Source organism: Massilia yuzhufengensis (assembly GCF_900112225.1).
In the GTDB taxonomy this organism is placed as follows: domain Bacteria; phylum Pseudomonadota; class Gammaproteobacteria; order Burkholderiales; family Burkholderiaceae_D; genus Telluria; species Telluria yuzhufengensis.
The window spans coordinates 114492-171079 of record NZ_FOLD01000008.1 but is presented as its reverse complement, the minus strand read 5'-3'; the positions used below and the strand labels follow the sequence as shown (position 1 = coordinate 171079).

Below are 56588 nucleotides of genomic sequence, written 5' to 3'. Positions count from 1 at the left end.
CGGCTTGAACAGCGCGCTGCGCGGCAGGAATTCCTTCAGGGTGGTGCGCTTGATGCGGTCCGCCAATGGGCGCGGCACGCGCTCGTCCACCACGCGGCGGCCGATGTCCACCAGCCGGCCATACTTGACGCCCGACGGACAGGTGGATTCGCAGTTGCGACAGGTAAGGCAGCGGTCCAGGTGCAGCTGGGTCTTGCGGGTGGGTTCGGCCCCTTCAAGCACCTGCTTGATCAGGTAGATGCGCCCGCGCGGGCCATCGAGTTCGTCGCCCAGCAGCTGGTAGGTCGGGCAGGTGGCGGTGCAGAAGCCGCAGTGCACGCAGGCGCGCAGGATCGCTTCGGCCTCATTGCCGTCCGCGGTGCCCTTGATGAAATCGGCGAGATTGGTTTGCATGCTTAATACATTCGTCCCGGGTTATAGATGTGCGCCGGATCGAAGGAGTCCTTCAGGCGTTCGTGGATGCGCGCCATCGCGGGCTGGAGCGGCTGGAACACGCCCGCGGATTTATCGCCGCCGCGGAACAGCGTCGCGTGACCGCCGCTGGCCGCCACCGTGCGGCGGATGCTGGCGGCATCGAGGTCGGTGCGCAGCCAGCGCTGGGCGCCGCCCCACTCGATCAGCTGGGCGCCGCCAAGGACGATGGCGCCGGTGGTGGACGGCACCGACAGGCGCCACAAGGCGCCCTCGCCCGCAAAGAACGGATGCTGCTGCTCGCGTACGCTGGCCCAGAAACGGTCGCAATCGTCTACCGTCTCGCCGCCGAACATGCGCACGGCAGCATCGACCGCGGCCTGGGCGCCGGACAGGCGCAGCGAGAGCACACCGTCATGCCAGCAGCTGGCCGATATCGGCAGCGGCTGGCCGCCCCATTCGTTGAGCTTGCGGATGGCCTCGATCTCGGCGATGGCGAAGCGCAGCGTGGTTTCGGCGAAGGGCTTGGGCAGCACCTTGACCGACACTTCCAGCAGCAGGCCGAGGGTGCCGAGCGAGCCGGCCAGCATGCGCGAGACGTCGTAGCCGGCCACGTTCTTCATCACCTGGCCACCAAAGGACAGCACGTCGCCCTTCCCGTCCAGCAGCTTCGCGCCCAGCACGAAGTCGCGCACGCCGCCGCTGCTGGCGCGGCGCGGGCCAGCCAGGCCGGCGGCGATCGCGCCGCCAAGGGTTGCCCCATCGCCGAAGTGCGGCGGCTCGAAAGCCAGCATCTGGTTACGTTCGGCCAGCGCGGCCTCGATCTCGGAGAGCAGCGTGCCGCAGCGCGCCGTGATCACCAGTTCGGTCGGCTCGTAGTCGACGATGCCGGCGTAGCCGCGCGTGTCGAGGACTTCGCCCTCGAGGCGCTGGCCATACCAGTCCTTGGTGCCGCCACCGCGGATGCGTAGCGGCTGCTTGTGGGCGGCGGCCGCGCGCACCCGCTCTTGGAATTGTTCGATGGTGTGCATGTTCTACAGGCGCTCGAGGTCGGGGAAAGGCAGCGCGCCGCCATGCACGTGCATCTTGCCGAATTCGGCGCAGCGGTGCGGGGTCGGGATCGCCTTGTCCGGGTTGAGCAGCATCGGCGCGTCGAACGCGCGCTTTACCGCGAAGAAGGCGTCGAGCTCCTTGCGGCCGAACTGCACGCACATCGAGTTGATCTTCTCCATGCCCACGCCATGCTCGCCGGTGATGGTGCCGCCCACTTCGACGCACAGCGCCAGGATGGCCGCGCCAAAGGCTTCGGCGCGGTCGAATTCGCCCGGCTGGTTGGCGTCGAACAGGATCAGGGGGTGCATATTGCCGTCGCCCGCGTGGAACACGTTGGCGCAGCGCAGGCCGAAGGTAATTTCCATGCCCTCGATTGCCGTCAGCACCCGCGCCAGCTGCTTGCGCGGGATGGTGCCGTCCATGCAGTAGTAGTCGGGAGAGATGCGGCCCGCCGCCGGGAAGGCGTTCTTGCGGCCGGACCAGAAGCGCATGCGCTCCGCCTCGGTCTGCGACACCGCAATCGCCGTGGCGCCGGCGCCTTCGAACACGGCCTTCATGCGTTCGATTTCTTCCGCCACTTCCAGCGCGGTGCCGTCGGCTTCGCACAGCAGGATGGCGGCGGCATCCAGGTCGTAGCCGGCGTGGACAAAGGGCTCGACCATGCGCACCGAAGTGCGGTCCATCATTTCCAGGCCGGCCGGGATGATGCCGGCGGCGATGATGCTGGCCACCGCGTTACCGGCCGTGATGACGTCGCCGAAGGAAGCCATGACCACCTGCGCCACGGCCGGCTTGGGTACCAGCTTCACGGTGACTTCGGTGACGATGCCGAGCATGCCTTCCGAGCCGATGAACACGGCCAGCAGGTCCAGGCCGGGCGCATCGAGCGCTTCGCTGCCCAGCTCGATGATGTCGCCGTCGATGGTGGCCACGCGCACCCGCAGCACGTTGTGGACCGTCAGGCCGTATTTGAGGCAGTGCACGCCGCCGGAATTCTCGGCCACGTTGCCGCCGATGGTGCAGGCGATCTGGGATGAAGGATCGGGCGCGTAGTAGAGGCCATGCCCTGCTGCGGCTTCGGAAATCGCCAGGTTGCGCACGCCCGGCTGGACCACGGCGGTGCGCGCATAGGCGTCGACTTTCACGACGCGGTTCATGCGCGCGGTGGAGACGACCACGCCGTCGGCGATGGGCAGCGCGCCGCCCGACAGGCCGGTGCCGGCGCCGCGCGGCACGATCGGCACCTGCAGTTCGCGGCACACGTTAAGGATCGCCAGCACCTGGTCTTCGCTGTCGGGCAGGGTCACGATCATGGGCAGCTGGCGGTAGGCCGCCAGGCCGTCGCATTCGTAGGGGCGGGTGTCTTCGGGGTCGGACAGGACGCAGCGCTCGGGCAGGCGCGCGCGCAGTGCGGCGACGACTTGCGCGCGCCGTTCGGCGAGCCCGGGAATGGTAGCGGATGTGGTCGCGGTCATTCTTGAATTGTAGGCACAATCGGGCTGTTTTGTCGTATGCTCGCCCTATCGTTTTTATCATAGTTTGCATAAGGTTACATCATGGGCAATCGACTCTCGAAGATCTCCACGCGCACCGGCGACGACGGTACCACCGGCCTGGGCGACGGCAGCCGCACCGTCAAGGACAGCCCGCGCATCCATTCGCTGGGCGAGGTCGACGAACTGAACTCCTTCGTCGGCCTGCTGCTGTGCGAAGACATGCCGGACGCGCTGCGCGAGGAACTGGTCTCGATCCAGCACGACCTGTTCGACCTGGGCGGCGAGCTGTGCATCCCGGGCTACGAAATGATCAAGGACGAACACGTGGCGCGCCTGGACGGCCTGGTGGAAAAGTACAACGCCGAGCTGCCGATGCTGAAGGAATTCATCCTGCCGGCCGGCTCGCGCGCCGCCTCGCTGGCCCACGTGTGCCGCACCGTGTGCCGGCGCGCCGAACGCGCCATCGTGGCCTTGTCGCATGCGGAAGACATCCGCCCGCATCCGCGCAAATATGTGAATCGCCTGTCGGACCTGATGTTCGTGCTGGCGCGCGTGCTGAACCGCTTCGCGGGCGGCAGCGACGTGCTGTGGCAGCATGAGCGCAAGCGGGGGTAAGCGGATGGAGGATTTCATCGGGATCTACGACGACGCCCTCACTGCCCAGCAGTGCGACGCCATCCGCGCCCGTTTCGACGCCAGCAAGCAGGTCGCGCGCGGCCGCACCGGCAATGGCGTCGACGTCAGCAAGAAGGACAGCTACGACCTGACCATCAACGGCCTGGCGGAGTGGGATGACGTCGGCGCCGTACTCACCCAGGCGATGGCGCAGCACCTGGCGCAGTACATGGCGAAATACCGCATGCTGCTGATCGGCGCGCTGTCGCCGCAGGTGGCGCACCCGGAGACGGGCGAGGCAGTGACCCTGTCGCTGGCGAACTTCGAGGAATTCGGCACGCCGAACGTGGTGGAGCTGATGCAGTCGATTTATAGGGTGGGGAATGTCAACCTGCAGAAGTATTTGCAGGGGACGGGCGGGTATCACCACTGGCATTCGGAGATTTATCCGCAGAACGAGAGCTGCGAGACCTTGCACCGGGTGCTGCTGTGGCAGTTCTACCTGAACGATGTGGAGGATGGCGGGGAGACGGAGTTTTTGTACCAGGGGCGCAAGGTGGAGGCGCGCAAGGGGCGTCTCATTATTGCGCCGGCGGGGTTTACGCATACGCACAAGGGGCATGTGGCGCGTAGTGCGGACAAGTATATTGCGACCTCGTGGATTTTGTTTCAGAGGGCGGAGGTGTTGTTTGGGGCGCCTCGGTAACGCGTCTTGAGCGGACTTCGGTGGGGAAATTGGGTCCCGGCCTGCGCCGGGACGACGTTGTTTGAGTTTAGCGTTAGCTCAAAAACCGTCGTCCCGGCGCAGGCCGGGACCCAAGTTAGCGTGCTTACCAATTACGTATTATTGACCACCAACCTCGGCTCACCCCCAGCAAACCTCGCACGAATCGACGCCGCAATCCCCTTGGCATCCAGCCCCACAGACGCAAGCAGCGCCCCCGGATCCCCCTGGTCAATGAACTTGTCCGGCAGCCCCAGCATCAACACCGGCTTCACGATCCCTTCCGCCGCCAGCGCCTCGGCCACGGCCGAACCCGCGCCGCCCATCACGCAGCCCTCTTCCACCGTCACGAAGCAGTCATGCTCCTGCGCCAGGCGCTTGAGCAGCTCCACGTCGAGCGGCTTCACGAAGCGCATGTTGGCCACCGTGGCGTTCAGCTCTTCGCCCGCCTTGATACTCGGCGCCACCATCGAACCAAAGGCCAGGATCGCGATCGCCTTGCCTTCGCGCGCGACGACGCCCTTGCCGATCTCGATCGCGCTCAGTTCCTGCGAGATCGCCGCGCCGATGCCGGCGCCGCGCGGATAGCGCACGGCAGCCGGGCCGGGGTAGTGATAGGCGGTCGTCAGCATCTGGCGGCATTCGTTTTCGTCGGACGCGGCCATCACGACCATGTTCGGGATGCAGCGCAAATAGGCCAGGTCGTAGTTGCCGGCGTGGGTGGCGCCGTCGGCGCCCACCAGGCCTGCGCGATCCAGCGCAAACGTGACGTCCAGGTTCTGCAGCGCCACGTCGTGGATCAGCTGGTCGTAGCCGCGCTGCAGGAAAGTGGAGTAGATCGCCAGCACCGGCTTCATGCCTTCGGTGGCGATACCGGCGGCGAAGGTCACCGAGTGCTGCTCGGCGATGCCGACGTCGAAGTAGCGTTCCGGGTACTGCTGGTGGAAGGCCACCATGCCGGAACCTTCGCGCATCGCCGGCGTGATGCCGACCAGGCGCTTGTCCGACGCCGCCATGTCGCACAGCCAGTTGCCGAATACTTCGGTATAGGTGATCTTGCTCGGCGCGCCGGCCGGCTTGATGCCTTCGAGCGGGTTGAACTTGCCGGTGCCGTGGTACAGGATCGGCTCGGCCTCGGCCAGCTTGTAGCCCTGGCCCTTCTTGGTCACCACGTGCAGGAACTGCGGGCCCTTGAGCTTCTTGATGTTTTCCAGCGTCGGGATGAGCGAATCGAGGTCGTGGCCGTCGATCGGGCCGATGTAGTTGAAGCCGAATTCCTCGAACATGGTGGCCGGGACCACCATGCCCTTGGCGTGTTCTTCGAGTTTACGCGCCAGGTCGAGCATCGGGCCGGGCAGCACGCTGCGGCCGACGTTCTTGGCGGCGGCGTAGAACTGGCCGCTCATCAAACGCGCCAGGTAGCGGTTCAGCGCGCCGACCGGCGGCGAGATCGACATGTCGTTGTCGTTCAGGACCACCAGGAGGTTGACGTCGTCCTCGACGCCGCCATTGTTCAGGGCCTCGAAGGCCATGCCGGCGGTCATGGAGCCGTCGCCGATCACGGCGATGGCGTGGCGGTCCTCGCCCTTGATCTTGGCGGCCGTGGCCATGCCTAACGCAGCCGAGATCGAGGTCGACGAGTGGGCGGTGCCGAAGGTGTCGTAGGTGCTTTCGTCGCGCTTCGGGAAGCCCGACAGGCCGTTCAGCTGGCGCAAGGTGGGCATGCGCTCGCGCCGGCCGGTAAGGATCTTGTGCGAATAGGTCTGGTGTCCCACGTCCCACACGATGCGGTCGTGCGGGGTGTTGAAGACGTAGTGCAGCGCGATGGTCAGTTCCACCGTGCCGAGGTTCGACGACAGGTGGCCGCCGGTTTTCGACACCGAGTCGAGCAGGAACTGGCGCAGCTCGGTTGCGAGCGGCGTCAGCTGCGTGCGCGGCAGCAGGCGCAGGTCGGCGGGATCGTTGATGGTCTCTAGCAGTTTCATTTAGGCCTTCCGCTGCACGATGAGGTCGGCGAGTTCGCGCAGCCGCAGTGCTTGTTCTCCAAATGGCGCCAGCGCTTCGTGCGCTTCACGCCGCAATTGCTCGGCCAGTTCCTTCGAGGGTTCCAGCCCAAGGATCGACACATAGGTCGGTTTGTTGTCGGCCGCGTCCTTGCCCGCGGTCTTGCCCAGCGTGGCCGAATCGGCGGTGGCGTCGAGCACGTCGTCCACCACCTGGAAGGCCAGGCCGATCGCCGCCGAATAGGCTTTCAATGCTTCCAGTTCGACCGGCGACAAATCCTTGCCACACAGGGCGCCCAGGATCACCGACACGCGCAGCATGGCGCCGGTTTTCAGCTGGTGCATGCGTTCGAGTTCGTCGCGCTGCAGCGCCAGGCCGACGCTGTCGAGGTCGATCGCCTGGCCGCCGCACATGCCGCTCGACCCGGCCGCTTCGGCCAGCAGGCGCAGCATGGTCACCTGGCGCGCGGGCGGCAGGGTGTCGATGTCGGCCAGCGCCTGGAAGGCCTGGGCCTGCAGCGCGTCGCCCACCAGCAGCGCGGTCGCTTCGTCATAGGCCACGTGCACGGTCGGTTTGCCGCGGCGCAGGTCGTCGTCGTCCATGCAGGGCATGTCGTCGTGCACCAGCGAATACACGTGGATCATCTCGACGGCCGCCGCCACGCGCCCCAAGGCCTGCGCGTCGCCGCCGAACAGCGCGCCACTGGCATAGGCCAGCAGCGGGCGGATGCGCTTGCCGCCGCCCAGTGCGGTGTAGCGCATCGCCTCGTGCAGCTTGTGCGGCAGCGTGGTCGCCGCCGGCAGGCAGGCCTCGAGCGCGCGCTCGACGTCCAGCTGCACGTCCTGCATCCAGAGCGCGAATGCCTGCTGCGTCATTGGCCACCCTCGTCGACGCCGTCGGCCGAGAAGGGCTTGAGCATGTCGCCTTCAAGGACCTTGACCTGGGACTCGACCTTTTCCAGCTGGGCCGCGCAGTATTTCACCAGTTCGGAGCCGCGCGCATAAGCGGCCACCGAGGCTTCCAGCGGCAGCTGGCCCGATTCCATCTGCGACACGAGCTGGGCCAGCTCGGCCATCGCGCCTTCGAAGGACTCGGGGGGCGTTACAGCGGCGTTAGTATTATTTGGCATGGCAATTCAGCGTGAAGAAGGCGCAAGGGTGCGCCCAAGGTCAATCCAATCGCGTATTTTAGATCAATCCTTCCCCGCGAGGGGCGCACATTGCATCGCATACAACTTGCCTGCCTGATAAAACCTTGATTTTTCCACAATTTATTGGGGCAGTTTCCCCACAGATAGCTACCGGGCGGAGACTGTAGAGCTTGTTCCACGGTATAATCGCCGGTTCTGTCCCAAATAACCGTATTCCTCTTTTCTCGATACTGGTCTTTGGATTCTTTCTCTTCTTTGGCTACAAGCTAATTTAAAGGGGGGTGGGGATGTCCGATCTGGCTACCCAGGCCAAGCTGGCAGCTTCGTGCGCTCAGCTTCCGGTAAATGTCTACTTTGACGCCGCGCTGATGCAGCGCGAGCTGCAACAACTGTTTCACGCCGGCCCGCGCTATGTCGGGCACGAATTGATGGTCCCGGAGCTGGGCGATTTCGCCACGCTCCCATCCGAAAACGAAGGCCGCATGCTGGTCCGCAATGCGGCCGGCATCGAGGTGCTGTCCAACGTCTGCCGTCACCGCCAGGCGCTGATGTTCAATGGGCGCGGCAATGCGAACACCATCGTGTGCCCGCTGCACCGCTGGACCTATGACCTGAAGGGCCAGCTGATCGGCGCTCCGCACTTCCCGGAGACGCCGTGCCTGAATTTGTCCAAGACCAGGCTGCAGAACTGGAACGGCCTGCTGTTCGAGCAGAACGGCTACGACGTCATGGACAAGCTCAAGAACATGGAAGCGACCAAGGACCTCGACTTCACGGGCTATATGTTCGACCACGTCGAGATCCACGAGTGCGACTACAACTGGAAGACCTTCATCGAGGTCTACCTGGAGGATTACCACGTCGAGCCCTTCCATCCGGGCCTGGGCAATTTCGTTTCGTGCGAAGACCTGAAATGGGAATTCGGCCGCGACTACAGCGTCCAGACCGTGGGCGTGCACCGCGCGCTGCAGCAGGCCGGTACGCCTGCCTATAAGAAGTGGCAGGAGCAGGTCCTGAAGTTCAACAACGGCCAGCCGCCGAAGTTCGGTGCGATCTGGCTGACGCTGTACCCGAACATCATGGTCGAGTGGTACCCGAACGTGCTGGTGGTGTCGACCCTGTGGCCGATCGGCCCGCAAAAGACGCGCAACGTGGTCGAGTTCTACTACCCGGAAGAGATCAAGCTGTTCGAGCGCGGTTTCGTGGACGCCGAGCGCGCCGCCTACATGGAAACTGCGGTCGAAGACGACGAGATCGCGCTGCGCATGGACGCCGGCCGCAAGATTTTGCTCGACCGCGGCGTCAACGAAGTCGGTCCCTACCAGTCGCCGATGGAAGACGGGATGCAGCATTTCCACGAGTGGTACCGCAGCAAGCTCGAGTTGTAATTCTCTAGGAATGTAATGCCTTCACTCTGGATGCTGTTTGCCAGCTTCGCGTTTGCCGCCATGGGCGCGGGCGTGAAGCTGGCGTCCGAGTTCTACTCGACGTCCGAACTCCTGATGTACCGCGGCCTCGTTGGCACCATCGTGCTGGCGATGATCGTGCGCCACCGCGGTGGCACGTTCAAGACCCCCTTCCCCCGTGCCCACATCTGGCGCAGCGTCGTTGGCGTGACCTCGCTGTGGCTGTGGTTCTTCGCCATCACGCGCCTGCCGCTGGCCACCGCCGTCACGCTGAACTACATGGCGCCGATCTGGATCGCGGCCTGGATGTTCGCCCACGGCTGGTGGAGCGGCACCAAGATGCCGGAGTGGCCGCTGGTGCTGGCCATCGGCATGAGCTTCATCGGCGTGACCCTGGTGCTGCAGCCGGCGGTCGAAAGCAACCAGTGGCTGGGCGGCCTGGCCGGCATCTGCTCGTCGGTGATCTCGGCCATGGCCTATATGCAGGTGCGCAAGCTGGGCCAGATGGGCGAGCCCGAATACCGCGTGGTGTTCTACTTCTCGCTCACCACCACCGTGGCCGGCTTCACTGGCACCCTGCTGGGCGACGGCCCGCAGGACGCCGTGTTCCAGAGCCATACGCTCTACAGCGGCGCCCTGCTGCTGGGGATCGGCATCACCGCCCTGATGGCGCAGATCGCCATGACCCGCGCATACCGCGTCGGCAAGGTGCTGGTGGTGGCCAACCTGCAGTACACCGGCATCGTGTTTTCCAGCCTGTGGGGCCTGGCGCTGTGGGGCGACGCCTTCAACTGGCATGTGTGGCTGGGCATCGGCGTGATCCTGGCGTCCGGCATCGCCGCGACGTTCTACAATACGCGCAGCACGGCCAAGGGCGCCGTGGTCAAGGACACCGATCCGATCGCCAGCGAAACCTGAGGAGCACCATGTACACCACTTTGATCAGCGCCGCCGACCTGGCCGCACACATCGACGACCCGCACTGGGTCGTGGTCGACTGCCGCCATGACCTGATGAACCTGGCCGCCGGCCGCGACGGCTACGCCATCGGCCACCTGCCGGGCGCCGTCTTCGGCGACATCGAGACCGCGCTGTCGGGCCCCAAGCACGGGCCGGACGGCGTATTCCGCGGCCGCCACCCGCTGCCCGAGAAAGATGCGCTGGTCGAGACCCTGCGCGGCTGGGGCGTGAACGACGATTCGCAAGTGGTGGCCTACGACGCCCACGGCGGCATGTTCGCGGCGCGCCTGTGGTGGCTGCTGCGCTGGCTCGGCCACGAAGGCGTGGCGGTGCTCGATGGCGGCATGGCCGCCTGGCAGGCGCAGGGCCAGCCCTTGAGCACGGCGGCAGCAGCCAGGCCGCACGGCGCCATCACGGTGCGCGCACCGTTCGTGCCCACCGTGACGGTGCGCGACGTGATGGACAACCTGGAACAGGGCGAGCGCACCGTGATCGACGCGCGCGCGGCCGACCGCTTCCGCGGCGAGAACGAAACCATCGACCCGGTGGGCGGCCATATCCCGGGCGCGAAGAACCGCTTCTTCAAGGACAACCTGCAGGCTGACGGCCGCTTCAAGGATGCCGCTGCGCTGCGCAGTGAATTCGCGCCTTTGATCGATGATCCGAAGGCGGCGATCATGCAGTGCGGCTCGGGCGTCACCGCCTGCCACAACCTGCTGGCGCTGGAAGTGGCCGGCCTGCCCGGTGCGGCCCTGTACCCGGGATCGTGGAGCGAATGGGTGGCCGACGGCAGCCGTCCGGTCGCCACCGGTCCGGCCTGACCCGAAAGAGGCATCCCATGAAAAAAACAGCAGCGAGAGAAAAGCTATCCATGTCGGACCAAGAAACATCGAACGCAGCCCCAGCCGCCCTGGACATCCCCGAAGCGGTTGCCGCCGCCCTCACCGGCTGGGTCCAGCAGGTGGCCGAACAGACGGCAGCGCCGGTGCGCGAGGCGCTGGCCCAGCTGGAGACCGATGCGGCGGAACTGCGCGAAACCGGCGCCCAGCTGGAAGCGGCGCGCGACCAGGCGCTGGCTGCCTCCAGCGAGCACGAAGCGGAGATCGAACGCCTGACGGTCGAACTGCGCGACGCGCGCAAGCTGGCCACCGAGGCGCTGGTGAGCAAGGCCAAGGACCAGCTGGCGATCGACGGCAAGGATCGCCAACTGGCCGACCTGCGCTCGCAACTGGAACGCAACGTCACTGCCCAGGCCACCGAATCCGACGCCCGCCTGGCCGCCGAGATGGAACTGATCGGCGCCACCACCGCGCGCGACAATTTCGAAGCCGAAGTCAAAACCCTGCGCGCGCAGCTCGACAAGTCGTATGCCGAGCGCAGCGCGCTGCGCGGCGAGCTTGAAGCCCTGCGCACCAGGAAGTAAGCCCCGCCATGGAACGCAACACGCGCCAGCGCAAGGCCATCCACCAGTGCATCCAGGACGCCGGGCGCCCGCTGTCGCCGCAGGAAATCCTGGAAAGCGCGCAAGGAGCCGTCCCGGGCATCGGCCTGGCCACGGTGTACCGCACCATCAAGTCGATGCTGGAGGCGGGCGAGATCACGACCGTCTCGCTGCCGGGAGGTGGCGACCGCTATGAAATCTCGGGCCACGGGCACCACCACCATTTCCATTGCCGCTCGTGCGACAAGGTGTTCGAGGTGCACGCCTGCCCTGGCGACATGCAGAAGCTCACGCCCGAGGGCTTCGTGCTGGAGTCGCACGAGCTCACGCTATACGGCCTGTGCAATCAATGCCGTGACGTCGGCGGAAAACCCGCCGTCAGCTAGCGCAGTCCTTGCAGTAGCGGTGGTTACGCAGGTGCGCGCCGATCAGCAAGACACTGCTCACCACCGCCACCACCGTCTCCGCCACCTCCCCCCAGCGCGGTCCGACCACGAACACCGCCACCAGGAACGCCCCCAGCCCCGCCCCTCCCAGCAGCACTGCCGCCGGATCGCGGTGCTTCAGGTAGCCCGGCACCAGCGCCAGCAGCACCGGCGCCGTCACCGCGAGCAGCAGCATGTCGTGCAGCGCATGATGCGAGCCGCCCAGGCCCAGCAGCGGAAACGCGGCCAGCACCAGCGGCATCGCCAGGCAGTGCACCAGGCACAGGGTCGATGCCGCCATGCCGGCATAGTCGGCGAACCGGATCAGCGACTTCATCAGAAAATCAGGCGCAGGCCCGCCGTCAGGTTGCGCCCCGGGAGCGGCGCGGCCGCCTTGATGAAGGAGGTGTGGCTGAAGGCCAGCTCATTGGTCAGGTTGTTCACCCGCGCGTAGAGCTGGGCCGGCACGCCGCCGATGCGGGTGGTGTAGTGGGTGCCGAGGTTGAGCATGTTGTACCCGCTGGTCTGGCCTTCGAACTGCGCCACCTTGTCCTGGGTGCCGACGCGCACCAGCTCCACCATGCCGTGCCAGGCCTGCCAGTGCGCGTTCAGGCGCGCGCCGATGCGCTGCGACGGAATGCGCGGCAGGTTGCAGCTGCCCTCTCCTTCATCGAAGCGTGCGCGCACGTAGTCGCCGAACAGGGTGCCTTCCAGCGCCGGGGAAAACTTGTGGCGCAGCTCCCCTTCCAGGCCGGTGAAGATCGCGTCGCGCTGGGCGTATTCGACCAGCTGGAAGCCTTCGTGATTATCCAGCGTGCGGGCGTAGATGTAGTTGTCGACGCGGTTGTGGAAGGCGCTGAGCGAGTACGTCGTGTCGCCTTCGAACTTGCGCAGGGTGAGGTCGAGGTTGTTCGAGGTTTCCTTGCCCAGGTTCGCGTTGCCGACCTCGTAGGTGCTGGTGGCCAGGTGCACGCCGTCGGCGTACAGTTCTTCCGCGGTGGGCAGGCGGCGGCTGCGCGCGACCGAGGCGCGCAGCGAGTACTGCGGCTGGAACTTCCACACGGCGCCCACGGCGACCGAGGTGCCGCGCGCGTCGGTATCGCGCTGGGTGGCGCTGTCCACCGCGATGTCCTGCCACTCGTGGCGGGCGCCAGCCTCGAAACGCCAGTCGGCCAGCTTGTATTCTTCGGTGACGAAGAGCGCATGCTTTTTCGTGACGGTCGGCGGCACGTAGGCTTTCTCGCCATCGGTACTGAAGTCGCGCCGGGTGGTCTGCGCACCCACGACACCGCGCCAGCCGCCAAGGGGTACATGTTCCAGCTCGACGCGCGCATCGTGCGCCTTGTTGTTGAAGCTGGTGGCGACGACGCCCTCTTCCAGTTCGTCGTGGCGGTAATCGCTGAACGACGCGCGCAGGCGCGCCCTGGTGATGCCGGCCACCGGGTTGCTATATTCGCCGCGCACGTCCCAGCGGTCGCTGTCCAGCTTCACCATCGGGACTTCTTCGGCGCCGTGTTCGTGCGCATGGTCGTGTTCTTCGCCCTCTTCCTCGTGGCCGTGGCCACCGCAGTGCAGGTGGTCGCCATGCGGGTGGCAGCTGCCGAATTCGTGGCTGTGGCCGGGAATGCCGTATTCGGTACGCTCCTTGGTAAATGCCGCACCCAGGTAGCCGCGCTCGCCCACCCACGACAGGCCCACGCTGCCGGTTTCGCTGTCCTTGAAGCTGCCGGCCACGCGGCCGCCATCGGCCCAGCCCTTGCCGACCCGGTATTCGCCCGCGTCGCGCTTGACGCCTTCCGCGTGGACGGCCACATTGCCGGCCCCGCCGGTGAGTTCGAACGCGCCGGTCTTCTCGCGCGCCACCGAATTGGCGCGCATTTCCATGCTGCCCTCCACCGCCTTGCTCGGCACCTGAGTCGGGATCTTGCGATCCAGGATATTCACCACGCCGCCCACCGCGCCGCCGCCATAGGCCAGCGCCGACGGGCCGCGCAGCACTTCGATGCGCTCGGCCAGCACCGGTTCGAACGCCACGGCGTGGTCCGGGCTGATGGTGGAAGCATCCTGGATTTCCGAGCCATCCGACAGGATCTTCACGCGCGGGCCGTCCATGCCGCGGATGACCGGGCGGCTGGCGCCGGCGCCGAAGTGGCTCGAGGTGATGCCGGGCTGGTTGTTCAGGGTTTCGCCCAGGGTCGATTCGCGCGCCCGCACCAGCTCACCGCCGGAAAGCGAGGTCACCGGCGTGATCATGTCGTCGCCCAGCAGGCCCAGCGCGCTGGCCGAGATCACCACCGTCGGCACGCTGTCCGGGTCGGCGTGCACGCGCCTGGCGTCGGCCTGCGCCTGGGCGGCCGGGGCGAAGGCAAACAGGATCGCCAGCGCGAGCGGCGTGCGTTGGAGGATTGATGCGGGCATGGGGCGTCCTTTCCGGTGAGTGGATGCGCAGCGATTGCCGCTGCTTTTGGTAATGATAAGCCATTATCATTAAACACTCAACAGGCAAGCGCGTGCATCGCCACCATTCCGGAATGGCCGCCCGGGAAAATCAGGAAGTGTCAGTAGGCGTGGTTCAGCGCCAGCACGATGCCCACGCCCAGCAGGATCAGGAATACCTGCGGCACCGATTCCTTGACGGTGGCGCGGCGCTGCATCTGCGGCATCAGGTCGCTCACCGCGATGTAGATGAAGCCCGACGAGGCGAACACCAGCACGTAGGGAATCAGGCCGCTGGCTTTATCGAGCGTGAAGTAGCCGAGCAGGCCGCCCGCGACCGCCATCAGGCTGCACAGCAGGTTGAACACATAGGCGCGCAGGCGCGAGAAGCCGGCATTGAGCAGCACGATGAAGTCGCCGATCTCCTGCGGGATTTCATGCGCGACGATGGCCAGCGCGGTGACGATGCCCAGCTCCGGGTTGGCCAGGAAGGCCGCGGCGATCAGGATGCCGTCGGTGAAGTTGTGCATGGCGTCGCCGAGCAGGATCATCCAGCCCGACTTGCCCGCCTGGTGGGCGTCGTGCCCGTGCGCGTGGTGGTGGCCGTCGCCTTCGTGGTGGTGCGAGTGGCGCAGGATCGCCAGTTTTTCGAGCACGAAGAAGGCCAGCAGGCCGCCCAGCAAGGTGGCGAACAGGCTGCGCGTGTCGGCGCCCGACTCGAAGGCCTCGGGCAGCGCATGCAGCAGCGAGGTGGCCAGCATGATGCCGACCGACAGGCTGACCATCCGCTCGACCACTTTCGACAGCAGCGTGAACGAAAACACGGCAGCGCCGGTGATGCTGGCGACGCCGGCGATCACGGTCGCCAGCAGGATGGAGGAGAGAATGGGGTCGATTTGAAAATCTCTTGTTCTGGTCTTGCGAGTGCCGCAAACCGGGCATTGTAACCTGCCCGGCCCTGCGGCCGTGCGAGATCAGGCCACGCCGTGCTTGCCGAACCAGGCCAGCGCCTTGCTCCAGCCGTCCTTCGCATCGTCGGCGTTGAAGCTCGGACGGTAGTCCGCGTGGAAGGCGTGCCCCGAGTTCGGGTACACATGGATCGTCGAGCGGCTGTTGCCGGCGTCGAGCGCCTTGCGCATGCGCTCGACCGATTCCAGCGGAATACCGCCGTCCTTGGCGCCGTACAGGCCCAGTACCGGGACCTTCAGGTTCTGGGCCACGTCGATCGGGTGCTTCGGCTGCAGCGGGTTGGACTCCCCCACCAGGCGGCCGTACCAGGCCACGCCGGCTTTCACGTCCGGGTTGTGCGCCGCGTACAGCCAGGTGATGCGCCCGCCCCAGCAGAAACCGGTGATCCCCAGCTTGTCGGTGTTGCCGCCGCGCTGCTTGGTCCATTTCACGATGGTGTCGAGGTCGAGCATGACCTGGGCGTCCGGCACCTTGGAGATGATGTTCTTCATCAGGTCCGGCATCGGTGTCTTGGTCGCGTCGCCCTGGCGCACGAACAGGTCCGGCGCCACGGCCAGGTAGCCGGCCTTGGCGAAGCGGCGCACCACGTCCTTGATATGTTCATGGACGCCGAAGATCTCGGAGATCACCAGCACCACCGGCAGGTTGGTGCGGTCCTTGGGCTGGGCGCGGTAGACCGGGACATCCTGGCCGTTGACCAGGACGATGTGGTCGCCCGCGTCGAGGCCTTCGGTACTGGTCTGGATTTGCGTCTGCGCCACCACCGGCAGTGCGGCGACGGCAAAGCCGCTGCCGGCGGCCGCCTTCAGGAACACGCGGCGATTGACGCCGTCTTCGAACGCGCTGGCGGACAACAGGCTTTCTGCATCGCTGATGAGATCTTTCATGTGCTCCCCTGGGACAGTGTTGGACAGGCTTGCAATAGTAGCAAAGTCCGAAGGGGCGCGCGCTTGCTGTTCGGTGCTGGGCGGGCCAATGCGGAATCGGTCTTACACCGAGGGCGGCTCCGGCGCCAGGAACCGGGTCGACGGCCGGCCATCGGCGTTGTGCTGCACGATGCGCAGCGGCCGCCCTTCCCCATCGAGCCACACCTGGCCGATGCCGGCGCCGTTCCAGACACGCTCGCCATGCTGGCGGGCGTCGGGCAGGTAGGGCGTGAGGGCGAGGTCGCGGCGCTGGGTGAACCAGTTCAGCGGCGAGCGCGGGGAGTACAGCCAGCGATTGCCGCGATCGAGCCAGTCGAGCAGGCGGCGCGGGAATTCGTTCTTGATGCCGCTGCTGGTGATCTGCCAGATATGCGGCGCGCGCTCCGAGTCGCGCACCTCGGCATCGTAGGCGAACGAGTAGTGCACGTCGCCCGACAGGACCACGTAGTTGCCCGGGGTGCGGGTATGGCGGAAGATATTGAGCATGCTGCTGGCGGCGCCGCGATGCGCCATCCAGTTCTCGGCGTCGACGGTCAGGGCCAGTCCGGCGAAGGTGGCGACGCTTTGCACCACCTCGATCAGCTTGACCCCGAACATGGGCGTCGGCGAGACGATCACGGCGGCCGTTTCGTCGAGCAGCTCGTGCTGCAGCTCGGTCAGCGATTCCCAATCCATCAGGCCCGACGGATGGCCGGGCCGGCGCCGGTTGCGCCAGCGCCGGGTGCGGGTATCGAGGACGATGACCGTGGGCTTGGTGCGTACGACGAAGTCCCACCGGTGGAAGGCCAGCAGGCGCGTGACCAGCGCGTCCTGCAGCGCTGCGTCGAGCCGGTCGTCATGCGCGGCGGTGTCCGCCAGCGCCGACAGGTCGTCCAGCGCCGCTCCGAACACATCGGGGCGGTTGCCCCAGCCCTGGCACAGCATGTAGGCGATCAGCGCATTGCCCACGATGCGGCGCGAAAACGGGTGCCCGTAGGCGGTGGCTTCCCACTTGGCCGACAGGTTCCAGTCGTCGGTGATGTCGTGGTCGTCGAAGATCATCAGGGTCTGCACGTGCGCCAGCAGCCGCGCAACCTGCGGCAGGTCGCGGCGAAAGCCCGCCAGCGCCTGCGACTCGCGGCGCCAGCGTTCCCGGTGCCTGGGCTCCAGCGCGGGCGGCGGCGCATCCGCGACCAGTTGCCATGGAACGGGCGACCAGGCCAGCAGGTACATGGCCATCACCTCGGCCAGGGTAACCAGGTGGTTGTGCGCATTGGCGGTCGTGAAGATCGGCTTTTCGCTGCCGCCGAAAAAGCGGTCGCGCAGCGCATCATTGGACTTCACCGCCGGCAGCAGCTCGACGCGCCGGTAGTAGCTGGCCTGGTGGCGGTACAGCGCCTCGCTGTCGGCCACCACCGCGCCGTCCAGGCGTTCGCCATACAGGCCCAGGCGCCGGATAAGCGCGTGGATCGCCGCCAGCATCGGTCCCGCCACGTCGTCGGCATAGACCTGGTCGCCGCACAGCATGAGGAAGGCCGGCCGCTCGGCGGCCTGCCTGGCGTGGTCGGCCACCAGGGCGTCGGCACGCGCCAGGCCGTCAGGCGCGGGGTGGTGCGGCTTGCGGCAGGAGCCGAACAGGATATTGTCGCTGCGGCTGCGCAGCACCAGGTTGGGGCGCGCCGCGCCGGCATGCAGCAGGTGCGGCGCCCATTGCGCGATACCGGCCTGGGCGCCATCGTCCTGCGTCACCAGCAAGTCGTATTCGATGATCGTGTCTTGCGGCAGCGGCTCGTCCAGCACCACGTCGATCAGGTGCACGCAGGCGTGGCGGCCGAAGCGCAGCACGCGGCAGTTGCGCGCGTCCAGCTGCAGGCGCAGCGGCGCACCGGCTTCGGGCGCCAGCACCAGCGTCAGCGCAAGCGGCGCGCTGCCGACCAGCCACAGTACCAGGCGGCCCGGTTCCAGGCGGCGCAGGAGTGGACCGGCAAGGACGGGTGGCAGGCGCTCGGGAACTGGAGTCTGGGTCAATCGGTGCACGACACTGGTTTGATGAACAAACCAGTGTAGCAGACAGGCCGGAGGCTTCGAGCACGCCTAACGAACATCCGGCCGACCCGGTCACGGCTGAGGATTCCACCCCGCCCCGTTGCCATACCCCGCAAACACCTTCTCGCGCGTGGCAAACCGGTTCGTCACGTCGGTATCGCTCAGGATGAACCCTCCCACCCGCGCCGCCAGGTTCAGCGGATTGCCGGCCATGTCGGTCGTCCCGTACTCGCGCCAGCCCGCGTCGGCACGCGCCACGACAGGATTCGGCGCCGGCTGCGAGTTCACGCCCTGCCCTGCCCAGCCGGCTGGCGCCACATGGGTATCCATCTTGCAGTTGATGAAGGCGATGTTGTCCCAGCTGCTGGTACCACCGGGGCTGCGCGCCAGGTAGGTGGCCCCGTTGGGAACATCGCCACGCAGCGGCCCAGGACCGCGCCCATGGGTCAACGCACTATTCAGGAACACGTAGCCGATGTCGCTGCTGGAGCCCACCCTCGCCTGCAGCACATAGCCGCCACTGCTCGCGTTGGCGCTGTCGCCCACAGAACGGATCTCACTCTCTTCGAACAGGGCCGCGCGGCTGCTGCCCCAGATGAAGTCGACGTTCCCTTCCACCAGCGTGCGGTAGAACCAGGACCAGCCCTTCAGGTTGAGCGTGTCCTGCTCGCTGTAGAAGCTGGCGTCCTTCGCCACCAGCCGGCCATCGTTGCTGTTGAAGTAGATGGTTTCGGCCTGGGCCGAGATACTCGGCGAGCGGATGGTGGTGTTCTTCAGGCTCAGGGTCTCGAGGCTGAGCATGTCCGAGGCCTCCACCAGCATCACCGCGCGCCCGCCCGACGTGCCCGCCGACGAGCCGGCCTGGCTGCCGCCGGTACCCGGGTTCAAGGTGTCGTGGTTGGTGTACGAGATCATCACCCCGTCGCGGCTTTCGCCCTTGATGGTGACCTTGTCCTTGCCGTTCAGGTAGAGCAGTTCCTCGTAGCTGCCGTTACGCACGTTGATGGTCACCGGGTCCGCTTTCGCGAAGCGCTGCATCGCGTGATTGAGCGCGCCCTGCACGGTGCGGAAGTCGGCCTCGCCGTCGTCGTCCACCGTCACGCTGCTCGCCGCCGCCGGCGCGGCCCGGGTGGTAAAGGTCCACCCCGCCGCCTTGCCCAGGCCGACGAAGGGCGTGCCGCCCAGGCTGGTGTTGGTGAACACGCCATCGGCGATCGCCACGTAGTACTCGGTGCCGGGAGCCAGCCGGTTACTGTGCGGCTTGATGGTGACGGTGTTGCCGACGATGCGGATCGGCGTGGTGTTCACCTTTCTCACCAGCGCCTGGCCTTCGTAGCCCAGCGCGTCCGTCTCGCCGCCCAGGCGGATGACGTCGACCAGCGCATCGTCGAGCTTGCGGAAGATGCGGATGCTGCCGCTGGTACCCAGGGTCGGCGGCCGGTCGAATACCAGCTTGAACGAAGTATCGGCGTGTACCGCCGCATCCAGCGGCGCCGGCTGGCTGGCGCCCTGCAGCGTGTACAACTGGCTCGGCTGCATGAACTGCGGCGCGATGGTCGCGGCGATCGTGCGCGTGATCGACGGCTCCGAACCGCTGCGGATCACGACGTTGGCCTTGCCCGCGCCCACCGCGGTGAGGGTAACGTTGTTGCCGCTGGTCGCCACCGCCACCACGGCCGGGTTGCTGGACTCCACGCTGAAGCTGTCCGGCTGGTTGTCGCTGGCCACCGCCGTCACCTTTACCTGGTAGGGCGCGTCGCCGACTTCGGCCGACCAGGCCAGGCCGGCCGGATCGACATTGAGCTGCACCGGTTTCAGGCGCGGGTCGCCCACGCGCACGTCGTCGATCATGAAGGTCTTGTTGGCGGTGTACAGGCCAATCAGGCCGCGCGCCGCGAACGAGTTGTCCGTGACCGAACCCATGGCCCGGCCGTCGAGGTAGACAGTGAGCGTACTGCCGATCATCTCGAAGCGCACCGTGTAGAACTGGGCATCCATCTCGATCGGCGCGCGCGCCTGGCGCGGCCGGGTCAGCACATTACCCAGCATCCTGGCGATTTCCACCTGGGTGCTGGCGGTGCTGGCCTGCACATTCAGGCCGGCGCCGTACCAGTTGGCCGCATCGACGTAACGCGTGACGAGATACAGCAGCTTGTTGCCGGTGGTGCCGTTGGTCATGGGGCGGATGCGCGCCTCGACGTAGTAGTCGCCCGAGGGTACGCCACCGAAGGCGCCCGGCTTGACCAGCGCCAGCACGCCGCCGGTACTCGCGGCCGTGTACTGCAGCACCTTGTTGTCGCCGCCAACCACTTCCTGCTTGACGCTGAAGGCGCCGTTCGGGCCCGTTACCGGCAGCAGGTTCCACTTGGCGCTGGTGCCGTCCTGGAAGTCGTCGCAGAAGTACAGGCCGGTAGCCGGGCAGGCCAGGGTCGGGCCCTGGTCCAGCGTGACCTTGCCGGTACCGGTGATGGCGGTGCTGATCTTGCCGACGCCGGCTTGCGCCAGCGCGTTGGCCTTCACCAGCGCCACGGGCCGCGCCGTGAACGCATAGGGCGGGGTCCAGGTGACGGCGTTCGAGACCGAGCAGGCGTTCAGCAGAGCGCCATTGAGCAGCGATCCCGAGTCCTTGAAGAAGCCGGGGTTGGCGCTGCTCATGTTGGTCACCACCTGGTCGCAGCGCTGCGCGCCGGCGATCTCGAACACGTTGTTGTTCGACAGGATCTTGGCGGCCTTGCCGGCGGCGACGCTGACGCTGTGCGCATACGGCGACGCGGTCTTGCTGCCGACGAAGTAGTTGTTGAAGACGTGGACCTGGCCGAAGCGCACGCGCGGAGCGCGCTGGACGATGTCGCGGTAGACGTTGTTGCTGAAGCTGACGCGCAGCTTGCCTTCGTCGGCGGTGGCCGAATCGCTGCCGCCCACCAGCGAGTTCTTGTCGTGCTGGCCGAAGACGTTGTATGACACCGTCACGTAGTCCGACGCGTTGGTGATGTCGAGGGCGCCGTCGTGGCACTGCTTCTTCTTGCCGTTCTCGATGGGCAGGAAGTTGTCGGTCAGCGGCACATCGGTGAAGGTGACGTGGTCGACCCACACATGGTGCGAGCCGGCGACGCCAATCGCGTCGTATGCGGAATTCCAGTTGCCGGTGGCCCCGTCCGTTGGGTCCCACACCGGCTCGACGTCGCAGGGCGCGACGATCTTGAGGTTGCGGATGATGACTTGCGCGACGTTCGACAGCAGCACGGTGCCGTTGACGATGCCCGCATTGGCGTCGGCCCCGATCAGGGTGGTATTGCTGCGCAGGCGAATCGCGCCGCGCGCGGCCTGGTCCGCGGTCGAGGTGTAGGGCTTGCCCTCGCTCATGTCGACCGTGCCGACCAGCTTGATGATCTTCGGGTTGTCGCCGCCGTTGGCCAAGGCCGCCAGCAGTTCGGCGCGCTTGGTCACGGTATAGATATTGTCGGTGCTGGCGGCCGAGCCGCCGACGGTGCCGCCGGCCTGGCTGGCCCAGCCGTCGGCGGGCGCCGCCTGGCGTGCCGGGTCGGTTGCCGCGAGTGCGGGCAGGCCCAACATGCCGACCAGCACGAGGGCGGCGCGTGCGGATGCCTTGAAACCTGGATGTTTCATGTGAGTCTCCTGGAACAGGATGAAAGGGGCTTAGCGTTGTGCCGCGCGGTTGCGGCGCCGTGCGAGGGCGAAACCGGTCAGGCCGGCGAGCGCCAGGCCGATGCTGCCCGGCTCCGGCACGGCAGCAGCAGCGTCGATCTGCGCCGAAAACACGCCGATCTCGCTGTTCCAGGACACCGGGGACAGGTCGATCGCGAAGCTGTGCCCGTTCAGCACGGTCAAGGCAGGCAGGCCGGTGACGCCGCTGGTATCGAGCCAGCTAAAGCCACCAATCCGCTGGGCGAAGTCGGCGCCGAAATCGAAGGCCAGGCGGTAGTTGCCTGGGTCCGGCAAGGTCGCGTTGAGCATGACGGTCAGGATACCGTCGGTGGAAAAGTCGATCCCGAACAGGAAGTCGCTGGTCAGGAACTCGACGCCGCCCGTGCCAAAGGGATCAATCGCGGTCGTGTTGCTGCCGGGTTCGGCGGCGAAACCGTAGTCCAGTCCGAACACGCCTTCGGGCGCGCCGTTATAGGTGCCGGTAATGGTGCTGCCTTGCAGGGAAATCGGTGCGGCGCCAGCCTGGGTTGCCGTGAGCGCCGCCGCCAATACCAGTGTCTCCAATATGATTTTTGTTTTCATTTCTTGGTCCTGTTTGGTCGATGGAAACCAACTGCCGAACGTGGCAGTGGCACGGACAGGTTAGCATAAATGAATCAAATTTGGTCGGACCATTTCTTGTTTTGGTTGGGCCGAAATGCCGAAAGAAACGCTCACCAAGACACAAATTACGCATGGGAAATTAAATTCCTGTCGGAATACTTTACAGCTGACAAGCCGCGTAACCTGCAGGCCACCGGGATTCCGGGCCACCTGGACAGCGACCTACCAGGGCAGCTTCGACGCCTCCGCATTGCTGAAGACGCGCCATACCATCAACAGCCTGCAGTTTTCCTTTGTCTTCATCGACGATGGCGACACGGTGGTGTACACCACCGGTCCGAGTTTCGCCTCGGCCTCGAGCAGCCAGACCCTGAAACCCGATGCCAAGACCTCGATCGAGACCAGCGAGCGCACCGTCACGACGCCACGCTACGGCGTGGGCGAGCGCGAATCGGTGAAGCTCTCGTTCGATGGCGCCAGCTTTACCGGCGCGACCGCCGCCGTCTACAGCAGCAGCACCATCCCGACCGCCACCTCGAGCCCGAGCCAGGTGCAGTACGTGCGCAGCACCACGGGCGCGAGCTGCACCGCGACCCAGTGGCTCAAGGGCCAGGTGAACTGCCAGCAGATCACCCGGACCGCGGTGACCCACTATGAAACCGCCATCTCGTCCACCGACTACACCGGCCAGATCGCGCTCGAAGGCTCGCTCATGAGCTACAACGCGCTGATGGCCGGGCTGGTGAAGAACGGGAAGCTGGATTTCAACATCCAGGCGATGGGCGACATCGACCTGGCCAGCGCGACGCTGGACATGGATATCGATATCCTGGGAAGCGACGTGCCTGAACCGGCGTCGGGAGCCCTGGTGGGGATTGCCCTGCTGGGCATGGCGGGAGTGCGGGGCAAGAATCGCGCTTGAAACGCGCCCCCTGCCTTGAAACGTCGTCCCGGCGCAGGCCGGGACCCAATTCCGTCGCTCAGTGAATACGCAAGTGCTAGTGGGTGCGCACGCACACTTGGGTCCCGGCCTGCGCCGGGACGACGGATCGAACGGTGGTGGTACTACCGGAGGTATCGGCTGAACAGGTTCACGCCCATGCTCAATGCGCCCGCTCCCAGTTCGGCCCCACCCCCGTCTCGGCCACCAGCGGCACGTTCAGCGTCGCCACACTGGCCATCAGCTCCGGCAGCTTCACGCGCACCAGTTCCAGTTCCGCTTCCGGCACCTCGAGCACCAGTTCATCGTGCACCTGCATGATCATGCGCGTGGCCAGGCCGTCTGCCTCCAGCCAGCCCTGCACCGCGATCATCGCCAGCTTGATCAGGTCCGCCGCCGTGCCCTGCATCGGCGCGTTGATCGCCGCGCGTTCGGCGCCGGCGCGGCGCGGGCCGTTCGGTGAATTGATCTCGGGGAGCCACAGGCGGCGGCCGAACACGGTTTCGACGTAGCCGCGCGCCTTGGCCTGCAGGCGGGTCTCGTCCATGTACTGCTTGACGCCGGCGAAGCGGGCGAAATAGCGGTCGATGTAGCTGGCCGCGGCGCCGCGTTCGATACCCAGGTTCTGGGCCAGGCCGAAGGCGCTCATGCCGTAGATCAGGCCGAAGTTGATCACCTTGGCGTAGCGGCGCTGTTCGCTCTGCACCTCGGCTGGGGCGATGCCGAAGATCTCGGCGGCGGTGGCGCGGTGGATGTCTTCGCCATCGGCGAAGGCCTTCAGCATCGCCGGGTCGCCCGAGATATGCGCCATGATGCGCAGCTCGATCTGCGAATAGTCGGCCGACACGATCACGCTGCCCGGTGGCGCAATGAAGGCTTCGCGGATGCGGCGTCCTTCGCTGGTGCGCACCGGGATGTTCTGCAGGTTCGGCTCGTTCGACGACAGGCGGCCGGTAATCGCCACCGCCTGCGCGTAGTTGGTGTGCACGCGGCCGGTCTGCTGGTTGACCATCTTGGGCAGCTTGTCCGTATACGTCGACTTCAGCTTGGACATGCCGCGGTATTCAAGCAGGATCTTCGGCAGCGGGTAGTCTTCGGCCAGCTTCTGCAGCACTTCTTCATCGGTCGACGGCGCGCCGGTGGCGGTCTTCTTGATGACGGGCAGCGCCAGTTTGCCGAAGAAGATTTCGCCGATCTGCTTGGGCGAACCCAGGTTGAACGGGCCGCCGGCCAGTTCATAGGCCTGCTGCTCCAGTTCGAGCATGCGCGCGCCCAGTTCCGACGACTGCACCTGCAGCAGCTCGGCGTCGATCAGCACCCCGTTGCGCTCGATCTTCTGCAGCACTTCCATGGTCGGCATCTCGATGTTGCGGTAGATGTAGTTCAAGCCCTTGTCGGCTTCCACATGGCCCAGCATCGCGCCGTGCAGGCGCAAAGTGATGTCGGAATCCTCGCCCGCGTATTCGGTGGCGCGGCCCAGCTCCACCTGGTCGAAGCAGATCATGTTGGCGCCCTTGCCGCACACATCGACGAAGGGAATCGTGGTGTAGCCCAGGTGGCGCATCGCCATGGTGTCCATGTCGTGCGGCTTGTGCGACTCGAACACGTAGGACTGCAGCAGGGTGTCATGCACGATGCCCTTGAGTTTGACCCCATGGTTCTCGAAGATGTGCATGTCGTACTTCAGGTTCTGCCCGAGCTTCGGTTTGGCCGGATTTTCCAGCCACGGGCGCATGCGTTCCAGCACGTGCTCGCGCGCGAGCTGGTCCGGCGCGCCGGCGTAACGGTGGGCCACCGGGATGTAGGCGCCCTTGCCCGGCTCCACCGACAGCGAAATGCCGACCATCTGGGCCGTGAGCGGGTCGAGCGAGGTGGTTTCGGTATCGATCGAAGTCAGTTCGGCCGCGTCGACCAGCGCCAGCCACTTGTCCAGTTGTTCGTCGGTGAGGATGGTCTCGTACTCGCCCTTGATGATGGCCATGCCCGGCAGCGTGTCGGACGCGCCTTCCGGCGAATTGAGCGGCCCGCCGCCCGCAGCGCTGCCCCGCGCAGGGGCCACGGCGCCATCGGCGCGCCCCGCCCCGCCCAGGTCGCGCAGCATGGTCTTGAAGCCGTAGCGCTGGAAGAAGTCGCGCAGCGCTTCCGCGTCTTCCGGACGGCCGACCAGGGTTTCCTCGAACGACACGATGTGGTTCACCAGGTCGCAGTCGGTCTTCACGGTGATCAGTTCGCGGCCCTTGGGCAGCCATTCCAGCGCCGCGCGCAGGTTCTCGCCCACCGCGCCGGTGATCGCATGGGCGTTCTCCACCACGCCGTCCAGCGAACCGTGCAGGGTCAGCCACTTCACGGCCGTCTTCGGGCCGCACTTGTTCACGCCCGGGATATTGTCGACGGTGTCGCCAATCAGGGTGAGGTAGTCGATGATGCGGTTCGGCGGAACGCCGAACTTGGCGACCACGCCGGCTTCGTCGAGTTTTTCGTTGCTCATCGTATTGATCAGCATGACGCGCTCGTTGACCAGCTGGGCCAGGTCCTTGTCGCCGGTCGAAATCACGGTCTTCATGCCGCGTGCGTAAGCCTGCACGGCCAGGGTGCCGATCACGTCGTCGGCTTCCACGCCTTCGACCATCAGGATCGGCCAGCCCATGTGGCGCACCACTTCGTGGATCGGTTCGATCTGCTTGCCCAGGTCTTCCGGCATCGAGGCGCGGGTGGCCTTGTAGTCGGCGTACAGGTCGTCGCGGAAGGTCTTGCCCTTGGCGTCGAACACGCAGGCGATGTAGGCCGCCGGGAAGTCGGCGCGCAGGCGGCGCAGCATGTTGACCATCCCGTGCATGGCGCCGGTCGGGAACCCGTCCGGGCTGCGCAGGTCGGGCAGCGCGTGGAAGGCGCGGTAGAGGTAGCTGGAACCGTCAACGAGCAGCAGGGTATTTTCCATAGGGCGACGTATATAAGTGAGGCGAATCAGAGCCGGCGCGGGGCGCGCCAAAGTGTCCGGCATTATCGCAGAATCGCGTTACGCAAAGCACAAGGCATTGCAGGGCCTGCTGTTTAAATACGCACACTTTTCACAGGGAAGCGTGTCAGTTTGTTACAATGAACCAAACGACACAAGGTGACCATCATGTTGCGCACATCTTCCCGCCTGAAACTCCTGACGCTGTGCGTCTTCGCCCACGCCGGACTGGCTGCGGCGCAAGCCCAGCAGGCGCAGCAACAGCCGGCCCAGCAGCAACAGCGCCCGAGCCAGGCGCCGCCCCAGCTCGAGCGTATCGAGCCAGGCAGCGACGTGCCAACCACCACCATCCCGCCGCGCGAGCGTACCCGCATCACCGAAAAGCGGAACAATAGTGGTGCGGTCACCGAAGTAGAAGTGCAAAGCGGCAAGAGCCGCTACATCATGAAACCCAACGTTGCACCTGGTAACGCCCAACCCGGCGATGCCCAGAGCAGCGCGATCCGCGCCCCACAATGGCAGGTCATGGAATTCGACCTCGGCAACCCGAAGAAACAGGCCGCGACCGGCGAGCCTGTCAGTCCGGCGCCGGCCAAGCCCGGCGTGCCCGCGCGCGCCGATGCCCCGCCGCCGCCGCCGCTGGAACCTGTCGAGAAAAAATAATCCTGCGCTGCCGGCGGTCCGGCAGCCGACCCTCACCTTTGTTACTGGCACATGGCAGTTTTCACCGCGGTCACACTGGACGACCTTTCCCAGTGGATCAAGCAGTTCCCCCTCGGCGACGCCCTCGCGCTCCAGGGCATTTCTTCCGGCATCGACAATAGCAATTTCTTCCTCACCACAGAACGTGGGGAATTTGTCCTGACCATCTTCGAGAACCTCGGCTTCGAGCAGTTGCCCTTCTACGTCCAGCTGATGCGCCACCTGGCCGAGCGCGGCATTCCCGTGCCCGCACCGGTCCCGAACGCCAGCGGCGAACTGGTGGTCACCCTGCACGGCAAGCCGGCCATCATTGTCAGCCGCCTGAATGGCGCCTCGCAGATGGACCCGCAGCCGGTGCACTGCGCCGAAGTCGGCACCATGCTGGCGCGCATGCACCTGGCCGGGCGCGATTTTCCAATGACCCAGCCCAACTTGCGCGGCCTCGACTGGATCACGGCCACCGCGCCGCAGGTGCTGCCCTTCCTGTCGGAACCGGAAGCGGCGCTGCTGCGCAACGAAGTGACGTTCCAGGGCGATTTTGCCGCGACCCAGGCCTATGGCGCGCTGGCGCGCGGTCCCGTGCATGCCGACCTGTTCCGTAACAACGTCATGTTCGAGGGCGAGCGCCTCACCGGCTGCTTCGACTTCTACTTCGCCGGCGTCGATACCTGGCTGTTCGACGTCGCCGTCACCGTCAACGACTGGTGCATCGACCTGGCCACCGGCGAGCTGGATGAAGCACGCGTGCAGGCCCTGCTGGCCGCCTACCACGCCGTGCGCCGGTTCACGGCCGAAGAACAGACCGCATGGCAAGCCATGCTGCGCGCCGGCGCGCTGCGCTTCTGGCTGTCGCGCCTGTATGATTTCCACCTCCCGCGTGCCGCAGAAATGCTCACGCCCCACGACCCCACCCACTTCGAACGCATCCTGCGCGAGCGCATTGCCCGGCCCGCGCACCCCCTCCCCGTATGAATTCAATTCCCGCAATCACCGGTTGGCACTGGCTCAAGCAAGGCGCCGGCCTGTTCCGCAAACAGCCCGCCGCGCTGACCACCCTGCTGTTCGCGAACATCCTGATCAGCATCGGCATCAGCGCCGTGCCGCTGCTCGGGCCCATGATTGCGGTGGTGCTGATCCCCTCGTTCTCGATGGCCTTCATGCGCGCCTGCCTCATGATCGAGAACGGCGAGCGGGTCTCGCCGGCGGTGCTGCTGACGGGTTTCCGCAAGCCGGTGGTGCGGGAATTGTGCAAGGTGGGGCTGATCTACCTGGGCGTGTCGCTGCTGATGGCCCTGGTCACGCGCTTCGCGGTCGATCCGGGCTTCTGGGAACAGGTCGCGCGCCAGGGCCGCGAAGGCGGGCAGCCGCAGGTGGCCGGTTCGGACGTGCTGGCGATGTTCGTGATCTTCGGGCTCGACGTCGCGGTCCTGATGGCGCTGTGCTTCGCCGCGCCGCTGACCTACTGGCAGAAAATGGGGCCCGGCAAGGCGGTGTTCTACAGCTTCTTCGCCGTGGTGCGCAGCGCCCGCGTGTTCATCGTGCTGCTGCTGGCGTGGTTCGCGATTTTCTTCGGGATCTGCATGGTGATCACCCTGCTGCTCGGCGCGTCGAATATGACGCGGGTGGTGATCATGTGGCTGATCTTCCTGTTCATCCTGCTGCTGCAGTGCGCGATGTATGCGGGGTACAGGCAGATTTTCGGGAAGCCGGCGGATGGGGTGGCGGTTAATCTTGCCAAATAACTAGGCCGTTCTACGCTGACCTAAAAACCGTCGTTCCGGCGAAGGCCGGAACCCAATTTTTGCGATCAGCCGCTGAAGCGACTTGCGGACGAGAAATTGGATCCCGGCCTGCGCCGGGAGTCATGGGCGCCAGTGGCGCGCATGACAACTCAACTGCTAGTGGTCTATTCGGACTCCACTTCAGCGCCCCACCCGCTCCAGCTTCGCCACCGACAAATCCAGCACCTTCATCCCCGCCTTACCAAAGTTGATCTGCGCCCGCGCAGCGCCCGCCCCGCCTTCGATATTCACGATCACGCCCTCGCCGAACTTGGCGTGCGCCACCGATTCGCCCACGCGCCAGCCGGAGCCGTTGCCGTTGGCGGACTTTTGCGAAATCTGCTGGGCGATGCGGTTGTCGGTGCCGTTGCGGAATTCGGCGTCGTCCCAGGCGGTCTGCGACTTGCGGCCGGCGAACCAGCTGGTTTGCACGCGCGGCGACAGCCACTTGAGCGATTCCTCGGGCAGCTCGTCGAAGAAGCGCGATTTCATGTTGAAGCGGGTCTGGCCGTGCAGCATGCGCTGCTGGGTAAAGCTCATGTACAGGCGACGCCGTGCGCGCGTGATCGCCACGTACATCAGGCGGCGCTCTTCATCCACGCCTTCGGTTTCACGGGCGCTGCTCTCGTGCGGGAACAGGCCTTCTTCCAGGCCGGTAATGAACACCGCGTCGAATTCCAGGCCCTTGGCCGAGTGCACCGTCATGAGCTGCATTGCGTCCTGCCCGGCCTGGGCCTGGGCGTCGCCGGCTTCCAGCGAGGCATGCGACAGGAAGGCCGACAGCGGCGACATGACGGTGGGCAGCGCCGCGTCGGAATCAAACACTTCGATGCCGTCCTGGTTCAGGATGGCGTCGCCGGCCTGCGGCAGCGCCTGCGGGCCCAGGTGGGCCGGGGCGCCCTGGCCGAAGCCTTCTTCCTGCACGAACTGGGTGGCCGCATTAACCATCTGCTCCAGGTTTTCGATGCGGTCGGCGCCTTCTTTTTCCTTTTGGTAAAAATCCAGCAGGGTACTGCGCTCCAGCACCACGCGCACCATTTCGGGCAGCGCCAGTTGCTGGGTTTCAAAGCGCGCCGATTCCACCAGCTTGACGAAGTTGCCGAGCGACGTGCCGGCCTTGCCGGTCATGTAGGGCACCGCCGCGAACAGCGAGACGCCATAGGTGTCGGCCGCCATCTGCAGCTGCTCGATCGAGCGCACGCCGATGCCGCGGGTAGGGAAGTTCACCACGCGCAGGAAGGCCGAATCGTTGTGCGGGTTATCCATCAGCTGCAGGTAGGCGATCGCGTGCTTCACCTCGGCGCGCTGGAAGTAGCGCAGGCCGCCATACACGGTGTAGGGAATGCCGGCCGCGAACAGCGCATGCTCGATCACGCGGCTTTGCGCGTTGGAGCGGTAGAGGATCGCGATTTCCTTGCGCAGCAAGCCCTCGCCCATCAGGCTCTTGCTCTCTTCAATGATCCATTGCGCTTCTTCGAGGTCGCTGGAGGCTTCGTAGACGCGCACCTGCTCGCCCTGCCCCGCATCCGTGCGCAGGTTCTTGCCCAGGCGCTTGGTGTTGTTGGCGATCAGGAAGTTAGCGCTGTCAAGGATATGGCCGTGCGAGCGGTAGTTCTGTTCCAGCTTGATCAGGTTCTCGACGCGGAAATCGCGCTCGAAAGCCTGCATATTGCCGACGTTGGCGCCGCGGAAGGCGTAGATGCTCTGGTCGTCGTCGCCGACGGCGAAGATGGCGCCGCCGCCCTCTTCGCTGTGGCCGGCCAGGAGCTTGAGCAGGTTGTACTGCAGATCATTGGTATCTTGGAACTCGTCGACCAGGATGTGGCGGAAGCGCATTTGATAGTGGTGGCGCAGCGGTCCGTTGCGCGCCAGCAGCTCGTACGAGCGCAGCAGCAGTTCGGCGAAATCGACCACGCCTTCGCGCTGGCATTGCTGGTCATACAGTTCGTACAGCTCGACCATCTTGCGCTCGATCGGGTCGTAGGCCTCCACCGCATGCGCGCGCAGGCCCTGGTCCTTCGCGTTGTTGATGAAGTACATCAGGTTCTTGGCCGGGTACTTCTCGTCGTCGACATTCGCCGCCTTGAGCATGCGCTTGATGAGCGAGAGCTGGTCTTGCGAGTCGAGGATCTGGAAGGCTTGCGGCAGCGCCGCATCCTTGTAGTGCGTGCGCAACAGGCGGTTGCACAGGCCGTGGAAGGTGCCGATCCACATGCCGCGCGTATTGATGGGCAGCATGGAAGACAGGCGGGTCAGCATCTCCTTGGCCGCCTTGTTGGTAAACGTCACCGCCATGATCCCGGCAGGCGATACCTGGCCGGTCTGGATGAGCCAGGCGATACGCGTCGTCAGCACGCGGGTCTTGCCGGAACCGGCGCCCGCAAGGATCAGGGCGCTCTGCGACGGCAGGGTGACAGCGGCAAGCTGCTCGGGATTGAGGTTATGGAGGAGATTCTGCATCCGCCCATTATACCGCCGGGTTTACTGTATGCCCATCCAGCTTTACAAACGGGCGCGGCGCTGCCCGAGCGTACTTTGCCGCTATTGCCCGGCCGATCGGGTTGTCGGATATTCCGGCAGGCCGTCGTGCAGGTCCATCCAGGCCAGGCGGCTGCGCACGAAGGTGTGGTCGCGCGGCGGCACCTGTTGCGGGTCGTCGAGCGATGCCGTGGCGATATCGAGTTCTTCCGGCCAGCGCGCATCCTCGAAACTCAGCGTGGTCCCGCATTCGCGGCAGAATCCCCGCAATACCTGCGGGCTCGACGCAAGACGCAGCGGCTCGCCACGCGTATAGCGAAAGTCGGCGCGGCGTGCGCTGAACCAGGCCACCGCCGGCGCCCCCGATACCTTACGGCAATCGGTGCAATGGCATAGCGTGCTGTTGAAGACCTCGCCGGTCACTTCGTAGCGAACTGCACCGCAGAAACATCCTCCCTGCAAGTTCATCTCGATCTCCTCTGGAGCGGTGAAAAACCGTGCTCATCAGTATAGGCCATGCGCCGCCATCCCATCCTTTCGCGCGCCGCCTTGTTATCTTTTCGCTTATTTTAACGACAGATGCAAGGCAGATGGAGTGGCCTTCGCACCCTACTCATGAAGCGGTCATGCAAGCAGACCGGCTTCCCAACCCTAAGGAGAAACCCCATGCTCAATCGCGTCGTTACTGTTGCCGCACTCGCCGTCGGCGGCCTGCTGCTGTCGAAGAAACTGAAGAAGGACAAAGGCTTTGGCGCCAGCTCGTCGATCGCGGAATCTGTCGAGGTCAATGTGCCGGTCTCGACGGCCTACAACCAGTGGACCCAGTTTGAAGATTTTCCGCAGTTTATGAAAAGTGTGAAGGAAATCCGCCAGCTCGACGACAAGCACCTGCACTGGCGCGCCAACGTGGCCGGGGAAGAAAAGCAGTGGGATGCCGAGATCACCGAGCAAATCCCGGACAAGCGCATCGCCTGGCGCAGCACCAGCGGCGTGAAAAACGGCGGCGTGGTCACCTTCCACAAGATCTCGGACACCTGCACCCGCATCATGCTGCAGATGGACTACGAGCCGGACGGCGCGCTGGAGAAGCTGGGCGACGCGGTCGGCGCGGTGCGCATGGAGGCGCGCGCCAACCTGACGAATTTCAAGGAATTGCTGGAGAAGCGTGGGTCGGAAACCGGTGCGTGGCGTGGGAAGGTGGCGCAGCACTAAGTGAGTTGGAACGCCGCCGGGTGACGGCTGACGGCGTTTAGTTACACTGAAAACCGTCGCCCCGGCGCAGGCCGGGGCCCAGGTTGAGCGTGGCGATTGCTCGTGCAAATTGGGCGGAACAATGCCAGTGGCATTGTTCCGGCCTGCGCCGGAAGTCGTAGGTGCCAGTGGCGCGTACGACGTTCTTGTGGCAACAATAGAAGGGATTCGCCAGATAGTTCAGGCCTACCCCGCCTGCGGCACCGGCTTGGCCAGCCCCTTCTCCCGCGCTTCGCGAATCAAGCCCCGCACCGTCTTGTCGGCCGCCTTGCTCTCGCGCTCCATGTCCTTGCCCAGCACGCCCATGCGCTTGCCCAGCACGTCCATCGGTTTGCCGGCTTCTTCCATGCGTTTGCCGATCGTTTCCATCGACACTTGCGCCTGGCGCATGCCGGGGCCGTTGTGGACCTGGCCCATCTCATTTCCCGCGGCAGACATTTGATCGCCCAGCTCGCTCATGCGCGCCGAATAGCGGTCACGCTCGACATCGGTTGTCGCGCCTTCGAACTGCTTGCCCAGCGCTTCCATCTCTTCGCCAAGCTTCTTCATGCGGCCTTCGATCGCGCGCATCCTGCCCTCGTCGGGCTTGAAGCCGCGCGCGGCGACGTCCATTTCCTTGCCGAGCGCATCCATCTTCTTGCCGTGCACATCCATTTCCTTGCCCAGCACGTCCATCTGCGCGCCCAGCTTGTTGACCGGCGCCCAGGCGGCATCGATACGGGCCAGGACAGACGGGTCTTGTACGTAATAGGCCTGGCCGCCTTCGCGGAACCACAGGAAGTCGCCGCCGATGCGGCGCCTGGCTTCCTTCACCTCGTCCCAGTCGTCGCTGCTGCCACTCATGGTCATGCCCTTGTCATTGGCGCGCACCATCGAATACGACGCTTCCCTGCCCATGCTGCGGGTGACGCGCCGTTCGGCGACGGCCTGGCGCTGCGGCGCAGGTTCAGCGCGGGGGGCGGCTTGCGGCGCCGGCTCGGGGCGCGGGTCGGCGGCATGGGCCGGCGTGGCCCAGGAATAGAACGCGGCGCAGGTGGCCAGGCCCAGGATGGGCAGGGCCAGTTTCCAGTTCAGCGGTTCGGTCTCAGGGCGGACCAGGCGTTTGATGCGTGACATAAGGTTTCCTCCATGTGCTGCTGGGGCAAGTTGCGGGGTGAACTGGAACAGGTCCAGTTCGGACAATGCAAGTGCCAGGCGCCGCGGTTCGCCAAGCGTGCTTGCGGCTACATCATCTGCAATCTGTTCGCGCTCTTCGCGGATCCGGTTCGACAGCCACCATACGGCCGGGTGGTAGAACAGCAGGATCTCGATCGCGCTCTGGATCAAATTCACTACGTAGTCACAGCGCCGGACATGGGCCAGCTCGTGCGCCAGCAGCGCTTCGAGCAGCTGCGGCGGCATGCCCGACACCAGCGATGCCGGCACCAGCACCACCGGACGCCACCAGCCGGCCGTCACCGGGCTGGCCAGGTCGTCCACCAGGCCCAGCGTGACGCGGCGGGCGATGCCCATGCCGCGCGCCATGCTGTCCAAGCGCGCCTGCCACACCGGGTCGAGCCGATACTGGCCCGGCTTGCTGCGCCGGCGCACCCAGGCCAGCCCGCACACCATGCGCAGCGCCAGCACGCCGGCGCCGATCGCCCAGCACAGCACCACCATTGGCAGGCGCTCCTGCAGCGCCATCTCCCAGACGGCGACGCGGCCGGCGTCGATCATCGCGGCCGGCGCCGCCGACGCCAGGCCGGCCACCTGCCCCGCCGCTATCGGCAGCAGCGTGGTCACCGGGGCGGCATCGGCGTGTGCGATGCGCTGCACGGTTCCCGCCAGCGGCAGGGCCACGCACAGCAGCAGCGCGCCGCAGGCCATGAGGTAGCGCGCTTGCGGGCTGGCCTTGCGCATCAGCGCCAGCAGCAGTGCGCAAGCCCAGCCGACCAGCAGCCCCTGCCACAGGAAGTCGATCAGCGCCCAGGCCAGGGCCGGCGCAGCAAGGTCCAGCAGGTTCATCGGGAGGTCTCCGCTATCGTTGGAATCTAGATTAAAAGTTCTAGATAAAATTGTCTAGAACTTTTTTTCTACTTTGTGCCGTCCCGGTTCACGCGGGCTGGCGACAGGTGAACTCTAGGCGCGCACGCGAGCAGCAGCCAGCCTGGTGCGACAGGCGGCAAGATTGGCGGTACAGGATGGATTGGGCAGGCCAGGACGGCCCGCCCGGAGGAACTTAGAAGACGACGACCGAGCGGATCGACTCGCCCGACTTCATCAAATCGAAACCTTCGTTGATGCGCTCGAGCGGCAGGTGGTGGGTGATCAGGTCGTCGATGTTGATCTTGTTTTCCATGTACCAGTCGACGATCTTCGGCACGTCGGTGCGCCCGCGCGCGCCGCCGAAGGCCGAGCCCTTCCACACGCGCCCCGTCACCAGCTGGAACGGACGGGTGCTGATTTCCTGGCCGGCCGCCGCCACGCCGATGATGATCGACTGGCCCCAGCCCTTATGGCAGCACTCCAGCGCCTGGCGCATGGTGGTGACGTTGCCGACGCATTCGAAGCTGTAGTCGGTGCCGCCGTCGGTGAGCTGCACGATGGCGTCGACCACGTTCTCGACCTTGGTCGGGTTGATGAAGTGGGTCATGCCGAACTTGCGCGCCATGGCTTCGCGCTCCGGGTTCAGGTCGACGCCGATGATCTTGTCGGCGCCCACCATTTTTGCCGCCTGGATCACGTTCAGGCCGATGCCGCCCAGGCCGAAAACGACCACGTTGGCGCCCGCCTCCACCTTGGCCGTGAAGATCACCGCGCCGATGCCGGTGGTGACGCCGCAGCCGATGTAGCAGATCTTGTCGAAGGGCGCGTCCGAGCGCACCTTGGCCAGCGCGATTTCCGGCACCACGATGTAGTTCGAGAAGGTCGACGTGCCCATGTAGTGGAACAGCGGCTTGCCGTCGAGCGAAAAGCGCGACGTCGCGTCCGGCATCAGGCCGCGGCCTTGCGTGGAGCGGATTGCCTGGCACAGGTTGGTCTTCTGCGAGAGGCAGAATTCGCACTGGCGGCATTCCGGCGTGTACAGGGGAATGACGTGGTCGTCCTTGCGCAGGCTGGTGACGCCGGGGCCGACGTCCACCACCACGCCCGCGCCTTCGTGACCGAGGATGGCCGGGAACAGGCCTTCCGGATCGGCGCCCGACAGCGTGTAGTAGTCGGTGTGGCAGATGCCGGTGGCCTTGATTTCGACCAGCACTTCACCGGCCTGCGGGCCCTGAAGGTCGACTTCCTCGATCGTGAGCGGATGGCCCGCTTTCCATGCAACTGCAGCCTTCGTCTTCATGTTTTCCCTTTATTTCCAGAACAAGCGTGGGGCGACGCCGTTTTGCAACGCCGTAAAGTTTGACATGATAACAAGGAGTGCGTTCGCGTGCGGCGCAGCCTGCTTTCGGGCGCCGGTCGCGGGCTGGGAAGCCGCGTTTGCCGCGGGCGTTTGGGAAAAAGATAGCACGGTGTCAGGTCATACGGATGAGGAACCTCAAGCCTTCTGTTCTTTGTCAAATATATCCTGTGCACAATTGACTCTTGTATGCATACGCAAATGTTTTTCAAATACACTCAATTACCGCATATCAATGCGGACACATCAGCGCACAAGGCCCTACAGAGCCGCGGCGTAAAACATTGTTTTCATACGGAGAATTCATGGTAGACAAGAACACTCGCGTTTCATCCCTGCGTCTTTGCCTGGCAGCCATGGTGGCAGCTGGCGCCATCGGCAATGTGCAGGCAGCAGCGCCCGACACCAAGCGCGTTATCGTCGCCTTCAAGCCCGGCGTGGCTGCGGCGATGAAATCGTCGGTCGCCGGCCTGGCCAAGGGCAGCATCAAGCACGAGATCTTCGGCACCAACTCGGTGGCGATGGAAGTCTCGGCAGCCGCACTGAAAGGGCTGGAAAACAACCCGAACGTCGAATTCATCGAGGAAGACGCGATCCGCTATCCGCTCGCGCTCACCTCCCCGTCGACCGGCACGCCGTACGCGGCGGGCCAGCTGGTCCCCTACGGCATCAAGATGGTCCAGGCCGACCAGCTGAGCGACGCGGCCGCCGCCAACCGCAAGATTTGCATCATCGACTCGGGCTACGACCGTAACCATGAGGACCTGTCGGCCAACAACGTCACCGGTGAATACGATGCCGGCACCGGCTGGTGGTACACCGACGAGAACCACCACGGCACCCACGTGGCCGGCACCATCGCCGCGATCAACAACAGCGGCACCGGCGTGGTCGGCGTCAACGCCAACAAGCAAGTCAAGCTGCACATCGTGAAGGTGTTCGGCGCCGATGGCTGGGCCTACTCGTCGACCCTGGCCTCGGCCGCCAACAAGTGCAAGGCGGCCGGCGCCAACATCATCAGCATGTCGCTCGGCGGCCCGACCCAGAACACCACCGAGAAAAACACCTTCGCCTCGCTGGCGACCGCCGGCATCCTGAACATCGCCGCCGCCGGCAACGACGGCAACACCCGCGCGTCCTACCCGGCCGGCTACACCAGCGTGATCTCGGTCGGTGCGGTCGACGAGAACAAGGCCTGGGCCAGCTTCTCGCAGTACAACAGCAAGGTCGAACTGGCCGGTCCCGGCGTGGGCGTGCTGTCCACGGTCCCGATGGGCAGCGGCCAGGAAGCCGTGCTGACGGTCGGCGCGGCTAGCTACGCCCCTGGCGCGATGGAAGGCTCGCCGGTCAAGACCGCGACTGCGCCGCTGGCCGACTTCGGCATCGGCAACGCGGTCAACACCGCCATGGCGGGCAAGATCTGCCTGATCCAGCGCGGCACCGTCGACTTCGCGGTGAAGGTGTCGAACTGCCAGAACAGCGGCGGCGTCGGCGCCATCGTCTACAACAACGTTGCGGGCGCCTTCGGCGGCACCCTGGGCACCACCGTGACGACCATTCCGTCGGTCACGGCGACCCTGGCGGACGGCACCGCGATGAAATCCCAGCTGGGGCAGAACGCGACGGTCGGCATCAAGGCCAGCAACTACGCCTACTACGACGGCACCTCGATGGCGACCCCGCACGTGGCGGCGGTGGCGGCGCTGGTCTGGAGCTACTACCCGACCTGTACCGCGGCGCAAATGCGTTCGACGCTTACCAAGAGCGCGCTCGACCTGGGCACTGCCGGCCGCGATACCAAGTATGGCTTTGGCCTGGTGCAGGCCAAGGCGGCGCGCGATCGCATTGCGTCGCTGGGTTGCGGTAACTAAGGCCTGGTTGTGATGTCAACATGGGACGCCTCGGCGTCCCATGTTGTTGACAGGACCAGCTGCATCCGCTGTTCCATCAGCGCGGTGCCTTCGCGCATCGGATACGGCGCGCCGACGACCAGCAAGCCTTCGCGCGCATACAGTCCGATCGCCGCCGGGTTCGCACAGTTCACGCCCAGTTCCAGCGACTGCGCACCGCGCTCCCTGGCCCAGGCGGTGGCCGCGCGCAGCAGCGCCCCGGCCACGCCCTGCCCGCGCCACTGCGGCGCCACCCACATCTGGTACAGGTTGACGTTGCCTGGCCGTTCCCCATCCACCTTGGCCCAGGCCAGCCCCACCAGCGCACCTGCCGCCTCGGCCACCAGCGGACAGTCGATGCCCGACACGGCGGCCTTGGCCACCCGCGCCGACCAGGTAGCGGGCGCCAGCGCCTGTTCCAGGGCCAGGGTGCTGCCGAACGCGTCGGGGTCCTGCGCCAGCGCCTGCAGGCGGATGGCGCGGTAGGCCTGCCATTCGTCCGCTCCCAGCCGCCGGACCACGAAGGCGCTCGTACCCGCCTCCATCACGGCGCCGCGTTCAGCGCGCGTCCCTTGGTGGCGTAGCCGGCCGCCTTCGGCGCATTGGTCCATACCGGGCGCGTGGTGCTGTTGGCGACGTCGTACACACCGCGCGCCAGCATGCGCGTCACGCGCGCCATGTTGTCGTAGTCGAGCTTGTCCCAGGTGTCGTCCTTGCCGTGGTAGTCGGGGAAGCCGTAGGCCACCGACAGCGTGTGCGCGGGCACGCCCACGTCGGCCAGCGACTGGTTGTCGGCGCGGCCGAAGAACTGGTCGCTGAAGCTCACGTGCTTCCACAGCTTGATGCCGGTGTCGTCGCCGGCCTTGCGCAGCATGTCGCTGAGGGTGGAGAAATCGAAGCCGGTCATGGCGATCGAATTGAGCTGCTTGCCTTCGCTGTCGTCGGTGCGGCCGGTCTGCTCGAGGTTGATGTTGGCGACCGTGTCCTTCAGCGGGAACAGCGGATGGCGCGCATAGTATTTCGAGCCGAGCATGCCGAGTTCTTCGCCGAACAGGGTCATGAAGACGATGCTGCGGCGCGGGCGCTCCTTGTGGGCGGCCAGTGCGTGGGCCGCCTCGATCACCGACACCACGCCGCTGGCGTCGTCGTTGGCGCCGTTATAGATCTCGCCATTGCGGATGCCGACGTGGTCGTGGTGGGCCGTCATCAGGACATAGGTATTCTTGAGCTTCGGGTCCGAGCCGCGCAGGATGCCGGCCACGTTGCGCAGCTTGACGGGGCGCACCGACGGCGCGGCCACGCGCGCGGTCACGGTGGCGCCGCCCTTTTCCAGCACCGCCGCCGCGTCAGCGGCATTGAGCACCAGCACCGGCGGCGCACCCTTGGGCGTTGCCTGCTCCGGATCGATCAGCCAGCCGCCGGTACCGGCGCCGTGGCGCTTCTCACGGTCGACCAGCACGATCAGGGCCGGCTTGCTGGTGAGCTTCTCCTGCAGGATGCGGGCCGCGCCCGGCACCGCGGCAGCCGGCACCACCAGCACCTTGCCATTGGCGGCGGCGCTGTTTTCCAGCGCCTCCTTCCAGCTCATGAACACGGCCGGCGTGGCGGCCAGCGCCAGCGGGTCGAGGAAGTTGCCGGTCACGCCCCCGGCCGCCACCGTGATGGAGGATCCGCCGCCCGACACGCTGAACGCGACGTCATCGGCCTTGCGCTCGGCATACTGCCAGTTCGCGGTCTGGAAATAACCGTCGTCGCCCACCGGCTCCAGCCCGGCACGGCGGAACTGGGCGGCGATGTACTCGACCGCCATGTCCTGCCCGCGCGATGGCGTGCCGCGGCCTTCCAGCAGGTCGGAGGCGAGGAAGGCGACGTGGCCGCGCAGCGAGTCGGGGGTGATGGCGCCGGCCGGCACCTGGGCCCAGGCGGCATTGGCGGCCAGCGCCAGGGCGATGGCGGAAGCGATGGTGGAGACAGGACGGCGCATGCGATGACTTCCATTGAAGTGGCAAAAAACCAATATCGCATGCAGCGCTACGCGCGGTCAATGCGTGGCGGGCCGAATTTGATGCATATGTGCCGCTAGTCCTGCTCCCACGGCTCGGGCGGCGCCTTGGGGTGGCGCCGATGCACCTTGCCCTGGGTGGTAAAGCCGATCAGGCGCGCCACCACCGCCGCCAGGTACATCACGCCGACCAGCATCTCGATGCTGCACAGCGCGCGCGCATGGGTGGTGAGCGGAATCACGTCGCCGATGCCGGTGCTCGAGAGCAGCGCGAAGCTCAGGTAATTCAGTTCGCTCCAGGTGCGCGGCGCCGCCGCGTTGACGGCCGCGGCGAAGGTGCCTGGGTGCAGTTCCTGCACCATCAGGTAGAGGTGGGTGAAGCCCCAGGCCAGCAGCGTAAACGTGGCGCCGGCGGCGAACAGCTCGTCGGTGGTGGCCTGGCGGTCGCCCATCATGTAGGCGATCAGGCTGGCGGCGGCGTAGAAGTAGAACAGCGCTTCCAGCCCCGACGACCAGGGCAGCAGCTCGGGGCGCAGGTCGAGGAAGGTCTGCAGCGCCAGCAGGACCAGGATGGCCGCTCCCAGCGTCACGCTGATCCAGGTTTCGCCGGGCGTGCGCCGCACCATGCGGATGGTCAGCGCCAGCACCACGACGCCGAACACGTTGAACGCAACATGGCCCGCCGGCTCGCTCTCGATGAACGGGTAGAGCAGCATGCCGAGCAGCTGCACCAGCAGCAGGATGGCCGACGGGTGGCGGCGGGTGTGGGTCAACAGGCGGAGCGAACGGCGCATGGCATGCAGGCAGAGTGGACTATTCCGCCATTGTAGGTTCATCCCGCCCGAACAGCGCACAGAACGCGCGCACCGCCGCATCCGGGTCGTCCGCGCCGTACACGCTGGTGATGGCGGCCACCATTGAGGCGCCGCGCGCGACCAGGGGCGCGGCATTGTGCGGGGTCATCCCGCCGATCACCACCATCGGCAGCGCCACCCGGCTGCGCCACACGTCGATCAGTTCCGGCGGCGTGACGAAGGTGTACTTCTTCACCGGCGACGGATAGAAGCCGCCGAAGGCGACATAGCTGGCGCCGGCCTGCTCGGCTGCCTCGGCCAGTTTCAGCTCGCCGTAGCAGGAGGCGCCCACGATCTTGCCGGGGCCGAGCAGCGCGCGCGCGCGGGCGACCGGGGCGTCGGTGCCGCCCAGGTGCACGCCGTCGGCATCGAGGTCGCGGCACAGGTCGAGGTGGTCGTTGATGACGAGCGGGCGGCCGTAGCGGCGGCACAGCGCCAGCAGGGCGGTCGCCTGCTGCACGCGCAGCGAAGGGCTGGCGCTCTTGTGACGGTACTGCACCAGCGCGGCGCCGGCGGCGAGCGCGGTGCCGGTAACCGCCAGCAGGCAGTCGGTGTCGTCCCAGTCGGGTGTCACCAGGTAGAGGCCCTGCATCGGGCGGTTTTTCAATATGGTCATGTCGATGTGCTTAGTGGGTGTGCAGGATGCGGCGCGGGATGCGCTGGCCGGGCCCGATCCAGAAGGCGTGGGCCAGCGCCTGGTGGCAGTAGTCCTGGGCGTGTTCCAGCGCCGCCTGCATCGGGTCGCCCAGGGCCAGGCGCGCGGCGATGGCGGCGGCCAGGGTGCAGCCGCTGCCGTGGTAGGTGTGCGGCAGGCGCGGCAGGCGCCAGGCGCGCTGCTCGACGCCGTCGCGCAGCCAGCGATTGACGATGACCTCGCCCTCGCCATGGCCGCCGGTCACCAGCACGTGCTCGCAGGGCACGGCGCCGAGCGCGCGTGCCTCCGGCAGGTTGGGCACCAGGATGGTCGCCAGCGGAAGCAGTTCGGCCAGCGCGGCGATGGCGCTGCCCGCGCCGAGCGCGTCGCCATGGCCGCTGGCCAGCACCGGGTCGAGCACGATCGGCAGCGCCGGATCGGCCGCGCGCAGCTGGCGCAGCAGGCGCGCGATGGCTGCGGCATTCTCGCGGCTGCCCGGGATGCCGATCTTGACCGCATCGATGCTGCAGGCGTCGATCAGGGCGTCGGCCTGGCGCACCAGGAAGGCCGCGTCGACCGGCCGCACCTCGTGCACCCGGTTGTTGTCCTGCACGGTGAGCGCGGTGGCCACCGGCAGCGCGTGGCCGCCGAGAGCGCCGATGGCGGCGATGTCCGCCGCCATCCCGGCCCCACCGCCGGGATCGAGCCCGGCGAACACGAGGACGGTCGGCACCATCAAGCGGCGACGCCTTCGCGCGGCGAGGATGGCGAGGCCGCGAAGCGGCGCGGCATGCGGCCCGCGAGATGGGCTTCGCGTCCCGCGATGACGGCGTGGCGCATCGCGCGCGCCATGCGCACCGGGTCGCCGGCGGCGGCGATGGCGGTGTTCATCAGCACGCCGTCGCAGCCGAGCTCCATTGCAATCGCCGCATCCGACGCGGTGCCAACCCCGGCATCGACCAGCACCGGCACGGTGGCCTCGTCGATGATGAGCTTGAGGTTCCACGGATTGAGGATGCCCATGCCCGAGCCGATGAGGGAAGCCAGCGGCATCACGGCGACGCAGCCGATCTGCTGCAGGATGCGCGCCTGCACCGGGTCGTCGCTGCAGTAGACCATGACGTCGAAGCCGTCGCGCACCAGCACCTCAAGCGCCTTCAATGTCTCGGGCATGTGCGGGAACAGGGTTGTCTCGTCGCCCAGCACTTCCAGCTTGACCAGCTTGCGGCCACCGAGCAGTTCGCGCGCCATCTGCAGGGTGTAGACCGCGTCTTTCGCCGTGTAGCAGCCCGCCGTGTTGGGCAGGATGGTGAATTCGTCGGGCGGGAGCACGTCCAGCAGGCTGGGGGCGTGCGGGTCCTGGCCGATGTTCACGCGGCGGATGGCGACCGTGACGATCTCGGCACCGGCGGCCAGGGTGGCGTCGCGGGTTTGCTGCAGGTCGCGGTATTTTCCGCTGCCGACCAGGAGGCGAGATTGGTACTGGCGGCCGGCGATGACGAGGGTATCGTTGTGTGTGTTCATGCGAGTTTCCATTTTCAACCGCCGCCGATGGCGCGTACGATGTCGACCCGGTCGCGGGCCTGCAACTGGCGCTGCGGCCATTGCGGGCGCGGCACGACTTCGCGGTTGACCGCCACCGCTACCGCCTGCTCCGCCACGCCCAGCCGCCCCGCCAGCTCCTGCAGCGAGTACGCCTGCGGCACGCAATACGGCGCCCCATTGAGTTCGATTTCCGTCATCACACCTCCCGGTACAGTTTGGCGCCACCGCGCACGAATTCGATCGCCTTTTCCTGCATGCCCTGCGCCAGTGCCGCCTGTTCGCCCACGCCGGACGCCGCCGCATAGGCGCGCACTTCCTGGGTGATCTTCATCGAACAAAAATGCGGGCCGCACATCGAGCAGAAGTGGGCCACCTTGCTTGATTCCTTCGGCAGGGTCTCGTCGTGGAAGGCGCGCGCCTTGTCCGGGTCCAGGCCGAGGTTGAACTGGTCGTCCCAGCGGAACTCGAAGCGTGCCTTCGACAGCGCGTTGTCGCGCATCTGCGCGCCGGGGTGGCCCTTGGCCAGGTCGGCCGCATGGGCCGCGATCTTGTAGGTGATGATGCCGTCCTTGACGTCCTGCTTGTCGGGCAGGCCCAGGTGCTCCTTGGGGGTGACGTAGCACAGCATGGCGGTGCCATACCAGCCAATGGTGGCCGCGCCGATGCCCGAGGTGATGTGGTCGTAGCCGGGCGCGATGTCGGTGGTGAGCGGCCCCAGCGTGTAGAACGGCGCTTCGCTGCACTGCTCCAGCTGCAGGTCCATGTTCTCCTTGATCAGGTGCAGCGGCACGTGGCCCGGGCCCTCGATCATGGTCTGCACGTCGTGTTTCCACGCGATTTGGGTCAGCTCGCCGAGGGTCTTCAGTTCGGCCAATTGGGCTTCGTCGTTGGCGTCGTAGATCGAGCCCGGACGCAGGCCGTCGCCCAGGCTGAAGGACACGTCGTAGGCCTTCATGATGGCGCAGATGTCCTCGAAGTGCGTGTAGAGGAACGATTCCTGGTGGTGGGCGAGGCACCACTTGGCCATGATCGAACCGCCGCGCGAGACAATGCCGGTAAGCCGATTGGCCGTCATCGGCACGTAGGCCAGGCGCACGCCGGCGTGGATGGTGAAGTAGTCCACGCCCTGCTCCGCCTGTTCGATCAGGGTGTCGCGGTAGATTTCCCAGGTCAGGTCCTCGGCCTTGCCATTGACCTTTTCCAGCGCCTGGTAGATCGGCACCGTCCCGATGGGGACCGGGGAGTTACGGATGATCCACTCGCGCGTCTCGTGGATATGCTTGCCGGTCGAGAGGTCCATCACGTTGTCGGCGCCCCAGCGGATCGCCCAGGTCATCTTTTCCACTTCCTCGCCGATCGACGACGTCACGGCCGAATTGCCGATGTTGGCGTTGACCTTCACCAGGAAGTTGCGGCCAATGATCATCGGCTCGACTTCCGGGTGGTTGATGTTGGCCGGGATGATGGCGCGCCCGCGCGCCACTTCGTCGCGCACGAATTGCGGCGTGATCTCCTGCTGGATGCTGGCCCCGAAGGACTGGCCCGGATGCTGGCGCCCCAGGAGGCTGGCCACGCGCGCGCCCATCGGGCCGGATTCAACCAGGGAGGCCAGGTATTCCTTGCGGCGCAGGTTCTCGCGCAGGGCGACGAATTCCATCTCGGGCGTCACGATGCCCTGGCGCGCATAGTGCATCTGGGTGACGTTGCGCCCGTCCAGGGCGCGGCGCGGGTTACGCTGTAAATTGAAGCGCAAAGCGGCGAGCGCCGGGTCGCGCAGGCGCTGCTGGCCGTAGCCGGACGAGGGCCCGTCGAGCTGCTCGGTGTCGCACCGTTCCAGGATCCACGGCAGGCGCGGCGTGCCCAGGCCGCAGCGCAGGTCGATGGCGGCGGCCGGGTCGGTGTAGGGACCCGAGGTGTCGTAGACGAACAGCGGCGGGTTGGTTTCGCCGCCGAAGCTGTCGGGCGTGGGCGACTGGCTCACTTGCCGCATCGGCACGCGGATGTCGGGCCGGCTGCCTTCGATGTAGACCTTGCGCGAGTTCGGGAAGGGTTCGATGGCGGCTGCATCGACCGTGGCGGTCGCTGCATCGAACTTCAATGGTGCATTCATGTGGCTCCTTTGCGTAGGAGCCAGCAAAGGAGGCAGGGACGAGGCCGGGCGCGCATGGATGCGCAACCGGCATCCCGGAAGCTTCCCTTCGCTGGCATTATCCAGATCAGGTTCAGAGGGTATTTCTCACCCACGCAGCGCGTTCGCACCGGCAGGACCCCTAGCGTGCGCTGCCCATCGGGGCAGCGGACCGGATTATATCCGAACTCGCTTGTACATGTGTAAATACTATATGCTCATAACGAAAATGCATAGCCCCTGCCGCCACCGGCCTGCCGGCCCGACCGCATCCACCCCGGCCTCCTCTATAATGGTCGTTTCGATCAATCCTTCGCACATCGCCACATCATGGAACTAGCCAAGTCTTTCGAGCCCGCAGACATTGAACAATACTGGCGCGCCGAGTGGGAACAGCGCGGTTACTACGCCGCCACCATGGAGGACGGCAAGCCGTCGTTCAGCATCCAGCTGCCGCCGCCGAACGTGACGGGCACCCTGCACATGGGCCATGCCTTCAACCAGACCGTCATGGACGGCCTGACCCGCTACTACCGCATGCGCGGCTATAACACCGCGTGGATCCCGGGCACCGACCACGCCGGCATCGCCACCCAGATCGTGGTGGAGCGCCAGCTCGACGCGCAGAAGATCTCGCGCCACGACCTGGGCCGCGAAGCCTTCGTCGAGAAGGTCTGGGAGTGGAAGGAAAAGTCGGGCAACACCATCACCGGCCAGATGCGCCGCATGGGTACGTCGCCGGACTGGCAGCGCGAATACTTCACGATGGACGAGACCCGTTCCAAGACGGTGTCGGAAGTCTTCGTGCGCCTGTACGAGCAAGGCCTGATCTACCGCGGCAAGCGCCTGGTCAACTGGGATCCGGTGCTGGGCACCGCGGTGTCGGACCTCGAAGTGGATTCGCAGGAAGAAGACGGCTCGATGTGGTACATCCAGTACCCGCTCGCCGACGGCTCCGGCCAGCTGACGGTGGCCACCACCCGTCCCGAGACCATGCTGGGTGACGTCGCGGTGGCGGTGGATCCGACCGACGAGCGCTACACGCACCTGCACGGCAAGATGCTGACCCTGCCGCTCACCGGCCGCCAGATCCCGGTCATCGCCGACAGCTACGTCGACAAGGAATTCGGCACCGGCTGCGTCAAGATCACCCCTGCCCACGACTTCAACGACTACGCGGTCGGCCAGCGCGCCGGCCTCGCGCCGATCAGCATCTTCACGCTCGACGCCAAGGTCAACGAGAACGGCCCCGCCCAATACCAGGGCATGGACCGCTTCGCCGCGCGCAAGCAGATCGTCGCCGACCTGGAAGCGCAAGGCCTGCTGGAAGCGGTGAAGCCGCACAAGCTGATGGTCCCGCGCGGCGACCGTACCGGCGTCGTTATCGAGCCGATGCTCACCGACCAGTGGTTCGTCGCGATGAGCAAGCCGGCGCCGGAAGGCACTTTCAACCCGGGCAAGTCGATCACCGAAGTGGCCATGGAAAAGGTCGCCAGCGGCCAGATCAAGTTCGTCCCTGAGAACTGGACCACCACCTACAACCAGTGGCTGGGCAACATCCAGGACTGGTGCATCTCGCGCCAGCTGTGGTGGGGCCACCGCATCCCGGCCTGGTACGCCGAAGACGGCCAGATCGTGGTCGCCCGCACCGAAGAAGAAGCGCAAGCCAAGGCCAAGGCGGCCGGCATCGCCGGCCCGATCCGCCGCGACGACGACGTGCTCGACACCTGGTTCTCGTCGGCCCTGGTTCCGTTCTCGACCATGGGCTGGCCCGAGCAGACCAAGGACATGGAGATGTTCCTGCCGTCGTCGGTGCTGGTCACCGGCTTTGACATCATCTTCTTCTGGGTCGCCCGCATGGTGATGATGACGGCCCACTTCACCGGCAAGGTGCCGTTCGAGACCGTGTACGTGCACGGCCTGGTGCGCGACAGTCAAGGCCAGAAGATGTCGAAGTCCAAGGGCAATACCCTCGACCCGATCGACCTGATCGACGGCATCAAGCTCGACGACCTGGTGGCCAAGCGCACCACCGGCCTGATGGACCCGCGCGCCGCCGAAAAGATCGCGAAAGCCACCCGCAAGGAATTCCCGGACGGCGTTCCCGCCTTCGGCACCGACGCCGTGCGCTTCACCATGGCGAGCTACGCTTCGCTGGGCCGCAACATCAACTTCGACCTGGGCCGCTGCGAAGGTTACCGCAACTTCTGCAACAAGATGTGGAATGCGACGCGCTTCGTGATGATGAATACCGAAGGCAAGGACTGCGGCGCGCCCGACCCGGCCGACCTGTCGCAGGCCGACCGCTGGATCATCTCCCTGATGAACCGCGCCGAGCTCGACATCGCGAAAGGCTTCGCCGACTACCGCTTCGACAATATCGCCAGCAGCATCTACAAGTTCGTCTGGGACGAGTACTGCGACTGGTACCTGGAAGTGGCCAAGGTCTCGGTCCAGCAAGGCACCGAAGCCCAGCAGCGCGCCACCCGCCACACGCTGCTGCGCGTGCTGGAAGTGATCCTGCGCCTGGCGCACCCGATCATCCCCTTCGTCACCGAAGCCCTGTGGCAGGCTGTCGCACCGCTGACCGGCAAAGGATCGGGAGATAATCGCGACAGCATCATGGTCCAGCCCTACCCGCTGGCCGACCTGTCGCAAGTGAACGAAGACGCCGAAGCCTGGATGGCCCAGCTCAAGGACCTGACCAACGCCACCCGCAACCTGCGCGGCGAGATGAAGCTCTCGCCCTCGGTGCGCGTGCCGCTGATCGTCGAGCCGGGCAATGAGGCGGACCGTGCCAACATGGCCGGTTTCGCGCCTTACATCCAGTCGCTGGGCAAGCTGCTTGAGGTGCAGATCGTCGAGGCCCTGCCGGAATCGCCGGCGGCGGTGTCGGTGGTCGGCACCACCAAGCTGATGCTCAAGGTCGAAATCGACGTCGCCGCCGAACGCGAACGCTTGTCGAAGGAAATCGTGCGCATCGAAGGCGAGATCGCCAAGGCCAATGGCAAGCTGTCGAGTGAAAGTTTCGTGGCGCGTGCCCCGGCCGCGGTGGTGGCGCAGGAGAAGGAACGTTTGGCGAACTTCTCGGCGACCCTGGACAAGATGCGGGAGCAACTGGCGAAGCTGGCGGTGTAAGGGGGATTTTCCGAGAACCGCCGACATTTTCTTCGTTTAGCTATCAGTAGCACGTCGTCCCGGCGCAGGCCGGAACGACGGTTTTTGGGGTAACAAAAAATGCGAGCGCTATCGGGATAGCACATTTGGAAGAGTTCCTCGGATTTCGATACCCCATCCGTGAAAACAGTTTGCTACACTGGCCCGGCCCGACAACAACAATGGAGACTGACAATGCGTAAAGTGATGGGCGTAAGCCTGCTTGCCATGATGTTCGCGATGCCCGCAGCGATGGCGCAAAACGCCTCTGCGGCAGGCGCCTGGAAGACGATCGACGACGAAACCGGCAAGCCGAAGTCGCTGGTGCGGATCACCGAGGAAAACGGCATCCTGACCGGCAAGATCGAGAAGCTGTTCCGCCCGGCGGACCAGGACCAGAACCCGAAATGCACCTCCTGCGAAGGCGCGCGCAAGGACCAGCCGATCATCGGCATGACCATCCTGTCGGGCCTCAAGAAAGACGGTAACGAGTACACCGGCGGCGAGATCCTCGACCCGGCCAAGGGCAAGACCTACAAGAGCAAGGCGCAGCTGAAGGACAACGGCAGCAAGCTCGAAGTGCGCGGCTACATCGGCGCGCCGATGTTCGGCCGTTCGCAGACCTGGGTCCGCGAGCAGTAAGCACCCACCGGGGAGGGACGGCACGATGATCAAGCATCACCTGTATGTGCTGGCCGTCCCCGACCTCGAGCGCTCGGCCGCGTTCTACCGCGACGTGCTGGGCTTTTCCATCCACGACATGGGCGACCCGGGCTGGCGCATGTACGTGCGCGACGGCTGCCGCATCATGGCCGACGCCTGGCATGCGCGCGCGCTGGCCGCCGGCGCCGTATTGGTCAAGCAGTTGGCCGACGAACCCTGGGGCATGCGCGAATTCGGCGTGCGCACCGTGGACGGCCACCGTATCATGATCGGCCACCAGCTTCCCGCCGCATGACCCAGACCCAAGCCTACCTTTACCTCGGCCTGGCCATCCTCGCCGAAGTCATCGCCACCACCGCGCTCAAGGCCTCCGACAGCTTTACCCGCCCGCTTCCCAGCATCGTAACGGTCGGCTTCTACGCGGTGTCCTTCTACCTGCTGACCTTCAGCCTGCGTGTGCTGCCCACGGGCATCGCCTATGCCATCTGGTCGGGCGTCGGCATCGTGCTGATCTCGGCGATCAGCTGGGTGGTCTACCAGCAGCGCCTCGATCTGCCGGCCATCGCCGGACTCGCCTTGATCATTGCCGGCGTGGCCGTGATCAACCTGTTCTCGAAGAGCGTCGGCCACTAACTCATCCGCGCGCCATCGAAATTGTAAATCCGATACTGTTTCCTTTCTATCAAGTTCCCTGTACAACGAACTCGAATCAAGGAAACAAGAACATGATCTTCCTGCGTCTTCTCTGCCTGCTAGCCGGGGTGCTGGTGCTGGTTGCCCCGCCAGCCATGCTGTTCCCGAACGGCGCCATGCCGGCCACCGTGCTGGTAGCGATGCTGCTGGCGTCCGCAAGCTTCTTTTATGTCGGCGTGGCCGGCCAGCGCGTCCGCCGCTCGCCCAGGCTGGGCCGCCTGTGCACCCTGCTCCTGCTGCTGCCCTTCCTGGCCAGCGCGGTGACGCTCTGGCGCAGCGACGACCCGGCGGTATTGTGGATGAGCGGGATGCTGCTCGGCTTTACCCTGATCATCGGCCTGGTGCTGGCCTACCCGCTGCTGCAGGGCCCGAGCGCACGGCGCCTGCGCGCTCGCGAAGGGCGCCATGCGCGCATGCTGGTACTGCGCAACAGCTGACGCCCCGGCCGGCTACAGCCAGCCGGCATCGCGCGCCATGCGGTAGGCTTCCACCCGGTTGGCGGCATTGAGTTTGCTGATCGCCTCCGACAGATAGTTGCGCACCGTGCCCTCGGACAGGTGCACCTGGCGCGCGATGTCGGCGCTCGAGCGCCCTTCTCCGGCCAGGCGCAAGACCTGGCGCTCGCGCTCGGTCAGCGGGTCGCCGCCGCCGCTCCAGCTTTCCATCGCCAGCTCGGGCGCGATCGCCCGGCCGCCGCCGTGCACCGCGCGGATCGCGGCGGCCAGCGAATCGACCGGCGCATCCTTGAGCAGGTAGCCGCGCACGCCCGCTTCCAGCGCGCGCCGCAGGTAGCCGCTGCGTCCGAAGGTGGTGACGACGATGACCTTCGCCGGCAGCCGCCGCTCCTTGAGCCTGGCCGCCAGTTCGAGCCCGGTCATGAGCGGCATCTCGATGTCGGTCAGGACGATGTCGGGCGCGCGCTCCTCGCACAGCGCCAGCGCTTCCTTGCCGTTGGTGGCGGCGCCCACCACCTCGAAGTCGGGTTCCAGCCGCAGCAGCGCGGCCATGGCGCCGAGCACCATGTTCTGGTCTTCAGCCAGCAGGATGCGAATCATGTGGCGACTCCCGCAGGCACGCGCAGTTCGAGCTCGAAGCCGGCGCGGGCCTGCACCGCCAGCCTGCCGCCGATCGACTGTGCGCGCTCGCGCATGCCGGACAGCCCGTTGCCATGCCGGATGGCGACCTCGCTGCGGGCCTGGCCATCGTCGGCGATGCGCAGCACCGCCACGCCATGTTCCAGCCCAAGGGACACGCTGCAGTGCCTGGCGCCGGCATGGCGCACGACGTTGGTGACCGCCTCGCGCAGGGCCAGCGCCACCACGTTCTCAGCGGCCGGGCCCAGGGGGAAGCGCTGCACCTGTTCTTCCAGCAGGACGTCGGCGGCGGCGAGGCTGGCGCGCGCGCTGGCCAATGCATGCGCCAGGCCGCTCTCGCGGTAGCCGCTGACGGCGCCACGCACTTCGGCCAGGGCCTGGCGCGCGCTGGTTTCAATGTCGGCGATCTCGCGCGCGCAGGCATCGGCGTCGCGGTGCACCAGCTTGCGCGCCAGTTCGGCCTTGAGCGCGATGAGCGATAAGGAATGCCCGAGCAGGTCGTGCAGGTCGCGCGAGATGCGTTCGCGTTCGGCGATGGTGGCCATGTGCTCGACCTCTTCCTGCTTGCGCATCAGCTCCTGGCGCGAGCGGCGCAGGCGCGCATCCATGAAGGAGCCGATGCCCACCGGCAGGCCGCCGGTGACGAGCGGCATGAGGAAGATGAAGCGCATCTGCGCCTGCGGCACCAGCAGGGAGGCCAGCAGGCCGGCCGCGATCACGGCGCCGATCGCCAGCATGGCGAGCCGGAAGCGCTGGATGCGCGCCGCCATGGCGCAGGCGAAGATGAAGAAGGTGGCGGCGCCGACGTTCCAGTGCACCCAGGCCGCGCCGATCAGGCAGCCCGCCAGCATGCAGGCCGCGACCTGCCAGCCGCGCGCCCAGTAGCTGGCGCAGTACAGGGGCACGAAGACCGCCAGGGTCAGCGCCAGCATGGCCAGTTCCAGCGCGCCCGGCGTCACGTAGGCGTACTTCCAGCCCATGTAGCCCAGGCTGAGCAGCCAGAAGTACGGCAGCTTGCCATGCTCGGGCGGGATCCATGGCCTTGCCAGCAGTGTCCTGATCCTGTTCATCGGTCCATCCGTCATGTGGGTGTCATTGGGCCAGCAGGCGCACGTCGGCGATCTCGAAGCGGTACTCGCCCGCTTGCGGTCCGGCGTTAAATCCTAACATGGTGACGGCCGCCGGATCGAGGCCTTTGAGCTCGCTGAACGGAACCGTGACCTCGGTCCATTCGGCGCCGGCGGTGAAGCGGCTGGTGCGCGGCGCCTGCACGCCTTGCGACATCGCGATCACCTGGTACTGCTTGCCATCGCCGCGCACGCGAAAGCGCAGCAGCGTGGCGGCGCTCAGGTTCGCCGCCTGCATCGGCTGCGCGCCGGGCATGAAGGCGATGCCGGCCCAGGCGTACGGCAGGCCCGGCGCCACCGTGGCATGGACCGCAAGCGGCACCTGGCCGTCCGGCAGCGCCGCTTGCGGCGCCAGCGTGACGGTCGACTTGCCGCCGGTGAAGCTGTCGGTCGACGGCATCCAGCCCGCGCCGAAGGGACTGGCCAGGCCCGCGCCGCTGAACTGGCTGATGCGCCCGTCCGGCGGCAGCGCCAGTGCATTCGCGGCGGCCGCCGCGCGCTGCGCCACCAGCTGGCGCTGCTGGTCGCGCAGCGGCGTGGCGCTCTCACCGTCCTTCCACACCTCGACGATCCGGCGCGTGGCCCGGATATCCACGGCCGGATTGCCCTGCACCAGCAGCAGGTCGGCCTTGTAGCCCTTGTCGATGCGGCCGCGCAGGCCCAGGCGAAACGCCTTGGCCGGCGCGCTGGTGGCCGCGGCGAGCGCCTGTTGCGGGCTCAGGCCCGCCTCGACCAGCGCGGCCAGTTCGCGGTGCATGCTCACGCCGTGCTGGGTGCCGGCGTTGCCGGCGTCGGTCCCGGCCAGCACCGCCACGCCGGCCCGGTGCAGCGCCGCCGTCAGGGCCTTGGGCGCGGCCAGCCGCTGTGGGCGGGGCGCCGCGCCGTAGCGCGCCTTGAGCAGCCCCTGCATGTCCTGGTCGAGCAGGCCGGCGAAGGCCGGGTCGGCCAGCAAGTCGTCGGTATGGACCCCGGTCTCGCTTTCCAGCACCGTGAAAGTCGGGATCACGAAGGCGCCGCGGCTGGCGGCCAGCCGGGCCAGGCCGGCCGCATCGATGTCGGTTCCCGTGAACAGGTGGGTCAGGCCATCGGCGCCGGCTTCCAGCACGGCGCGCGCATCCTGCTCGGTGTTGACGTGCACCACGGCCAGCTTGCCGCGCCGGTGCGCCGCGTCGATCACCGCCTTCGCCGTGGCCAGGTCGAGCGTATGGGCCCTGGCGCCGACCAGCACGATCTTGATGAAGTCCGAGCCTTCGGCGATGCGGGCGTCGACGAAGGCTTGCGCATCGCCGGCCCGGGCCAGTGTCGGGATCGCAAGGCCGAACTGCGTGCCGACGCCGCCGGGCGCGGTCACCAGCGTGCCGGCCGAGAACAGGTCGGCCCGCGCGCTGTTGCCGCCTGCACGCATCGCCGCCTTGGTCGCCGTCATGGTGGGGATATCGCTGAACATGTCGACCTGGGTGGTCACACCGAACAGCACCGGCAGCTCGTGGAAGCGGTAGGCATGGGTATGCGCATCGATCAGGCCGGGCAGCAGCGTGCGCCCCAGGCCGTCGACAACCCGCGCATCCTTCGGCGCCGCGCCGCGGTAGTCGGCGTCGACGATGACGCCCCCGTCGAACAATACCGAGCGGCGTTCGTGCACGCGCTCGCCGTCGAACACGCGCACATCCCGCACCAGGGTGGGCGCCGCGGCGGCGGCGCCGGCGCAGAGCAACAGGGCTGCGCACAGGGTGCTCAAGGAGCTGGTCATGGCTTTCCCCGGGAGGCGGTTCATTGGGCCAGCAGGCGGACGTCGGCGATCTCGAAGCGGTAGTCGCCCGGCTGCGGCCCGGCGTTAAAACCAAGCATGGTGAGGGCCGCCGGATCGATCCCTTTCAGGGCGCTGAACGGCACCGTGATTTCGGTCCACTCGGGGCCCGCCGTGAAGGGGCTGGCGCCGGGCATCTGGACGCCCTGCGACATGGCGATCACCTGGTATTGCTTGCCGTCGCCGCGCACCTTGAAGCGCAGCACTTTCGCAGCGCTCAGGTCCACCGACTGCATTGGTTGGCTGCCCGGCATGAAGGCCACGCCGGCCCACGCAAAAGGCAGGCCCGGCATGACGCTGGCGTCGATCGCGAGCGGCACCTGGCCGTCCGGCAGCGCCGGCTGCGCCGCCAGCTTCACGGTCGACTTGCCGCCGGCGAAGCTGTCGGTCGACGGTCCCCACCCCATCCCGAAGGGGCTGGCCAGGCGCTTGTCGCTGAACTGGCTGATGCGGCCGTCGGCCGGCAGCGCCTGGCCCTTGCCGCCCTGCGCTGCCTGCGCGGCTTTCGCCACCAGCTGGCGCTGGCCGTCGCGCAGCCCGTTGGCGCTCTCGCCGTCCTTCCACACTTCGACGATCTGGCGCGTGGCGCGGATGTCCGCGGCCGGGTTGCCTTCGACCAGCAGCAGGTCGGCCTTGTAGCCCTTGGCGATGCGGCCGCGCTGGCCCAGCTTGAAGGCCTTGGCCGGGGCGCTGGTCGCCGCCGCCAGCGCCTGCGCCGGGCTCAGGCCTGCTTCCACCAATGCCGCCAGTTCGCGGTGCATGCTCACGCCGTACTGGGTGCCGGCATTGCCCGCATCGGTTCCGGCCAGCACCGGCACGCCTGCCTTGAGCATCGCCGCCGTCACCGCCTTCGGTGCGACCAGCAGCGCCGGCTTGGCCTGCGCGCCATAGCGCGCCTTGAGCGGGGCCTGGCCGTCCTTGTCCAGCATGCCCGCGAAAGCGGGAATGGCGAGCAGGTCGTCGTCCTTGGCGCCGGCCATGCTTTCCAGGACGGTGAAGGTCGGGATCACGAAGGCGCCTTTGCTCCGCGCCAGCCTGGCCAGGCCAGCGGCGTCGGCGGTGGCGCCGGTGTAGAGGTGCACCAGGCCGTCGGCGCCGGCTTCCAGCACGGCGCGCGCGTCCGCCTCGGTGCTGATGTGGACCACCGCCAGCTTGCCGCGCCGGTGCGCCGCCGCGATCACGGCTTTCACCGTGGCCAGGTCGAGCGACTTGAAGCCGTAGCCGCCTTCCATCACGATCTTGATGAAGTCCGAGCCTTCGGCGATGCGGGCATCCACGAAGGACTGCGCGTCTTGCGCCCTGGTGAGAGTCGGGATGGCGATGCCGAACTGGGTGCCGTGGCCGTTCGGGGCGGTGATCAGGGTGCCGGCCGAGAACAGGTCGGCGCGCGCCGCGTTGCGGCCGCTGCGCATCGCCTGCTTGGCGGCCGTCATCGAGGGGATGTCGGTGAACATGTCGATCTGGGTGGTCACGCCGAACAGCACCGGCAATTCATGAAAGCGGAAGGCGTGGGTGTGGGCGTCGATCAGGCCGGGCAGCAGGGTGCGGCCGGCGCCGTTCACCACCCGCGCGTCCCTGGGCACGGCGCCGCGGAAATCGGCATCGACGATCACGCCCTTGTCGAACAGGACCGAGCGGCGCTCGATCACGCGCTCGCCGTCGAAGACGCGCACGTCCTGCACCAGCGTGGGGGCGGCAATCGTGGCGCTCGATACGAACAGGATGGCGGCGGCGGACAGGGCTTTCAGGCTGGTGTTCATACATTCCTCGCTTGGTTGGTATGCAGCCAGTATGCGAACGAAGGGGGCGCGCCGATAGACGCATGCGCCATCGGTTTGAGGTGACATTTGTCACCTCGCCCTTGTATGCTGCGGCGCGCTGGTTGGCGCGGCATAACTGCTATCCTCGCGGTTTATCCTTGCAGGAGTAGCCATGACCATGCCGCATCCGCAGTTCGACCGACTGATCGACGCCGCCCGCCGTGTCGGGCCCGTGCGGGTCGCCGTGGCGCACCCCTGCGACCGTTCATCGCTCGAAGCTGCGCTGGACGCCTTCAAGATCGGACTCATCGTTCCCGTCCTGGTCGGTCCGCGCAGCCGCATCCTGCGCGCGGCCGAGGAGAGCAATCTCGATATCGGCATGCTGGAATTGATCGACACGCCACACAGTCACGCCTCGGCCGCGCGCGGGGTCGAACTGGTCCGGGCGGGCCAGGCGGAAGCGCTCATGAAAGGCAGCCTGCATACCGATGAACTCATGGGGGCGGTGGTCGACAGCGTCACCGGCCTGCGCACCGCGCGGCGACTGAGCCATTGTTTCGTGATGGAGGTGCCGGGGCGGGCCGAACCCCTGATCATCACCGATGCCGCGGTCAATATCATTCCCACCCTGGCCGACAAGGTCGACATCGTGCAAAACGCCATCGACCTGGCGCACGTGCTGGGCTTCGAGGAGGTCCGCGTCGCCATCCTGGCAGCGGTGGAAACGGTCAATCCCAGGATGCCGGCCACGATCGACGCGGCGGCGCTGTGCAAGATGGCGGACCGCGGCCAGATCACGGGCGCCATGCTCGACGGGCCGCTGGCGATGGACAATGCGATCGACCCTGAAGCGGCTGCGATCAAGAACCTGGTGTCGCCGGTCGCGGGCCGGGCCAACGTGCTGGTCACCCCTGACCTCGAGGCCGGCAATATGCTGGCCAAGAGCCTGAGCTTCATGGCCGGGGCGGGCGCCGCCGGGATCGTGCTTGGCGCGCGCGTGCCGATCATCCTGGCCAGCCGCTCGGACTCGGTGGAAGCCCGGCTGGCGTCATGCGCGGTCGCGGTACTGGTGGCGCACCGCTCGCTTGCGGGTAAACCACTGCTCGGGGCCTGACCCGATGGCGTCGACCGACCATATCCTCGTCCTGAACACGGGCTCGTCGAGCATCAAGTTTTCCCTGTACGGGAACGGGGCCAGTGAATTGCTGCTCAAGGGGCGCGTCGAGAACCTGTTCAGCGGGCCGACCCGTTTCCTGGTGCAGGATGCGGCGCAGAACAACGTGCACGAACAAACCTGGCCGCAGGCGCTCGATCACGCTGCGGGAATGAAGGCCCTGCTCGCCTTCCTTGCAACCCGCAGCGGCGGGCAATCACTGCGCGCGGTCGGGCACCGCATCGTGCATGGCGGCTCGCTCTACAGCGGACCGGCAGCGCTT

Annotated in this window: 50 protein-coding genes and 1 riboswitch (2 of these 51 cut by a window edge); of the genes, 20 read left to right on the top strand and 30 right to left on the bottom strand. The window is 66.3% G+C overall.

Annotated features, from left to right (window positions below; all coding sequences use genetic code 11):
- The 3 genes in view from glcF to BM031_RS09615 are tightly spaced (at most 3 nt apart) and all read right to left on the bottom strand, a layout consistent with a single transcriptional unit that may run on beyond the window.
- Positions 1-393 carry the 5' end (the start) of a glycolate oxidase subunit GlcF gene (gene glcF / locus BM031_RS09625; RefSeq protein WP_091874221.1) on the bottom strand. Its footprint begins 828 nt before the window's first position, so 393 of the gene's 1221 nt are visible here — the first part of the coding sequence; it begins with the start codon at positions 391-393; the stop codon falls past the left edge of the window.
- Positions 394-395: 2 nt separating this feature from the next.
- Complete coding sequence (gene glcE / locus BM031_RS09620; RefSeq protein ID WP_091874220.1) at positions 396-1442, bottom strand: glycolate oxidase subunit GlcE; 1047 nt, start codon at positions 1440-1442, stop codon at positions 396-398.
- A 3-nt stretch (positions 1443-1445) separates the two neighbouring features.
- Positions 1446-2939: an FAD-linked oxidase C-terminal domain-containing protein gene (locus BM031_RS09615; RefSeq protein ID WP_091874218.1), complete on the bottom strand. Its 1494-nt coding sequence runs from the start codon at positions 2937-2939 to the stop codon at positions 1446-1448.
- A gap of 81 nt (positions 2940-3020) precedes the next feature.
- Between BM031_RS09615 and BM031_RS09610 the strand changes: the two genes are divergently transcribed.
- A complete protein-coding gene (locus BM031_RS09610; protein ID WP_091874216.1) occupies positions 3021-3575 on the top strand; it encodes a cob(I)yrinic acid a,c-diamide adenosyltransferase in 555 nt (184 codons plus the stop codon).
- Positions 3576-3579: 4 nt separating this feature from the next.
- Positions 3580-4281: a 2OG-Fe(II) oxygenase gene (locus tag BM031_RS09605; RefSeq protein WP_091874215.1), complete on the top strand. Its 702-nt coding sequence runs from the start codon at positions 3580-3582 to the stop codon at positions 4279-4281.
- 131 nt (positions 4282-4412) lie between these two features.
- Here BM031_RS09605 and dxs read toward each other — a convergent pair whose 3' ends face one another.
- From dxs to BM031_RS09590, 3 genes are read right to left on the bottom strand one after another with little or no spacing between them, the layout of a single operon-like run.
- Complete coding sequence (gene dxs, locus BM031_RS09600; RefSeq protein WP_091874213.1) at positions 4413-6284, bottom strand: 1-deoxy-D-xylulose-5-phosphate synthase; 1872 nt, start codon at positions 6282-6284, stop codon at positions 4413-4415.
- Positions 6285-7178 (bottom strand): polyprenyl synthetase family protein, encoded by an 894-nt coding sequence (locus BM031_RS09595; RefSeq protein WP_091874212.1) that lies wholly within the window; start codon positions 7176-7178, stop codon positions 6285-6287.
- A complete protein-coding gene (locus BM031_RS09590) occupies positions 7175-7432 on the bottom strand; it encodes an exodeoxyribonuclease VII small subunit (protein WP_091874210.1) in 258 nt (85 codons plus the stop codon). Before BM031_RS09590 ends, BM031_RS09595 begins: the two co-directional genes overlap by 4 nt.
- A gap of 308 nt (positions 7433-7740) precedes the next feature.
- Here BM031_RS09590 and BM031_RS09585 point away from each other — a divergent pair, with 308 nt between their 5' ends.
- From BM031_RS09585 to BM031_RS09565, 5 genes are read left to right on the top strand one after another with little or no spacing between them, the layout of a single operon-like run.
- Complete coding sequence (locus BM031_RS09585) at positions 7741-8841, top strand: aromatic ring-hydroxylating oxygenase subunit alpha (RefSeq protein ID WP_091874208.1); 1101 nt, start codon at positions 7741-7743, stop codon at positions 8839-8841.
- 15 nt (positions 8842-8856) lie between these two features.
- Positions 8857-9777, top strand: coding sequence for a DMT family transporter (locus BM031_RS09580; RefSeq protein WP_091874206.1), 921 nt, complete (start codon positions 8857-8859; stop codon positions 9775-9777).
- Between the two features lie 8 nt (positions 9778-9785).
- Positions 9786-10640 carry a sulfurtransferase gene (locus BM031_RS09575; protein WP_091874204.1) on the top strand — a complete coding sequence of 285 codons (855 nt, stop codon included), beginning with the start codon at positions 9786-9788 and terminating at the stop codon, positions 10638-10640.
- A gap of 50 nt (positions 10641-10690) precedes the next feature.
- Positions 10691-11242: a hypothetical protein gene (locus BM031_RS09570; protein ID WP_091874203.1), complete on the top strand. Its 552-nt coding sequence runs from the start codon at positions 10691-10693 to the stop codon at positions 11240-11242.
- Positions 11243-11250: 8 nt separating this feature from the next.
- A complete protein-coding gene (locus tag BM031_RS09565) occupies positions 11251-11646 on the top strand; it encodes a Fur family transcriptional regulator (protein WP_091874201.1) in 396 nt (131 codons plus the stop codon).
- Here BM031_RS09565 and BM031_RS09560 read toward each other — a convergent pair.
- From BM031_RS09560 to BM031_RS09530, 7 genes are all read right to left on the bottom strand, one after another.
- Entirely contained in the window at positions 11639-12022 is a 384-nt protein-coding gene (locus BM031_RS09560; protein WP_091874200.1) for a MerC domain-containing protein, read from the bottom strand. The genes BM031_RS09565 and BM031_RS09560 overlap by 8 nt on opposite strands.
- Entirely contained in the window at positions 12022-14103 is a 2082-nt protein-coding gene (locus BM031_RS09555) for a TonB-dependent receptor domain-containing protein (protein WP_091874198.1), read from the bottom strand. The genes BM031_RS09560 and BM031_RS09555 overlap by 1 nt, the downstream gene beginning before the upstream one ends.
- 140 nt (positions 14104-14243) lie before the next feature.
- Positions 14244-14981: a ZIP family metal transporter gene (locus tag BM031_RS09550; RefSeq protein WP_229408738.1), complete on the bottom strand. Its 738-nt coding sequence runs from the start codon at positions 14979-14981 to the stop codon at positions 14244-14246.
- 114 nt (positions 14982-15095) lie between these two features.
- Positions 15096-15977, bottom strand: a complete 882-nt coding sequence (locus tag BM031_RS09545) for a dienelactone hydrolase family protein (RefSeq protein ID WP_091874194.1) — start codon at positions 15975-15977, stop codon at positions 15096-15098.
- A gap of 102 nt (positions 15978-16079) precedes the next feature.
- Positions 16080-18023, bottom strand: coding sequence for a metallophosphoesterase family protein (locus BM031_RS09540; RefSeq protein ID WP_229408736.1), 1944 nt, complete (start codon positions 18021-18023; stop codon positions 16080-16082).
- 90 nt (positions 18024-18113) lie between these two features.
- On the bottom strand, positions 18114-21668 hold the full coding sequence (locus tag BM031_RS09535; RefSeq protein WP_091874193.1) for a pectinesterase family protein: 3555 nt from the start codon (positions 21666-21668) through the stop codon (positions 18114-18116).
- Between the two features lie 30 nt (positions 21669-21698).
- Positions 21699-22289, bottom strand: coding sequence for a PEP-CTERM sorting domain-containing protein (locus tag BM031_RS09530; protein WP_091874191.1), 591 nt, complete (start codon positions 22287-22289; stop codon positions 21699-21701).
- 271 nt (positions 22290-22560) lie between these two features.
- Between BM031_RS09530 and BM031_RS09525 the strand changes: the two genes are divergently transcribed.
- Positions 22561-23232, top strand: coding sequence for a PEP-CTERM sorting domain-containing protein (locus tag BM031_RS09525; protein WP_091874189.1), 672 nt, complete (start codon positions 22561-22563; stop codon positions 23230-23232).
- Positions 23233-23413: 181 nt separating this feature from the next.
- Here BM031_RS09525 and polA read toward each other — a convergent pair whose 3' ends face one another.
- Positions 23414-26188, bottom strand: coding sequence for a DNA polymerase I (gene polA, locus BM031_RS09520; RefSeq protein WP_091874188.1), 2775 nt, complete (start codon positions 26186-26188; stop codon positions 23414-23416).
- Between the two features lie 186 nt (positions 26189-26374).
- Here polA and BM031_RS09515 point away from each other — a divergent pair, with 186 nt between their 5' ends.
- From BM031_RS09515 to BM031_RS09505, 3 genes are read left to right on the top strand one after another with little or no spacing between them, the layout of a single operon-like run.
- Positions 26375-26869: a hypothetical protein gene (locus BM031_RS09515; RefSeq protein ID WP_091874289.1), complete on the top strand. Its 495-nt coding sequence runs from the start codon at positions 26375-26377 to the stop codon at positions 26867-26869.
- 51 nt (positions 26870-26920) lie between these two features.
- Positions 26921-27880 carry a homoserine kinase gene (locus BM031_RS09510; RefSeq protein WP_091874186.1) on the top strand — a complete coding sequence of 320 codons (960 nt, stop codon included), beginning with the start codon at positions 26921-26923 and terminating at the stop codon, positions 27878-27880.
- Positions 27877-28650 (top strand): BPSS1780 family membrane protein, encoded by a 774-nt coding sequence (locus BM031_RS09505; protein WP_091874184.1) that lies wholly within the window; start codon positions 27877-27879, stop codon positions 28648-28650. Before BM031_RS09510 ends, BM031_RS09505 begins: the two co-directional genes overlap by 4 nt.
- Positions 28651-28830: 180 nt before the next feature.
- Here the strand turns inward: BM031_RS09505 and BM031_RS09500 are convergent, their stop codons facing one another.
- Positions 28831-31149 (bottom strand): UvrD-helicase domain-containing protein, encoded by a 2319-nt coding sequence (locus BM031_RS09500; protein ID WP_091874182.1) that lies wholly within the window; start codon positions 31147-31149, stop codon positions 28831-28833.
- A gap of 81 nt (positions 31150-31230) precedes the next feature.
- Positions 31231-31635 (bottom strand): GFA family protein, encoded by a 405-nt coding sequence (locus BM031_RS09495; RefSeq protein WP_091874181.1) that lies wholly within the window; start codon positions 31633-31635, stop codon positions 31231-31233.
- Positions 31636-31833: 198 nt separating this feature from the next.
- On the opposite strand from BM031_RS09495, the gene BM031_RS09490 reads away from it, so the two are divergent.
- Positions 31834-32379: an SRPBCC family protein gene (locus BM031_RS09490; RefSeq protein WP_091874179.1), complete on the top strand. Its 546-nt coding sequence runs from the start codon at positions 31834-31836 to the stop codon at positions 32377-32379.
- Positions 32380-32604: 225 nt separating this feature from the next.
- Here BM031_RS09490 and BM031_RS09485 read toward each other — a convergent pair whose 3' ends face one another.
- Both BM031_RS09485 and BM031_RS09480 read right to left on the bottom strand, forming a co-directional pair.
- On the bottom strand, positions 32605-34422 hold the full coding sequence (locus BM031_RS09485; protein ID WP_091874178.1) for a M56 family metallopeptidase: 1818 nt from the start codon (positions 34420-34422) through the stop codon (positions 32605-32607).
- A gap of 214 nt (positions 34423-34636) precedes the next feature.
- A complete protein-coding gene (locus tag BM031_RS09480) occupies positions 34637-35743 on the bottom strand; it encodes an S-(hydroxymethyl)glutathione dehydrogenase/class III alcohol dehydrogenase (RefSeq protein ID WP_091874175.1) in 1107 nt (368 codons plus the stop codon).
- 362 nt (positions 35744-36105) lie between these two features.
- Between BM031_RS09480 and BM031_RS09475 the strand changes: the two genes are divergently transcribed.
- Positions 36106-37671, top strand: coding sequence for a S8 family serine peptidase (locus BM031_RS09475; RefSeq protein ID WP_091874174.1), 1566 nt, complete (start codon positions 36106-36108; stop codon positions 37669-37671).
- Here BM031_RS09475 and BM031_RS09470 read toward each other — a convergent pair.
- The 8 genes from BM031_RS09470 to thiC form a co-directional block, all read right to left on the bottom strand.
- On the bottom strand, positions 37668-38234 hold the full coding sequence (locus tag BM031_RS09470) for a GNAT family N-acetyltransferase (RefSeq protein ID WP_091874172.1): 567 nt from the start codon (positions 38232-38234) through the stop codon (positions 37668-37670). The two genes, BM031_RS09475 and BM031_RS09470, sit on opposite strands and share 4 nt — an antisense overlap.
- Positions 38234-39673 carry a M28 family metallopeptidase gene (locus BM031_RS09465; protein WP_091874171.1) on the bottom strand — a complete coding sequence of 480 codons (1440 nt, stop codon included), beginning with the start codon at positions 39671-39673 and terminating at the stop codon, positions 38234-38236. The genes BM031_RS09470 and BM031_RS09465 overlap by 1 nt, the downstream gene beginning before the upstream one ends.
- Positions 39674-39768: 95 nt before the next feature.
- Positions 39769-40485: an ion channel gene (locus BM031_RS09460; RefSeq protein ID WP_091874169.1), complete on the bottom strand. Its 717-nt coding sequence runs from the start codon at positions 40483-40485 to the stop codon at positions 39769-39771.
- Positions 40486-40504: 19 nt separating this feature from the next.
- Complete coding sequence (gene thiE, locus BM031_RS09455) at positions 40505-41137, bottom strand: thiamine phosphate synthase (RefSeq protein WP_091874167.1); 633 nt, start codon at positions 41135-41137, stop codon at positions 40505-40507.
- A gap of 34 nt (positions 41138-41171) precedes the next feature.
- Positions 41172-41915, bottom strand: a complete 744-nt coding sequence (gene thiD / locus BM031_RS09450; protein ID WP_091874166.1) for a bifunctional hydroxymethylpyrimidine kinase/phosphomethylpyrimidine kinase — start codon at positions 41913-41915, stop codon at positions 41172-41174.
- The gene (locus tag BM031_RS09445; protein WP_229408733.1) at positions 41915-42703 is read right to left on the bottom strand and encodes a thiazole synthase; all 789 of its coding nucleotides are present in this window, start codon (positions 42701-42703) and stop codon (positions 41915-41917) included. The genes thiD and BM031_RS09445 overlap by 1 nt, the downstream gene beginning before the upstream one ends.
- Before the next feature lie 14 nt (positions 42704-42717).
- Entirely contained in the window at positions 42718-42921 is a 204-nt protein-coding gene (gene thiS, locus BM031_RS09440; protein ID WP_091874162.1) for a sulfur carrier protein ThiS, read from the bottom strand.
- The gene (gene thiC / locus BM031_RS09435) at positions 42921-44834 is read right to left on the bottom strand and encodes a phosphomethylpyrimidine synthase ThiC (protein WP_091874160.1); all 1914 of its coding nucleotides are present in this window, start codon (positions 44832-44834) and stop codon (positions 42921-42923) included. The genes thiS and thiC overlap by 1 nt, the downstream gene beginning before the upstream one ends.
- Before the next feature lie 66 nt (positions 44835-44900).
- Positions 44901-45006: riboswitch (TPP riboswitch) on the bottom strand.
- A 176-nt stretch (positions 45007-45182) separates the two neighbouring features.
- Between thiC and BM031_RS09430 the strand changes: the two genes are divergently transcribed.
- From BM031_RS09430 to BM031_RS09410, 5 genes are all read left to right on the top strand, one after another.
- Entirely contained in the window at positions 45183-47990 is a 2808-nt protein-coding gene (locus BM031_RS09430; RefSeq protein ID WP_091874158.1) for a valine--tRNA ligase, read from the top strand.
- A 213-nt stretch (positions 47991-48203) separates the two neighbouring features.
- Positions 48204-48650: a DUF2147 domain-containing protein gene (locus BM031_RS09425; RefSeq protein WP_091874157.1), complete on the top strand. Its 447-nt coding sequence runs from the start codon at positions 48204-48206 to the stop codon at positions 48648-48650.
- A gap of 25 nt (positions 48651-48675) precedes the next feature.
- Positions 48676-48966, top strand: a complete 291-nt coding sequence (locus BM031_RS09420; protein WP_091874155.1) for a VOC family protein — start codon at positions 48676-48678, stop codon at positions 48964-48966.
- A complete protein-coding gene (locus BM031_RS09415; protein WP_091874154.1) occupies positions 48963-49304 on the top strand; it encodes a DMT family transporter in 342 nt (113 codons plus the stop codon). The genes BM031_RS09420 and BM031_RS09415 overlap by 4 nt, the downstream gene beginning before the upstream one ends.
- Positions 49305-49396: 92 nt before the next feature.
- The gene (locus BM031_RS09410; protein WP_091874152.1) at positions 49397-49801 is read left to right on the top strand and encodes a hypothetical protein; all 405 of its coding nucleotides are present in this window, start codon (positions 49397-49399) and stop codon (positions 49799-49801) included.
- 12 nt (positions 49802-49813) lie between these two features.
- Here the strand turns inward: BM031_RS09410 and BM031_RS09405 are convergent, their stop codons facing one another.
- The 4 genes from BM031_RS09405 to BM031_RS09390 are packed head-to-tail and all read right to left on the bottom strand — an operon-like array spanning position 49814 to position 55152.
- Positions 49814-50419: a response regulator transcription factor gene (locus BM031_RS09405; protein ID WP_091874150.1), complete on the bottom strand. Its 606-nt coding sequence runs from the start codon at positions 50417-50419 to the stop codon at positions 49814-49816.
- On the bottom strand, positions 50416-51528 hold the full coding sequence (locus tag BM031_RS09400) for a sensor histidine kinase (RefSeq protein ID WP_091874148.1): 1113 nt from the start codon (positions 51526-51528) through the stop codon (positions 50416-50418). The genes BM031_RS09405 and BM031_RS09400 overlap by 4 nt, the downstream gene beginning before the upstream one ends.
- A gap of 22 nt (positions 51529-51550) precedes the next feature.
- Complete coding sequence (locus tag BM031_RS09395) at positions 51551-53335, bottom strand: CIA30 family protein (protein WP_091874146.1); 1785 nt, start codon at positions 53333-53335, stop codon at positions 51551-51553.
- Positions 53336-53355: 20 nt separating this feature from the next.
- Positions 53356-55152, bottom strand: coding sequence for a CIA30 family protein (locus tag BM031_RS09390; protein ID WP_091874144.1), 1797 nt, complete (start codon positions 55150-55152; stop codon positions 53356-53358).
- A 154-nt stretch (positions 55153-55306) separates the two neighbouring features.
- Between BM031_RS09390 and BM031_RS09385 the strand changes: the two genes are divergently transcribed.
- Together BM031_RS09385 and BM031_RS09380 are read left to right on the top strand one after the other, a co-directional pair.
- Positions 55307-56266, top strand: a complete 960-nt coding sequence (locus tag BM031_RS09385; RefSeq protein WP_267873310.1) for a phosphate acetyltransferase — start codon at positions 55307-55309, stop codon at positions 56264-56266.
- 4 nt (positions 56267-56270) lie between these two features.
- A protein-coding gene (locus BM031_RS09380; protein WP_091874141.1) for an acetate/propionate family kinase crosses the window boundary here: on the top strand, positions 56271-56588 show its 5' end (the start). 873 nt of this gene lie beyond the right edge of the window; 318 of the gene's 1191 nt are visible here — the first part of the coding sequence; its start codon is at positions 56271-56273; its stop codon lies beyond the right edge, outside the window.

What these genes read in the sequence shown, in the direction of transcription:
- glcE (WP_091874220.1), bottom strand. Translation starts at nt 1,442, where the DNA reads ATGCACACCATCGAACAATTCCAAGAGCGGGTGCGCGCGGCCGCCGCC.
- BM031_RS09615 (WP_091874218.1), bottom strand. Translation starts at nt 2,939, where the DNA reads ATGACCGCGACCACATCCGCTACCATTCCCGGGCTCGCCGAACGGCGC.
- BM031_RS09610 (WP_091874216.1), top strand. Translation starts at nt 3,021, where the DNA reads ATGGGCAATCGACTCTCGAAGATCTCCACGCGCACCGGCGACGACGGT.
- BM031_RS09605 (WP_091874215.1), top strand. Translation starts at nt 3,580, where the DNA reads ATGGAGGATTTCATCGGGATCTACGACGACGCCCTCACTGCCCAGCAG.
- dxs (WP_091874213.1), bottom strand. Translation starts at nt 6,284, where the DNA reads ATGAAACTGCTAGAGACCATCAACGATCCCGCCGACCTGCGCCTGCTG.
- BM031_RS09595 (WP_091874212.1), bottom strand. Translation starts at nt 7,178, where the DNA reads ATGACGCAGCAGGCATTCGCGCTCTGGATGCAGGACGTGCAGCTGGAC.
- BM031_RS09590 (WP_091874210.1), bottom strand. Translation starts at nt 7,432, where the DNA reads ATGCCAAATAATACTAACGCCGCTGTAACGCCCCCCGAGTCCTTCGAA.
- BM031_RS09585 (WP_091874208.1), top strand. Translation starts at nt 7,741, where the DNA reads ATGTCCGATCTGGCTACCCAGGCCAAGCTGGCAGCTTCGTGCGCTCAG.
- BM031_RS09580 (WP_091874206.1), top strand. Translation starts at nt 8,857, where the DNA reads ATGCCTTCACTCTGGATGCTGTTTGCCAGCTTCGCGTTTGCCGCCATG.
- BM031_RS09575 (WP_091874204.1), top strand. Translation starts at nt 9,786, where the DNA reads ATGTACACCACTTTGATCAGCGCCGCCGACCTGGCCGCACACATCGAC.
- BM031_RS09570 (WP_091874203.1), top strand. Translation starts at nt 10,691, where the DNA reads ATGTCGGACCAAGAAACATCGAACGCAGCCCCAGCCGCCCTGGACATC.
- BM031_RS09565 (WP_091874201.1), top strand. Translation starts at nt 11,251, where the DNA reads ATGGAACGCAACACGCGCCAGCGCAAGGCCATCCACCAGTGCATCCAG.
- BM031_RS09560 (WP_091874200.1), bottom strand. Translation starts at nt 12,022, where the DNA reads ATGAAGTCGCTGATCCGGTTCGCCGACTATGCCGGCATGGCGGCATCG.
- BM031_RS09555 (WP_091874198.1), bottom strand. Translation starts at nt 14,103, where the DNA reads ATGCCCGCATCAATCCTCCAACGCACGCCGCTCGCGCTGGCGATCCTG.
- BM031_RS09545 (WP_091874194.1), bottom strand. Translation starts at nt 15,977, where the DNA reads ATGAAAGATCTCATCAGCGATGCAGAAAGCCTGTTGTCCGCCAGCGCG.
- BM031_RS09535 (WP_091874193.1), bottom strand. Translation starts at nt 21,668, where the DNA reads ATGAAACATCCAGGTTTCAAGGCATCCGCACGCGCCGCCCTCGTGCTG.
- BM031_RS09530 (WP_091874191.1), bottom strand. Translation starts at nt 22,289, where the DNA reads ATGAAAACAAAAATCATATTGGAGACACTGGTATTGGCGGCGGCGCTC.
- polA (WP_091874188.1), bottom strand. Translation starts at nt 26,188, where the DNA reads ATGGAAAATACCCTGCTGCTCGTTGACGGTTCCAGCTACCTCTACCGC.
- BM031_RS09515 (WP_091874289.1), top strand. Translation starts at nt 26,375, where the DNA reads ATGTTGCGCACATCTTCCCGCCTGAAACTCCTGACGCTGTGCGTCTTC.
- BM031_RS09510 (WP_091874186.1), top strand. Translation starts at nt 26,921, where the DNA reads ATGGCAGTTTTCACCGCGGTCACACTGGACGACCTTTCCCAGTGGATC.
- BM031_RS09505 (WP_091874184.1), top strand. Translation starts at nt 27,877, where the DNA reads ATGAATTCAATTCCCGCAATCACCGGTTGGCACTGGCTCAAGCAAGGC.
- BM031_RS09500 (WP_091874182.1), bottom strand. Translation starts at nt 31,149, where the DNA reads ATGCAGAATCTCCTCCATAACCTCAATCCCGAGCAGCTTGCCGCTGTC.
- BM031_RS09495 (WP_091874181.1), bottom strand. Translation starts at nt 31,635, where the DNA reads ATGAACTTGCAGGGAGGATGTTTCTGCGGTGCAGTTCGCTACGAAGTG.
- BM031_RS09490 (WP_091874179.1), top strand. Translation starts at nt 31,834, where the DNA reads ATGCTCAATCGCGTCGTTACTGTTGCCGCACTCGCCGTCGGCGGCCTG.
- BM031_RS09485 (WP_091874178.1), bottom strand. Translation starts at nt 34,422, where the DNA reads ATGAACCTGCTGGACCTTGCTGCGCCGGCCCTGGCCTGGGCGCTGATC.
- BM031_RS09480 (WP_091874175.1), bottom strand. Translation starts at nt 35,743, where the DNA reads ATGAAGACGAAGGCTGCAGTTGCATGGAAAGCGGGCCATCCGCTCACG.
- BM031_RS09475 (WP_091874174.1), top strand. Translation starts at nt 36,106, where the DNA reads ATGGTAGACAAGAACACTCGCGTTTCATCCCTGCGTCTTTGCCTGGCA.
- BM031_RS09470 (WP_091874172.1), bottom strand. Translation starts at nt 38,234, where the DNA reads ATGGAGGCGGGTACGAGCGCCTTCGTGGTCCGGCGGCTGGGAGCGGAC.
- BM031_RS09465 (WP_091874171.1), bottom strand. Translation starts at nt 39,673, where the DNA reads ATGCGCCGTCCTGTCTCCACCATCGCTTCCGCCATCGCCCTGGCGCTG.
- BM031_RS09460 (WP_091874169.1), bottom strand. Translation starts at nt 40,485, where the DNA reads ATGCGCCGTTCGCTCCGCCTGTTGACCCACACCCGCCGCCACCCGTCG.
- thiE (WP_091874167.1), bottom strand. Translation starts at nt 41,137, where the DNA reads ATGCAGGGCCTCTACCTGGTGACACCCGACTGGGACGACACCGACTGC.
- thiD (WP_091874166.1), bottom strand. Translation starts at nt 41,915, where the DNA reads ATGGTGCCGACCGTCCTCGTGTTCGCCGGGCTCGATCCCGGCGGTGGG.
- BM031_RS09445 (WP_229408733.1), bottom strand. Translation starts at nt 42,703, where the DNA reads ATGAACACACACAACGATACCCTCGTCATCGCCGGCCGCCAGTACCAA.
- thiS (WP_091874162.1), bottom strand. Translation starts at nt 42,921, where the DNA reads ATGACGGAAATCGAACTCAATGGGGCGCCGTATTGCGTGCCGCAGGCG.
- thiC (WP_091874160.1), bottom strand. Translation starts at nt 44,834, where the DNA reads ATGAATGCACCATTGAAGTTCGATGCAGCGACCGCCACGGTCGATGCA.
- BM031_RS09430 (WP_091874158.1), top strand. Translation starts at nt 45,183, where the DNA reads ATGGAACTAGCCAAGTCTTTCGAGCCCGCAGACATTGAACAATACTGG.
- BM031_RS09425 (WP_091874157.1), top strand. Translation starts at nt 48,204, where the DNA reads ATGCGTAAAGTGATGGGCGTAAGCCTGCTTGCCATGATGTTCGCGATG.
- BM031_RS09420 (WP_091874155.1), top strand. Translation starts at nt 48,676, where the DNA reads ATGATCAAGCATCACCTGTATGTGCTGGCCGTCCCCGACCTCGAGCGC.
- BM031_RS09415 (WP_091874154.1), top strand. Translation starts at nt 48,963, where the DNA reads ATGACCCAGACCCAAGCCTACCTTTACCTCGGCCTGGCCATCCTCGCC.
- BM031_RS09410 (WP_091874152.1), top strand. Translation starts at nt 49,397, where the DNA reads ATGATCTTCCTGCGTCTTCTCTGCCTGCTAGCCGGGGTGCTGGTGCTG.
- BM031_RS09405 (WP_091874150.1), bottom strand. Translation starts at nt 50,419, where the DNA reads ATGATTCGCATCCTGCTGGCTGAAGACCAGAACATGGTGCTCGGCGCC.
- BM031_RS09400 (WP_091874148.1), bottom strand. Translation starts at nt 51,528, where the DNA reads ATGAACAGGATCAGGACACTGCTGGCAAGGCCATGGATCCCGCCCGAG.
- BM031_RS09395 (WP_091874146.1), bottom strand. Translation starts at nt 53,335, where the DNA reads ATGACCAGCTCCTTGAGCACCCTGTGCGCAGCCCTGTTGCTCTGCGCC.
- BM031_RS09390 (WP_091874144.1), bottom strand. Translation starts at nt 55,152, where the DNA reads ATGAACACCAGCCTGAAAGCCCTGTCCGCCGCCGCCATCCTGTTCGTA.